Source organism: Roseobacter insulae, from assembly GCF_019375555.1.
GTDB classification, from domain to species: domain Bacteria; phylum Pseudomonadota; class Alphaproteobacteria; order Rhodobacterales; family Rhodobacteraceae; genus Roseobacter; species Roseobacter insulae.
Window position 1 is genome coordinate 1,088,569 of sequence record NZ_JAHXDN010000001.1, and the last position, 57,671, is coordinate 1,146,239.

Annotated in this window: 49 protein-coding genes (2 of these 49 only partly in view); 29 read left to right on the plus strand and 20 right to left on the minus strand. The window is 59.2% G+C overall.

Annotation, left to right across the window (positions count from 1 at the left end; translation table 11 throughout):
• Both KX928_RS05260 and KX928_RS05265 read left to right on the plus strand, forming a co-directional pair.
• A protein-coding gene (locus tag KX928_RS05260; protein WP_219499696.1) for a FecR domain-containing protein crosses the window boundary here: on the plus strand, positions 1-328 show its 3' portion. Its footprint begins 194 nt before the window's first position; only the last 328 of its 522 coding nucleotides appear in the window; its start codon lies off the left edge, out of view; its stop codon occupies positions 326-328.
• The gene (locus KX928_RS05265) at positions 325-2,157 is read left to right on the plus strand and encodes a CHASE2 domain-containing protein (RefSeq protein WP_219499697.1); all 1,833 of its coding nucleotides are present in this window, start codon (positions 325-327) and stop codon (positions 2,155-2,157) included. The genes KX928_RS05260 and KX928_RS05265 overlap by 4 nt, the downstream gene beginning before the upstream one ends.
• Here the strand turns inward: KX928_RS05265 and KX928_RS05270 are convergent.
• The 4 genes from KX928_RS05270 to KX928_RS05285 all read right to left on the minus strand — a co-directional run bounded on the left by KX928_RS05270 (position 2,154) and on the right by KX928_RS05285 (position 6,410).
• Positions 2,154-2,933 carry an IclR family transcriptional regulator gene (locus tag KX928_RS05270; protein ID WP_219499698.1) on the minus strand — a complete coding sequence of 260 codons (780 nt, stop codon included), beginning with the start codon at positions 2,931-2,933 and terminating at the stop codon, positions 2,154-2,156. The two genes, KX928_RS05265 and KX928_RS05270, sit on opposite strands and share 4 nt — an antisense overlap.
• A gap of 14 nt (positions 2,934-2,947) precedes the next feature.
• Positions 2,948-4,303 carry a TRAP transporter large permease gene (locus KX928_RS05275; protein ID WP_219499699.1) on the minus strand — a complete coding sequence of 452 codons (1,356 nt, stop codon included), beginning with the start codon at positions 4,301-4,303 and terminating at the stop codon, positions 2,948-2,950.
• Entirely contained in the window at positions 4,303-4,974 is a 672-nt protein-coding gene (locus KX928_RS05280; protein WP_219499700.1) for a TRAP transporter small permease, read from the minus strand. The genes KX928_RS05275 and KX928_RS05280 overlap by 1 nt, the downstream gene beginning before the upstream one ends.
• A 203-nt stretch (positions 4,975-5,177) precedes the next feature.
• On the minus strand, positions 5,178-6,410 hold the full coding sequence (locus KX928_RS05285; protein WP_219499701.1) for a TRAP transporter substrate-binding protein: 1,233 nt from the start codon (positions 6,408-6,410) through the stop codon (positions 5,178-5,180).
• Between the two features lie 107 nt (positions 6,411-6,517).
• Between KX928_RS05285 and KX928_RS05290 the strand changes: the two genes are divergently transcribed.
• The 3 genes from KX928_RS05290 to KX928_RS05300 all read left to right on the plus strand — a co-directional run bounded on the left by KX928_RS05290 (position 6,518) and on the right by KX928_RS05300 (position 13,764).
• Positions 6,518-8,113 (plus strand): GMC family oxidoreductase, encoded by a 1,596-nt coding sequence (locus KX928_RS05290; RefSeq protein WP_219499703.1) that lies wholly within the window; start codon positions 6,518-6,520, stop codon positions 8,111-8,113.
• A gap of 175 nt (positions 8,114-8,288) precedes the next feature.
• Positions 8,289-11,498, plus strand: coding sequence for a 4Fe-4S double cluster binding domain-containing protein (locus KX928_RS05295; RefSeq protein WP_219499705.1), 3,210 nt, complete (start codon positions 8,289-8,291; stop codon positions 11,496-11,498).
• 91 nt (positions 11,499-11,589) lie between these two features.
• On the plus strand, positions 11,590-13,764 hold the full coding sequence (locus KX928_RS05300; protein WP_219499707.1) for an esterase-like activity of phytase family protein: 2,175 nt from the start codon (positions 11,590-11,592) through the stop codon (positions 13,762-13,764).
• A gap of 89 nt (positions 13,765-13,853) precedes the next feature.
• On the opposite strand, the gene KX928_RS05305 is transcribed toward KX928_RS05300, so the two are convergent.
• Complete coding sequence (locus KX928_RS05305) at positions 13,854-14,522, minus strand: DUF1045 domain-containing protein (protein WP_219499709.1); 669 nt, start codon at positions 14,520-14,522, stop codon at positions 13,854-13,856.
• Positions 14,523-14,666: 144 nt separating this feature from the next.
• Here KX928_RS05305 and KX928_RS05310 point away from each other — a divergent pair, with 144 nt between their 5' ends.
• Complete coding sequence (locus KX928_RS05310) at positions 14,667-15,632, plus strand: NADPH:quinone oxidoreductase family protein (protein WP_219499711.1); 966 nt, start codon at positions 14,667-14,669, stop codon at positions 15,630-15,632.
• 39 nt (positions 15,633-15,671) lie between these two features.
• Here KX928_RS05310 and KX928_RS05315 read toward each other — a convergent pair whose 3' ends face one another.
• On the minus strand, positions 15,672-16,409 hold the full coding sequence (locus KX928_RS05315; RefSeq protein WP_257883522.1) for a VPLPA-CTERM sorting domain-containing protein: 738 nt from the start codon (positions 16,407-16,409) through the stop codon (positions 15,672-15,674).
• On the minus strand, positions 16,410-17,387 hold the full coding sequence (locus KX928_RS05320; RefSeq protein ID WP_219499713.1) for a DMT family transporter: 978 nt from the start codon (positions 17,385-17,387) through the stop codon (positions 16,410-16,412). It lies immediately after the preceding gene.
• A gap of 121 nt (positions 17,388-17,508) precedes the next feature.
• Between KX928_RS05320 and KX928_RS05325 the strand changes: the two genes are divergently transcribed.
• From KX928_RS05325 to KX928_RS05370, 10 genes are all read left to right on the plus strand, one after another.
• Complete coding sequence (locus tag KX928_RS05325) at positions 17,509-18,033, plus strand: SRPBCC family protein (RefSeq protein WP_219499714.1); 525 nt, start codon at positions 17,509-17,511, stop codon at positions 18,031-18,033.
• A 113-nt stretch (positions 18,034-18,146) separates the two neighbouring features.
• The gene (locus KX928_RS05330) at positions 18,147-19,085 is read left to right on the plus strand and encodes an ABC transporter ATP-binding protein (RefSeq protein ID WP_219499716.1); all 939 of its coding nucleotides are present in this window, start codon (positions 18,147-18,149) and stop codon (positions 19,083-19,085) included.
• Complete coding sequence (locus KX928_RS05335; RefSeq protein WP_219499718.1) at positions 19,082-19,843, plus strand: ABC transporter permease; 762 nt, start codon at positions 19,082-19,084, stop codon at positions 19,841-19,843. The genes KX928_RS05330 and KX928_RS05335 overlap by 4 nt, the downstream gene beginning before the upstream one ends.
• 69 nt (positions 19,844-19,912) lie before the next feature.
• On the plus strand, positions 19,913-20,710 hold the full coding sequence (locus KX928_RS05340; protein ID WP_219499720.1) for a S49 family peptidase: 798 nt from the start codon (positions 19,913-19,915) through the stop codon (positions 20,708-20,710).
• A 172-nt stretch (positions 20,711-20,882) separates the two neighbouring features.
• Positions 20,883-21,845: a calcium/sodium antiporter gene (locus tag KX928_RS05345; protein ID WP_257883523.1), complete on the plus strand. Its 963-nt coding sequence runs from the start codon at positions 20,883-20,885 to the stop codon at positions 21,843-21,845.
• A gap of 22 nt (positions 21,846-21,867) precedes the next feature.
• Positions 21,868-22,647, plus strand: coding sequence for an SDR family oxidoreductase (locus KX928_RS05350; RefSeq protein ID WP_219499722.1), 780 nt, complete (start codon positions 21,868-21,870; stop codon positions 22,645-22,647).
• A 293-nt stretch (positions 22,648-22,940) separates the two neighbouring features.
• Positions 22,941-24,818, plus strand: coding sequence for an excinuclease ABC subunit UvrC (gene uvrC, locus KX928_RS05355; protein WP_219499724.1), 1,878 nt, complete (start codon positions 22,941-22,943; stop codon positions 24,816-24,818).
• A gap of 133 nt (positions 24,819-24,951) precedes the next feature.
• Positions 24,952-25,620: a CDP-diacylglycerol--glycerol-3-phosphate 3-phosphatidyltransferase gene (gene pgsA, locus KX928_RS05360; RefSeq protein ID WP_219499726.1), complete on the plus strand. Its 669-nt coding sequence runs from the start codon at positions 24,952-24,954 to the stop codon at positions 25,618-25,620.
• Entirely contained in the window at positions 25,617-25,862 is a 246-nt protein-coding gene (gene moaD / locus KX928_RS05365) for a molybdopterin converting factor subunit 1 (RefSeq protein ID WP_219499728.1), read from the plus strand. Before pgsA ends, moaD begins: the two co-directional genes overlap by 4 nt.
• 3 nt (positions 25,863-25,865) lie before the next feature.
• Positions 25,866-26,309: a molybdenum cofactor biosynthesis protein MoaE gene (locus KX928_RS05370; protein ID WP_219499730.1), complete on the plus strand. Its 444-nt coding sequence runs from the start codon at positions 25,866-25,868 to the stop codon at positions 26,307-26,309.
• Here the strand turns inward: KX928_RS05370 and KX928_RS05375 are convergent, their stop codons facing one another.
• Positions 26,310-27,236 (minus strand): hydrogen peroxide-inducible genes activator, encoded by a 927-nt coding sequence (locus KX928_RS05375; protein ID WP_219500125.1) that lies wholly within the window; start codon positions 27,234-27,236, stop codon positions 26,310-26,312.
• Between the two features lie 103 nt (positions 27,237-27,339).
• Between KX928_RS05375 and katG the strand changes: the two genes are divergently transcribed.
• Positions 27,340-29,526, plus strand: a complete 2,187-nt coding sequence (katG, locus tag KX928_RS05380) for a catalase/peroxidase HPI (RefSeq protein ID WP_219499732.1) — start codon at positions 27,340-27,342, stop codon at positions 29,524-29,526.
• 152 nt (positions 29,527-29,678) lie between these two features.
• On the opposite strand, the gene KX928_RS05385 is transcribed toward katG, so the two are convergent.
• The 3 genes from KX928_RS05385 to ubiA are packed head-to-tail and all read right to left on the minus strand — an operon-like array spanning position 29,679 to position 32,940.
• A complete protein-coding gene (locus KX928_RS05385) occupies positions 29,679-30,005 on the minus strand; it encodes a hypothetical protein (RefSeq protein WP_219499734.1) in 327 nt (108 codons plus the stop codon).
• Entirely contained in the window at positions 29,992-31,917 is a 1,926-nt protein-coding gene (locus KX928_RS05390) for an OmpA family protein (RefSeq protein WP_219499736.1), read from the minus strand. The genes KX928_RS05385 and KX928_RS05390 overlap by 14 nt, the downstream gene beginning before the upstream one ends.
• A gap of 60 nt (positions 31,918-31,977) precedes the next feature.
• Positions 31,978-32,940: a 4-hydroxybenzoate octaprenyltransferase gene (gene ubiA / locus KX928_RS05395; protein ID WP_219499738.1), complete on the minus strand. Its 963-nt coding sequence runs from the start codon at positions 32,938-32,940 to the stop codon at positions 31,978-31,980.
• A 12-nt stretch (positions 32,941-32,952) separates the two neighbouring features.
• Here ubiA and KX928_RS05400 point away from each other — a divergent pair, with 12 nt between their 5' ends.
• The 3 genes from KX928_RS05400 (at position 32,953) to KX928_RS05410 (ending at position 35,640) form a co-directional block, all read left to right on the plus strand.
• A complete protein-coding gene (locus KX928_RS05400; RefSeq protein WP_219499741.1) occupies positions 32,953-33,684 on the plus strand; it encodes a 16S rRNA (uracil(1498)-N(3))-methyltransferase in 732 nt (243 codons plus the stop codon).
• Positions 33,681-34,202 (plus strand): hypothetical protein, encoded by a 522-nt coding sequence (locus tag KX928_RS05405; protein WP_219499743.1) that lies wholly within the window; start codon positions 33,681-33,683, stop codon positions 34,200-34,202. The genes KX928_RS05400 and KX928_RS05405 overlap by 4 nt, the downstream gene beginning before the upstream one ends.
• Before the next feature lie 67 nt (positions 34,203-34,269).
• Entirely contained in the window at positions 34,270-35,640 is a 1,371-nt protein-coding gene (locus KX928_RS05410; protein ID WP_219499745.1) for a glutamate--cysteine ligase, read from the plus strand.
• Between the two features lie 46 nt (positions 35,641-35,686).
• Here the strand turns inward: KX928_RS05410 and KX928_RS05415 are convergent, their stop codons facing one another.
• The 5 genes from KX928_RS05415 to KX928_RS05435 all read right to left on the minus strand — a co-directional run bounded on the left by KX928_RS05415 (position 35,687) and on the right by KX928_RS05435 (position 40,996).
• Positions 35,687-36,097, minus strand: a complete 411-nt coding sequence (locus KX928_RS05415; RefSeq protein ID WP_219499747.1) for a universal stress protein — start codon at positions 36,095-36,097, stop codon at positions 35,687-35,689.
• 189 nt (positions 36,098-36,286) lie between these two features.
• Entirely contained in the window at positions 36,287-37,366 is a 1,080-nt protein-coding gene (locus KX928_RS05420; protein WP_219499749.1) for a BMP family ABC transporter substrate-binding protein, read from the minus strand.
• Between the two features lie 52 nt (positions 37,367-37,418).
• A complete protein-coding gene (locus KX928_RS05425) occupies positions 37,419-38,339 on the minus strand; it encodes an ABC transporter permease (RefSeq protein WP_219499751.1) in 921 nt (306 codons plus the stop codon).
• The gene (locus KX928_RS05430) at positions 38,339-39,421 is read right to left on the minus strand and encodes an ABC transporter permease (protein WP_219499753.1); all 1,083 of its coding nucleotides are present in this window, start codon (positions 39,419-39,421) and stop codon (positions 38,339-38,341) included. Before KX928_RS05430 ends, KX928_RS05425 begins: the two co-directional genes overlap by 1 nt.
• Before the next feature lie 60 nt (positions 39,422-39,481).
• Entirely contained in the window at positions 39,482-40,996 is a 1,515-nt protein-coding gene (locus KX928_RS05435; RefSeq protein WP_219499754.1) for an ABC transporter ATP-binding protein, read from the minus strand.
• Between the two features lie 367 nt (positions 40,997-41,363).
• On the opposite strand from KX928_RS05435, the gene dnaE reads away from it, so the two are divergent.
• Positions 41,364-44,864, plus strand: a complete 3,501-nt coding sequence (gene dnaE, locus KX928_RS05440) for a DNA polymerase III subunit alpha (RefSeq protein WP_219499755.1) — start codon at positions 41,364-41,366, stop codon at positions 44,862-44,864.
• Here dnaE and KX928_RS05445 read toward each other — a convergent pair.
• Complete coding sequence (locus tag KX928_RS05445) at positions 44,861-45,055, minus strand: SlyX family protein (RefSeq protein ID WP_219499756.1); 195 nt, start codon at positions 45,053-45,055, stop codon at positions 44,861-44,863. The two genes, dnaE and KX928_RS05445, sit on opposite strands and share 4 nt — an antisense overlap.
• Before the next feature lie 130 nt (positions 45,056-45,185).
• On the opposite strand from KX928_RS05445, the gene hisS reads away from it, so the two are divergent.
• From hisS to hisG, 3 genes are read left to right on the plus strand one after another with little or no spacing between them, the layout of a single operon-like run.
• Positions 45,186-46,739 carry a histidine--tRNA ligase gene (gene hisS, locus KX928_RS05450; RefSeq protein ID WP_219499757.1) on the plus strand — a complete coding sequence of 518 codons (1,554 nt, stop codon included), beginning with the start codon at positions 45,186-45,188 and terminating at the stop codon, positions 46,737-46,739.
• Positions 46,736-47,818, plus strand: a complete 1,083-nt coding sequence (locus KX928_RS05455; protein WP_219499758.1) for an ATP phosphoribosyltransferase regulatory subunit — start codon at positions 46,736-46,738, stop codon at positions 47,816-47,818. Before hisS ends, KX928_RS05455 begins: the two co-directional genes overlap by 4 nt.
• Positions 47,815-48,507, plus strand: a complete 693-nt coding sequence (gene hisG, locus KX928_RS05460; RefSeq protein WP_219499759.1) for an ATP phosphoribosyltransferase — start codon at positions 47,815-47,817, stop codon at positions 48,505-48,507. The genes KX928_RS05455 and hisG overlap by 4 nt, the downstream gene beginning before the upstream one ends.
• A 3-nt stretch (positions 48,508-48,510) precedes the next feature.
• On the opposite strand, the gene KX928_RS05465 is transcribed toward hisG, so the two are convergent.
• Positions 48,511-48,942, minus strand: coding sequence for a DUF1489 family protein (locus tag KX928_RS05465; RefSeq protein WP_219499760.1), 432 nt, complete (start codon positions 48,940-48,942; stop codon positions 48,511-48,513).
• A gap of 123 nt (positions 48,943-49,065) precedes the next feature.
• Here KX928_RS05465 and KX928_RS05470 point away from each other — a divergent pair, with 123 nt between their 5' ends.
• Positions 49,066-51,360, plus strand: coding sequence for an adenosylcobalamin-dependent ribonucleoside-diphosphate reductase (locus tag KX928_RS05470; RefSeq protein ID WP_219499762.1), 2,295 nt, complete (start codon positions 49,066-49,068; stop codon positions 51,358-51,360).
• 1,071 nt (positions 51,361-52,431) lie between these two features.
• Here KX928_RS05470 and KX928_RS05475 read toward each other — a convergent pair.
• Positions 52,432-53,619 (minus strand): elongation factor Tu, encoded by a 1,188-nt coding sequence (locus KX928_RS05475; protein WP_444518278.1) that lies wholly within the window; start codon positions 53,617-53,619, stop codon positions 52,432-52,434.
• Between the two features lie 641 nt (positions 53,620-54,260).
• On the opposite strand from KX928_RS05475, the gene KX928_RS05480 reads away from it, so the two are divergent.
• The 4 genes from KX928_RS05480 to KX928_RS05495 all read left to right on the plus strand — a co-directional run bounded on the left by KX928_RS05480 (position 54,261) and on the right by KX928_RS05495 (position 57,499).
• Positions 54,261-55,073 carry an RNA ligase family protein gene (locus tag KX928_RS05480; RefSeq protein ID WP_219499766.1) on the plus strand — a complete coding sequence of 271 codons (813 nt, stop codon included), beginning with the start codon at positions 54,261-54,263 and terminating at the stop codon, positions 55,071-55,073.
• A gap of 266 nt (positions 55,074-55,339) precedes the next feature.
• Positions 55,340-55,606: an AAA family ATPase gene (locus KX928_RS23945; RefSeq protein ID WP_308342214.1), complete on the plus strand. Its 267-nt coding sequence runs from the start codon at positions 55,340-55,342 to the stop codon at positions 55,604-55,606.
• A 324-nt stretch (positions 55,607-55,930) separates the two neighbouring features.
• A complete protein-coding gene (locus KX928_RS05490) occupies positions 55,931-56,248 on the plus strand; it encodes an RtcB family protein (protein WP_257883525.1) in 318 nt (105 codons plus the stop codon).
• 6 nt (positions 56,249-56,254) lie between these two features.
• The gene (locus KX928_RS05495) at positions 56,255-57,499 is read left to right on the plus strand and encodes an AAA family ATPase (protein ID WP_219499770.1); all 1,245 of its coding nucleotides are present in this window, start codon (positions 56,255-56,257) and stop codon (positions 57,497-57,499) included.
• Between the two features lie 38 nt (positions 57,500-57,537).
• Here the strand turns inward: KX928_RS05495 and rtcR are convergent, their stop codons facing one another.
• Positions 57,538-57,671, minus strand: partial view of an RNA repair transcriptional activator RtcR gene (gene rtcR, locus KX928_RS05500; protein ID WP_219499772.1) — the final stretch only. The gene runs 1,429 nt beyond the window's last position; only the last 134 of its 1,563 coding nucleotides appear in the window; its start codon lies beyond the right edge, outside the window; it ends in the stop codon at positions 57,538-57,540.

Sequence of the window (57,671 nt, forward strand, 5' to 3'; positions counted from 1 at the left end):
GGTGTCGGACACCGACGCGACAGTGATCGAGCTGAACGACGGTGCCGCGCTATTCGACGTCGAACCGGGGCAGGCCCGACCGCAAATCAGAACACCGCATGCCATCGCTGCCGTGCGCGGCACCATTTACATCGTTGATGTAAGCGCGTCCCAGACGTCCGTGTTCGTCGTGCAGGGCGAGGTCGCGGTCTCCACCCTCGACGACAGCTCAGGACCGGTGACGCTTGTCGCAGGAGAGGGGGTTGATGTGGTCCCGGGTACGCCGCTTAAGGTGGTAAGCTGGGGCAAAGAGCGTGTGTCGGCATTGTTGGCGCGCTTTGGGAGATGAGACGCGGTAGGCCGACGTCCGTCTGGACGAGTGTCCTCGCCCTGGCACTGACCACGATCTGGCTTTACGTCGTGTGCCTGCCGCATGTTTCGGGAACGCATAGCAGCCTTGACCGGCTGGAATCCGCGTTGCTCGACATGCGGTTCACCACCTTTGGCCCGGTCGCGCCGGTTGATGACGTGGTTATCGTCGCCATTGATGATGTCACGCTGAACGCGACTCAGGCGACAGTTGCCGAGAGTCGGTTGCTCTTGGCAAAAGTCCTTGAAAGCATCAGCGCAGCGGATCCGAAAGTTGTCGGGCTGGACGTCATTCTTGCCGACGCCGGTGCGCCGGAAACGCATAACAAGCTTGCCGCGGCACTCGCCGGCCTGCCCGCCGTGATTGCCGTGGCAGGAAGCTTCTCTCAACCCTTGTTGCCTGCGGAAATCGCGGCGCCGGATTCGGTGTTGCGACCGCAGAGCGTATTTGCAAATGCGGCGGAAACGGGCCTCGTCAATGTGTCGACCGACGTCAGCGGTACACCGCGCCACATGCCCGTTGTCTTTCTGACCGCGGAAGGTGTCGAGGCATCGCTGCCCTTGCGGGTCGCAGCCATCTTTACCGGGGAGGAACCGACTATCGCGCCAGACCGGCTGGAACTGGGCGGCATCGTCGTTCCCTTGGATCTGGGCCTTCAGATGCCGCTGCGGCTGGATGGACCTGAAGGCACGTTACCGACGCTGTCGGCGCTGGATGTGCTCGCAGGCACTCAGAATGAGCGTTTGCAGGGCAAGGCGGTGATCGTGGGATATACGGCGACCGCCTTTGGTGACCGCTTCCCCAGTGCGTTCGGAGAAGACACACCCGGTGTCGAAATCATTGCGACAGCCGTGTCTCAACTGCTTGGCGGGCATAGCCTGCGGCGGGATATGACCATTCGCTGGGGCGATGTCGGCGCGTCACTGGCGCTTGCCTTCGCCAGCGTGATCCTGATCCTCGCCCTGCCATTATCATATGGCGTGCCCTTGGCCGTGGGGTTTCTGGGCGCCTACATGGGGTTTGTCTGGTTCGCATTTTCCCGTGGCATCTGGCTCAGCGCGGCTGTGCCCCTGGCCGGGGTTGCGCTGCCGATGGCGCTGGCGTCTGTCACCCGCTACTTCGGCGAGAAACGCCGCGCAAACCACGGCGCGCGCGCGCTTGCTGCACTCAAGCGCTTTCAATCACCCGTGCTGGCCGAAATCATCGCAGAGAACCCGGCCTTCCTGAGAGAGCCGACCCCCAAGACACTGTCAGTCCTTTTCGTCGATCTTAGTGGCTTTACCTTGCTGTCAGAAAAACTTGGACCCGCGAAAACGCAGGATTTCCTCAAGCGCTTTCATCAGGTGATCGATGATCAGGTCGAAGGTCGGGAGGGTATCATCCTGAACTACATGGGCGATGGTGCGCTGGCGGTTTTTGGCATGACCAGCGCCGCCGAAGACAGCGCGGACAATGCCCTGCGAGCAGCCTTTGAACTGGTATCCGATGTGCAGCGTCTGGGGCAGATTGCCTTTGGTTTTCCGTCGCTGGGATGTCGCGTCGGTGTTCATCGCGGCGAGGTGGTGCTGTCCAGGCTGGGCGGCGAACGCCACCAACAGGTATCGGTGGCCGGCGATACGGTCAATCTGGCCAGCCGTTTGATGGAGATCGCCAAGGCTGAAGGCGCGGCCATTGCCGCCACGGACGATTTGGTTCAGGCCCTCAGGGACAGTCCGCTATATCAGGCCGGGGAGGTCAAACCGGTTGAAGTGCGCGGGCGTCAGGAGCGGGCCCTAGTACATCTTTGGTATGCGCCCTTTGCGGGTTAGCTGTTGATCAGTTCGGTCAGCTCTTGTGCTGCCGCTTTCAAGGCTTCCGCGTTTTTGATCAGGCCTGCGAGATTGTGGCGCTGTAGCGGGGCATGCACGGACAGCGTTGAAACCACCCGCTTGCGATCATCCAGCACCGGCACGGCAATGGCGGCCATGCCTTCCATAAACTCCTGATCATCGGTGGAGTATCCGCGCTTACGCGTCGCTTCGATTTCCGCCTTGAGCTTGTCTTTGTTGGTGATTGTCCCGGGTGCCCGCTTTTCCAGAGTGGCCGTGGCGAGAAACCGATCCAGATAGGCCGGGCGCAGCGATGACAGGTACATCTTGCCACTCGCGGTGCAGTAGAACGGAACCTGCGTGCCGACGGGCAGTTGAATTCGCAAGGGCCAGTGCGTTTCAACGCGGTCCAGATACGTCATGCCGTCGCGATCCGGAATCGCGATGTTGCAGGTTTCGCCGACCTTTTCGGCAACGCTGCGCAGGATCGCAAGCCGCACGGTGCGAATGCGCTGTGACGAGATCGTATTGACAGACAACTGCCGCAGCCGGGGGCCTGGTCCGTAGGACTTCCCGTCGATATCGCGTTGCAGGAACCCGGATGCCTCGGCCGTGTTAAACAGCCGATGCAACGTTGGTTTTGGCAGGTTCAGAGTGTCCTTCAGTGCCGATGGCGTGACCGGCACACCCGCTTTTGCCACTTCTTCCAGCAGGACCAGCAACCGTAGATTGGTTGGGATCTGGCCCTGCGGGTTATTTGCAAAATCGTCGGGCATGATCAGACATTCTATCAGTTGGGTAGCAGCATCAGCGCCAGATTTGGCACCATCGCCACCAATATCCAAACCGCGAGAAGCGAGAACAGATACATTGTAGAATATCTGAGCAGGCGGAAATAGGGAACGCCTGTCACGCCCGACGCCACGTAAAGGTTCAGACCATATGGCGGAGTGATGAAGCCGATGGAGGCACCCACCAGGAAGACCACCGCGAAGTGAATGGGATCAACACCAACCGAGGCGGCAATCGGCGCCAGGATCGGCGCCATGATGATTGTCACGGGAAGGCTTTCGAGGATCATTCCGGCCACGAAGACCATCGCCATTGCGGTGAAGAGCACCGGATAATATCCGCCCATGCTGGTCACGAACCCGCCAATGGTTTCCTGTGCGCCCAACAGCGACAGGATCTGCTGCATCACCACGGAGACCGCGATCAGCGGCGCAAGAATGCCGGTGATCTGGGCAGAGCGCACAACGATGGAGGGGATTTCCGGGAAGGTAAACCCTTCGACCACAAACATCGACGACACGGATTTCTGGTCTACGGGAATGCTGGAGTCGCTGCCCATCAGCTTGTTCAGCGGGTAACAGATGAGGCCAACAATGATCCCGAAGCCCACCGTGACGCCCGCCGCTTCAGTGGGAGAGAACTTGCCGGTGTAAATGCCCCAGAGGACAAGGCCGATGGCGAAGAAGCCAAGCCACGCGCCAATCGCCGTCTTAATGATTCGCGAAATGCTGATGTTCGTGAGGATCCCCCATTTGTTGGCCGTACAGACGACAAAGCAAACCAGCATCATCGCGACAACCATCAGGACACCCGGTATGATGCCGGCCAGGAACAGCTGACCCACTTCGAGGTTCATCAGGAAGCCGTACACGATGAAGATGATCGAAGGTGGAATGATGATCCCCACGGTGCCGCCCGCAGCTGCCGTTGCCGCGGAAAAGCGTTCGTCATACCCGCCTTTCACCATTTCGGGGTGCAGCATCGACCCGATCGTGGCCGTCGTCGCGGAGTTTGACCCGGAGATCGCGGCAAAGAGGCCGCAAGCGCCGATGGATGCCATCGCAAGACCCCCGCGCAACCAGCCCAGACAGGCATAGGCGTAGTCCGACAGCCTTTTGGCGATCCCCGACTTGTTGATCAGGTCACCGGTAAGGATAAAGAGCGGCATCGCAAGTAGCGCAAAGCCATCCTTGAAGACGTTCAGCATCTCCGACCCGGTGTTATCCAGCGTCAGGTCAAGAACGAAACTGCAGCCCACGACCCAGTAGAAGATGATGAGCAAAACCGGCGTGCCAAGCATGAAGAGAAAGGTCACCCCGAGAGAAATAAGTGTAATCCATGTTCCGTCAGACATCAGACATCTCCCCCGATTACGGCCTGTTCAATCAACGGCTCTCCGTTGCGGTACTTCGTGAGATCCTCGAACGTGTTTTCGAGAACCCGCCCGGCCATCATCACAAAGCAGATTGGCATGGTCACGATGAACCACCAGCGCATGACATTGTCCGTTCCCAGCACGATGGCGAAGTTGTCATAGGTGTTGACCGTCACGCGGGCGGTTGTAGTGACCACGATGATGCAGAAGATAAACCACAGAACATTGTCGAGCATCAGGCAGGCGATCTGCCCGTTGGGGCTCATTTTGCTGCGGAACTCGTTGAAGCTGAGATGCGTGCGCAACTTGACGTTATACGAACACCCGTACCACGCCATGATCATGAACAGCAGAGGCGGGATTGTCGTCGACCAGGGCACTTGAGCCGAAAACACGAAGCGCTGGATCACCCCGACGAAGATGATCAAGGCAATAACGATATACGTGTAAACGATGATTGTGCGTTCGAGGTGCCGGTCGATCCAGGGCACTTTCTTGTAGATGAAGAGTACCAGAAAAGCACCGATCACGGTCAGTGGGCCAAAAACAAACCACGCGGCCGGTGACCGATACGCCTGTACGACTTTGAAATCAATATCGCCACTCAACGTCGCACCGACGATGGTGCCCATATCCGCCAAGATTGACATCTGGCGCCCTCCCTATGTTGTTCTCGTCCGATGCTGCCCGAAGAGCCTCATCGGATCAAAGCACTTTCAGCACGGCCAGAGCTTTTTCGCGCGGGTTGTTCCTTTTGGGCAAACCCCGGGACAGCACCCCCCGTAAATCTGAAAGTTATGAAAAAAGCCGGCCCGTGATGACGGACCGGCTCACTTTCAGCGTGGAGCCGGTATTAGGCTTTCCACCAGCGGCGCGGTTCCACATTCTCCGGCAGCGTATCTTCGTCAATCTCGCGCGCGATGTCGTAGATTTCCTGATACGTGTCCAGACCGCCGGACCAACCGTTGAGCCGCGAGCGCCAGTCTTCCCACAGTTGGGGCTGGAACTCTGGCGAGCACATTTCTTCGGCCTTGCGACGCTCTTCCTTCGACAGGAAGGCATTGCGCACGTTGTTCTGTGCAAAGATCGTGTTTGGCAGGATGGGGTCGGACAGACCAACGGTCTTGACCAGTGCTGCTTCGTTTGCGGCCTGAACGTGGACCTGGCTCCAGTAGGAGCTTTCCATGACCGCGTCCTGCAGTTCGCCACCCAGACTGTCGAAGACGCCTGCATTCATCGCCGTGTGCTCTGTGCCGCAGAAGAAGTCGAGGTGCACCGACTGGGACACAACCGGCGACATGTTGGCGTAGGCCACGGCGGACGCCCATGTTTCTGCACCGTCGATCAGGCCTTGTTTCAGACCGTCGAGTGTTTCCTCCCATGCCACCGGAACCGGGTTCAGGTTCAGAGCAGTCATCGCGATGCGACCCAGCTGCGTGCCCGTGACGCGGTTTTTCGTGCCGAAGAGTTCCTCGATGCTGGTGACTGTCGGCTTGTCTTCCCATGCCAGACCGAGCTGGATGCCGCGCAATTCAGCGTGGCTGAAGAGGAATTTCAGACCGTGACGCTTTTCATAGGGTTCACGCAACAGCGCCTGCGACTTGGGGTGATAGAGGAAGTGGTATTGATCTGCCCGGCTGCGGAACATGAAGGCGTAGTCCAGAACGTTCAGATAAGGCGCGCCGCCCGCGGAGTTCTGGGTCGAAGCCGCGTAGATGTCGACAATGCCCTGCTGAGCTTTTTCAACACAGGAGACCTGGCCGCAAATCTGGTTGTCACCGATAAACTCCACGCGAATCTCACCGTCTGTGCGGCTTTCCAGATCGCGGGCGAATTCCAACGCGCCGGCGCGTTCGATCAAAAGGTTGCGCGCATTGAAGCCTGCCGCGCCGAATTTCAGCGTGAATTTGGCCTCTTTCGCGAAACGTTTTTCGTAGGTCGATTCCGCCGCTTTTGCCAAGTTTGCAAGGCTCATTGCGCCCCCGAAGCTACCCGCCGCGAGCAAGGTCGAGCTCATCCCGTAACGCCCCGCGACGCGGAAGAGATCCCGACGCGAAATATGGTTTAGTTTATCGTAGATTCCCATGACTTCCTCCCTGAATGTCATTTATTGAGACTATTAGTCCCAAAAAACACTAGTATAGTATTCCCTTTTTGCATAGACTTTTTTTCAACTTGGTTTGGGAGGTCGCAATGGAAGCTGATTTTATCGTCGTGGGGGCCGGATCCGCGGGGTGTGTTCTGGCGAACCGTCTGAGCGAAGACCCAAAAACCAAGGTTATTTTGCTAGAGGCCGGCGGGCGCGATCTGAACCCCTGGATTCACATTCCGGTCGGGTATTTCAAAACGATCCACAACCCTTCGGTTGATTGGTGCTATAAAACCGAACCCGATCCCGGCTTGAACGGACGGTCGATCGAATGGCCCCGTGGCAAGGTGCTGGGCGGGTCTTCGTCGCTGAACGGGTTGCTTTATGTGCGGGGGCAACCGCAGGATTATGATCGCTGGCGGCAAATGGGAAACACCGGCTGGGGCTGGGACGATGTGCTGCCGCTATTCAAACGAGCCGAAAACAACGAACGCGGGGCAGACGAATTCCACGGTGACCAGGGACCGCTGTCAGTGTCCAACATGCGCATACAGCGCCCGATCACCGATGCGTGGGTCGCGGCCGCGCAGGCGGCAGGATACAAATTCAACCCTGACTACAACGGTGCGGATCAGGAAGGTGTCGGGTTCTTTCAACTGACGGCCCGGAATGGGCGCCGGTGCAGTTCGGCTGTTGCGTACCTCAACCCTGTGAAGAACCGCCCGAATCTGCAGATTGTCACGCATGCGCAGGTCGACAAGGTCGAAATCGAGGGCGGGCGCGCGACGGGGGTAAGCTACACCGATCGCAGCGGCAAGGTGCAGACGGTAAAGGCGAACCGCGAAATCGTTCTGTGTGGCGGTGCGATCAATTCGCCGCAACTGTTGATGCTCTCCGGCATCGGCGAGGCAGACCAACTGGCCGAGCATGGCATCGCGGTCCAGCAAGAACTTAAGGGCGTTGGCAAGAACATGCAGGATCACCTGCAGGCCCGACTGGTGTACAAATGCAACGAACCGACGCTGAATGACGAGGTATCAAGCCTGTTCGGGCAGGCGAAGATCGGGCTGAAGTATCTGATGTTCCGGGCCGGGCCGATGACGATGGCGGCCAGCCTTGCCACCGGGTTCCTGAAAACCCGCGAGGATATGGACACACCGGACATTCAGTTTCATGTTCAGCCGCTCTCTGCCGAAAATCCCGGGAAGGGGGCGGACAAGTTCTCCGCCTTTACCATGTCGGTCTGCCAGCTGCGTCCGGAAAGCAAGGGAGAGATTCGCCTGAATTCGGGGCAGCCGCGCGAGTATCCCAAGATCATCCCCAACTACCTGTCCACCGAGACGGACTGCCGGACGATTGTGGCTGGTGTGAACATCGCGCGCAACATCGCGCGCCATGCGCCTCTGACGTCTAAGATATCCGAGGAGTTTCGGCCGCACGCGGATCTCGACATGAACGACTATGACGCGACCCTCGATTGGGCGCGCAACAACACAGCCTCGATCTATCACCCGACCGGCACCTGCAAAATGGGCACCGGAGAGGATGCTGTGGTGGACCCGGAGCTCAAGGTTCACGGGATCGGGGGGCTGCGTGTCGCAGATTGCTCGATCATGCCGGAAATCGTGTCGGGCAACACAAACGCGCCTGCCATCATGATCGGAGAAAAAGCATCGGACCTGATGCGCGGAGCAACCTGAGGCTGCAAGATACGGCGCCGGTCCGGCCCAGGGTAGTGTGCTGTGTTGAAAATCGCTCTTTGCTGAAACGCACTGGGCGGTAGCGCATTGTCTTCCCGGCCCGTTTGCACGTAGCTTGCGTAAAAAAGTGGCAGGTGCAAACCCGCCCGGAAAAGACGCTTGAGGAGGCGCGAGAATGAGCTTCCGGTTTTTCTCCACCCGGAATAGGGCACCGCATCTGGGGCCCTACCCACTGGAGCGTCTGGTGCGCGGCGAGATGCCCGACCTGACGGGGCTGCCACCTTTCAGGGCTTTGGATTTCCGCAGGCCGGACGTGCCCGTCTCTATCGTGAATGCGATGGGTGAGTATCAGGCCACAATGGATGCGATCCGCGATGGCATGGTCAACACATCCCGCGCGACCTGTCCCGATAACCTGCAGGAGCGCGCGAACCATCTGAAATCATTTGGATATTTTAATGACGCCTCGATGGTTGGCGTGGGTCCATTACCACCGTCAGCGCTGTTGTCGCAGCCCCTGCGCAATCCTGATATCGACCGGCTGGCAGAAGAACTGCGGACAAAACAAATCAAGACCCTCGCATCCGGCATCGACGTGATCATGGCCGATCTGCGCGATTCCATGACCGCACCACCCTCCACGATTGTCGATCATGCGCATGCCATCGTCTTTCTTTACGAAATGCCGCGCGATCCGAAAACGGGCGAGGCGGGGACCGATTGGATCAAGGATGCGCAGGCGCACCGTGCCTGTTTGCGGGCTACCGAAACGGCGGTGGTCCTGGCCAATTACATTCGTCTTCTGGGCTGGGACGCCAAGGCCCATACAGCAACCAGTTCGGACGTCAACCTCGACCATTTGACAGTGGCCACGGGGTTGGCCTGTATCGAAGACGGCACATTGGTGAACCCTTACATCGGTACCCGGTTCGGTGTGGCGGCTCTGACAACGACAATGCCGCTGGCACATGACAAGCCGCTCGCGCCAATGCGCGCACAAACATGGCTGCGCACCAATCGCCCGGCCTGGTGGGTCGGGAAGGGCAGCGAAAAATCGGCCTTCAACAAGGACCCTTTCGGCGGCCGAGATTTCGCGCTTGGGCCACATCCTTTCGAACGTCTGAAGCGGGTGGACAAACCGACGACCTACATTGACGAGGGTAACGTGGCGCGCGTTCCCAAGCGGACGGATATGTTCGCACGGGCGCAATTCGGCGACATGGGCAAGGCCACGCAGGAGGGCGCAGCGGGTGCATACTACGCGCGCAAGGCCGCGCCCTCGATGGCGCAGCGCCGTATGCTTGGCGCCTTCGTCCTGTTTCAGGACGGTCCCAGCAGCGACGGACCTCGGCCTGACGATGCGCGCCGGAACGCTGCAAACATCAAGGCCGCCTGTTACTTTCTGGGTGTGGATGCGGTGGGGCTGAGCCGTTGCCCGGATTGGACGTGGTACAGCCATGACGCCACCGGCGCGCCCCTTGAACCGCCGCATGATCAGGCGATCAGCATGATCATCGATCAGGGCTTTGACACGATGGAGGGCGCCTCGGGCGATGATTGGATATCCGTCGCGCAATCCATGCGTGCCTATTTGCGGTTTTCTTTGCTGGGGGGCATCATTGCCCGCCAGATCCGCAATCTGGGATACAAGGCCAAAGCGCATACGGTGATGGACGGGGAGGTATTGCAGCCCCCCCTGTTACTTCTGTCGGGCCTCGGCGAAGTCAGCCGGATCGGTGAGGTCATCCTCAACCCTTTTCTTGGGCCGAGGCTGAAGTCAGGCGTTGTGACCACCGACATGCCGATGGAACACGATCGGCCAATTGACTTCGGCTTGCAGAAATTCTGCGAAAGCTGCAACAAATGCGCGCGCGAATGTCCGTCCGGTGCGATTACCGCCGGGCCCAAACTGATGTTCAATGGCTACGAGATCTGGAAATCCGACAGTCAGAAGTGCGCGACCTACCGCATCACCACGCCCGGCGGCGCGATGTGTGGCCGCTGTATGAAAACCTGCCCATGGAACCTAGAGGGCCTGTTTGCGGAGAAACCTTTCAGATGGGCGGCGATGAATATCCCAAAGGCTGCGCCCGCATTGGCGAAACTGGACGACACGCTAGGCCATGGCGGTCTGAACCCGGTCAAGAAATGGTGGTGGGATATCGCGCTGACCGAGGACGGCGGGTACCACCCGGTGCGCCGACCGGTAAATGAGCGCGACCTGCAACGAGACCTCGATCTGAAGTATGAAGATCAGACGCTTGCGGTCTATCCAGCGAGCCTCGCGCCGCACCCCTGGCCGTATCCGTTCCCGATGGATCGTGAAGCGGGGATCGAAGCCTATCAGGCGATGATCACGGCCGATGAGTACAGATCGCGCAAAGCGGCAGGCGAAACGGGTGCATGGGACCACAAATACATCACCAGCGCCGACAGCCCTGTCCTGCAGGTCGAAATCATTCAGGCAGACCCGTTGACAGACAGTATCACACGCTACCGCTTCCGCGCGGTCGACGGCGGTGACCTGCCGGGATGGTCGGCTGGCGCGCATCTGGATATTGTCGTCACCCCGGACAAGCTGCGGCAGTATTCCATGTGTGGCGATCCCTCTGATCGACCCTGTTACGAGATCGCCGTACTCAGAGAGCCTCAGGGCAAAGGGGGATCGGAACTTCTGCACCGTATTTTCAGCGCGGGCAGGAAAATCTTTGTGTCGCGGCCGATCAACCATTTCCCGGTCGAAGAATGCGCATCCCATAGCATTCTGATGGGCGGCGGCATCGGGATCACGCCGATGATCGCAATGGCGCATGAGTTGCATCATGCGAGCAAGCCGTTCGATCTGCACTATTCCGTCCCGTCTCGGTCGGCGGGTGCCTTCATTCGCGACCTCGCCGACATGCCCTGGGCGGACCGCGTGCACCTTCATATCTCCGATGAAGGCACGCGCGCCGATCTGGACAACATTCTGTCCGGCTATCAGCCCGGATGGCATGTGTTTACCTGCGGGCCGGATGCGTACATGAAGGCGGTCGTCACAGCCGCCGAGCGGGCAGGATTTCCCGAAGATGCATGCCGGCTAGAATACTTCACCGTTCCTGACGTGCCGGAATATGAAAACCATCCCTTTACGATCAAGCTGAAGGACGGCCGCAATATCATCGTTCCCGCAGACCGGTCCGCGGCTGATGTGCTGGTGGAGCAGGGTTTCAAGGTGGACATCAAATGCGCTGACGGTATCTGCGGCGTGTGCAAATGCGGTTTGGTGTCGGGAGACGTGGAACACCGCGATTTCGTTCTGTCCAAAGCGCAAAGAGACACGAATATCATCCTTTGCCAGTCCCGCGCAGCCTCGAAGGATGGCGAGATCGAGATCGACCTCTGACCGCGACCTTCACAAAAGTGATATGGAACTGTCATGCCCGTGTGTCTTGAAGCTGCCTCTTTGCGGCATCTCAAGATCGATGGAGTTTCCAATGAACAAAAACCTGCTGCTGACCAGCACGCTGCTTGCCGGTGTGGCGATGTCTCCTGCTTCTGCAGAGATGAATTTCAACCGAATTGCGTCATTTCCGGTGGCGTCGAACTTTGACGGCGATGTGCCCGAAGAAACCTCTGCCGAGATCATCGATGTCACCAGCGACGGCATGACGCTCGTCTACACCGACAGCCCTGCGGGTGTGATCGGCGTTATTGACATTTCAGACCCCATGGCCCCGGCACCAAAAGGGACATTGTCATTGACCGGCGAACCCACGGCGGTTTCGGTCATCGGCTCGACTGCTTTTGTCGCGGTCAACACCTCGCAAAGCTACGCGGCACCCTCGGGCATGATCAAAGCGATTGACCTGGACGACATGACCGAGACCGCGTCTTGCGATCTGGGAGGGCAGCCCGACAGTACCGCACGTGCGCGGGATGGATCCTTCATTGCCATTGCGATCGAGAATGAACGCGATGAAGATCTTGGCGATGGCCGTGTGCCGCAGATGCCCGCGGGCGACCTGGTGATGATCGACATCTCTGACCGCACGCTTGATTGCGGCTCGTTGCGGCGTGCGTCGCTGGCGGGTCTGGCGGATGTCGCAGGTTCCGACCCCGAGCCGGAGTTTGTCGATATCAACGCGCTTGGGGAAGTCGTTGTGACACTTCAGGAAAACAATCACATCGCGGTTGTGGCCAAGGACGGCACGGTGCTGTCGCATTTCTCGGCTGGCGCTGTTGACCTGGAGGGGATCGACACAACTGACGAGCGGGGCGCGCTGATCTTTGACCAAAGCCAGCCCGGTCGTCTGCGTGAACCTGACGGTGTCCAGTGGATCGACGACGACCATTTTGCCACTGCGAACGAGGGTGACATGGATGGTGGCGCACGCGGGATGACCGTTTTTCGCAAGGATGGGACCGTGGTGTGGGAAAGTGGCGCCTCGCTGGAACATGCAATCGTTCAGATCGGTCACTACCCGGACAAACGCTCCGACAGCAAGGGCGCCGAACCCGAGGGGATGGAATTCGCCACCTTCGATGGCACACCCTATATATTCGTCATGGCCGAGCGCGCATCGATCGTCGCGGTGTATGATGTGACCGACCCGACAGCACCGGTGCTGAAACAGCTTCTTCCCTCGGGCATTTCCCCGGAAGGCGCTGTTGCGATCCCGCAGCGCGGCTTGCTGGCCACAGCCAACGAGTTCGACGGGCTGCAGGACGGTGCGGCGCGGGCACATGTCATGCTGTACCAATACACGGACGCCCCTGCCGCCTACCCGCACCTGACTTCGGAAGGCATGGATGAGTTAACCGGCTGGGGTGCAATTTCGGGCATGGTGGCCAGTGCCGATGGCATGATCTATGCCGTTTCAGACAGCTTCTACGGTTACCAGCCGCGTATCTTCAAAATCGACCCCACCGCAACGCCGGCCCGCATCGTCGATGTGCTTGATGTCACGCGCAATGGCGTGCCAGCGCAAAAGCTAGACATGGAGGGTATCGTTCTTGATGGGCAGGGGGGGTTCTGGATTGCATCGGAAGGCCGCACAGACCGGGTTGTTCCTCATGCTCTCTACAATGTGGATGCCAAGGGGGCGATCACGAAGGAAGTTGGCCTGCCGCCGGAATTGATGGCCGTTGAGAAACGCTTCGGCTTCGAAGGTATTACCCTGGTGGTCAACACGTTGTGGATGCCGGTGCAGCGCGAATGGAAGGATGACCCGAAAGATCACGTGAAGCTTGTTGCCTACAATCTGCAAACAGAAGAGTGGGGCGCGGTGCTTTATCCCAAGGCCTCTGCCGCAACAGGGTGGGTCGGCCTGAGCGAAATGAGCCTTTACGGTGATCGTGTTTACATCATCGAACGAGACAACCAGCATGGCAACGCAGCGGTGACCAAAAGAGTCTACGCCGTTCCACTTGCCGATTTACAGCCCGCACCGCTGGACACTGACCTGCCGGTCGTGTCGAAAACACTGGTCCGCGACCTGCTCCCCGATCTGACATCGACAGGGGGTTACGTTCTGGACAAGGTCGAAGGGTTGGCCATCACGCCGGATGGCAGGGGCTGGATTTCGACAGACAACGACGGGGTCGACGATCATTCGGGTGAGACGATGTTTGTCACCATCGGCGCGGTCACGGAAACAACCGTGAACTAACCACGCATGCCCGGGTGTTGCGCCGATGACCGGCGGATCATCCGGGCAGGCAGGCGCCCGGTGCCGGAGATCTGCACCGGCGCGAGGCGTCACACACCCGCTTGCAGTGTATATCGGCTTATTTCGCGGAACTTGCCGTCCTCGTCTTCTCCCACCAGCGTCAGGCTGTCGATCACAAACGGCCTTGGCGGTATGTCGAGGAAGTGTTTGGTCGCCTGGGCAAGAACCGCATCCCGCCGTGCGGCGGGCAACGGGCCGGACAGGGTCATGTGGAACCTGAACGCGTCCATGACATAGGGGTAACCCCAGTCTTTCAAGTATTTTTCCTGCAGCGGTGACAGGTTGGATTGCCGACGCTTTTCAAGTTCAGCCGGATCGGGGGGCGCACGGAAGGCATCCAGCCCGCGCACGACTTCTGCCGCCATCGTGGCGAGGGCGCGGACATCGCCCACAGGGGTCAACGCCAGGAAAGAGCCGATTTTGGACAGGGTCAGACCGTCGAGAACTACGGGCTCCAGCCGGTGGCACAATTGCGCGAGTTCTGACGCCAACGCGCCCTCACCAGTCCCCGGTACGAGACGGAAGGGAGGTTTGATCGTCCCGTGAAAGCCGTATTTGCGCGGGCGTCTGGTGATTGCGTCATCGGGCGCGCCCACGGCTTGTCCACGGGCCACGTCCCAGCCCAGCCAAGCTGCGCCCGCATCGGCGAAGGCGCCCGGCGCCGGAGTGTAGTAAATGCCATATCTTGCAAATTTCATGCGTCGCCATCCTCGAATTACCTGCCCTGACAGATGATCAATACCCACATCGCCATGGCAGCAAGGTCATCTGAATTGCGCCCTTGTCTTTCCCGCCCGGCTCTGGCCTGATCCGCCTGACAACGACCCATGAAGGACACACCGATGCGCGCGATGCAAGTCACTGAACTCGGCCAACCCATGAAGCTTCGGGACATTCCGACACCTGACCCGCAGCCCGGGCAGGTGCTGGTCAAGGTTCACACCTGCGGGCTGAATTTCGGCGACTTGCTGATCATCAAAGGCACCTATCAGGAAAAGCCGCAACTGCCTTTCACGCTGGGCATGGAGCTTTGCGGCACGGTGGTGGCTGTCGGGGAGGGCGTGACCGCTGTGGCAACGGGACAACGGGTCGCCGCCTACTGCGGGTTCGATGCGCTGGCCGACTATGCCGCAATTCCCGCCGACGTTTGTGTGCCCGTCCCCGATCAGATGAGCGATGAGGATGCAGCGGCCTTCTTGATCGCCTACGGGACAAGCCACGTGGCACTTGACTACAAGGCTCACCTCAAGGCGGGCGAGCGTCTGTTGGTTCTGGGCGCGTCGGGTGGTGTTGGCCTGACGGCGGTGGAACTGGGTAAACTCATGGGTGCCGAGGTGATCGCCGTTGCGCGGGGAGACGACAAACTACAGGTCGCCAAGGCCGCGGGGGCGGACCACCTGATCAACTCCGACAGCGCTGATATTCGCGAGGTGGTGAAATCACTGGGCGGTGCAGATGTGGTCTACGACCCGATCGGCGGCGACCAGTTCAAAGCTGCCCTTAGGGCATGCAACCCCGAGGCGCGGCTCATCCCTCTGGGATTTGCCTCCGGCGAGGTGCCTCAGATCCCGGCCAACCATCTACTGGTCAAAAACCTTACCGTCATCGGCTTCTACTGGGGCGGCTACACCCGCGTGAACCCGAAGGTGCTGACCGACAGCTTCGAAACCCTGATCACCTGGTATGTCGCGGGCAAGATCAAACCGCACGTGAGCAATGTCCTGCCTTTGGAGCAAGCCAATGAAGCGCTTGACTTGCTCAAAACGCGCAAAGCCACCGGAAAAGTGGTCGTGCGGATCGCCGGATAAAGGCGTGCGGGCTGGCGATCCGTTGCCGGAAGACTGCCGCTAGCCTTTCAGCTTGTTGCGGCGGGATGCAAAGCCCAAGCCTGCAAGCCCGGCAACCAACAGCACGCCTGAGGCTGGAAGGGGAACAGGCGCAACCGATGTTTCCAGATCGAAGATCCAGGTATTGACGGCCCCCTCATTCACCGCGAAGAAATCTGCAACGCTGAGAGAGATGGAGTCGGCGGTAAAGCTCACCGCATCGATCAGGTTCGCTTTTCCAGATGCCAGCGAAAACCCTGTGATCTGATCGTCAAATCCGGATACATCCCAGGTCGTAACCGCGCCAACGCTGGGGAAGGTAGCAAGATTGTAAATCACCGTCACGGCTGTTTCTGCAATGTCAAAGGACAAGAACCCGCTTCCAACGCTGAATGAAAACTCGACGCCCGGGTCGGTCACAACGGTCGTTTCGTCGAGCAGGGAGACGCTCAGGGCGGTCAAAACGCCGGTTACCTCGTCCCCGACAACGGCCGCACTTGCGGAACTTGCGATCAGTGACGCAGCAACGGCGCCCGCGAATTTATCAAACATCTGAATAAAACCCCATTTTCTAAAAATTACTACGTGGATTGAATTGACTGGACCCGCTTGCTCAGACTCTTCCGAGCCGACAGAATCCTGCCATACTCGTATTAGTAGCATTTTTAACGTGAAAAGTAATGCCATCTTGTCCGGTGCGGCGGCGCATGCGCCGAGACGCAACGCCGTGCGGCGACAGGCCGACCCGGGTGGGAGCATCTATCGTCTCCGCACGGGGGCGCGGGCGATCACGCGGGATTTCTGGCGTTCCCGAAGGAATACGAACAAGCCTGACCCGAGGATCATGGCAATGCCTGCCCAGACTTCCCAGACTGGCAGATCGGCAAAAATGGCCCAGCCCCAGAATACGGCCAGTGGGAGCCCGACGTATTCGAACGGGGCAACGGTTGCGGCATCCGCCATGCGGTAGGCCTGGCTGAGGCAATAGCCAACGATGGCGGAATTCGCACCCAGGCCGATGATCACCCACCAGTCGCCCGAAGCAGGCCAGACCCACGCGCGCAACAGGAACTGCCAAGACGGATTATCGAGACCTTCCGCATAGCGCCCATCGCCCGCGACAAGATAGAACAGCACGGACACCACGACAAAGGTGGCCTGAATATAGACCGCGAGGGCGGAGGCCTTGCTTTCCACGCCCAGCTTGCGGGTCATTAACTGGTTCAGCGCATAAGTCAGCGCAGACAGCACCGGCAACAGCAGCACCAGCCGCGAGGCCTCAAGGCTCTCAGCTTCCGCCCAGGGGCGCTGCATGATGACGACGCCCGCAAACCCGACCAGAACAGCGGTCATCCGCATCGGGCCAACTTTTTCCCCCAGCATCGGAATCGACAACACGGTGATGAAAAGCGGCGCGGCGAAAAACAAGGCGGTGGCATCGGCCAGCGGGATTGCGGCAAGGGCCACGAAATAGCTCATGTTCGCGATAACGATCAGGAGTCCGCGGGTGGCGTGTAAAAAGGGCCTGCGGGTCTTGAGAATGCCAAGTCCGCCCTCCATCTGCACCATCATCAGTGAAAACAGCATACCGATGCCAGAGCGCAGGAACACGATCTCGTGCAGCGGATAGCTACCCGACAATTGCTTGATCAGCATATCATTGATTGAAATCGCAAAAACACCGGCCAGAACGAACAGAATGCCAAGGCCGGCGCGGTTTTGAGGGTGCGAAGTCATGCCTCACTCCTATCAGGCACCCGGGGTCTGTCCAGCACAGAAGCGACATGGCCAAATGCAATTGGTGCTTTCGTGATCGGTGCTGTAAAACGACCGGAAATCAGTGAGGAGGAAACCACCCATGCAAATGTCCGACACGCGCCAGATTGCTGCCAGCCCGGCACAGGTTTATGCGGCGTTGCTGACGCCTGAGGTTCTGGAGGCCTGCGTTCCCGGGGCACAGGATGTTACCGGGTCCGCGGAAGAAGGTTTTGAAGCGACCGTTGTGCAAAAAGTTGGTCCGGTAAAGGCGACCTTCAAAGGCGCGGTGACCCTGACGGATCTCGTGCCGGACACCTCCCTGAAGATTTCCGGCGAAGGCAAGGGCGGGGCGGCCGGATTTGCCAAGGGCGCAGCGGAAGTTCGCATGGTCGCCAAGGACGGTGGTACGGAGCTGTCCTACGATGTCGAGGCGAAGGTGGGGGGCAAGCTGGCGCAGCTTGGCAGCCGGATCATCGATGGCTTTGCAAAGAAGATGGCAGACCAGTTTTTCTCCAACCTTCAGGCAACCCTTGAAGGTCCCGCTGCCTCGGACGAGGCGCCTGCCGATGATGCGCCGGAGGCGGAAAAGAAAAGCTGGTTGAAACGCCTCACCGGAAAAGCCTGAAATCGCGTCGCTGCGGTGTGCCGCACAGAACGTAAAGTCACTGTGCATTTCCGCGCTGTTGTTTGTCTCCAGCGCCGATTAGGTTCGCCGCAAAACACAAGGGACAGACCACGATGCCGCCTATTCTCGACATATCGGAATTGCGCAAATCCTATTCAGACGGTTTCGAAGCGCTGAAAGGTGTCAGCCTTCAGATAGAAGCGGGTGAGATCATTGCGTTGCTGGGGCCAAACGGTGCGGGCAAGACGACGCTGATTTCCACGGTATGTGGTATCACGACAGCCACGTCCGGCACTGTGGCGGTTGGCGGATACGACATCATTCGCGATTTTCGGGCAGCCAGATCGATGATCGGACTGGTGCCCCAGGAGATCAATCTTGAGCCCTTCGAAAAAGTGATCAACACGGTGCGCTTTTCCCGTGGCTTGTTCGGTCGGGCACCTGATGACGCGGCGCTGGAACGCATCCTGCGGCAGTTGTCGTTGTGGGACAAGCGCAACAACCAGATCCGCGAATTGTCCGGCGGCATGAAACGTCGCGTATTGATCGCCAAGGCGCTCAGCCACGAGCCGCGCCTGCTTTTTCTCGATGAACCGACCGCCGGTGTGGATGTCGAATTGCGCAAGGACATGTGGGAAATCGTCGAAGGCCTGAAAGCCGATGGTGTCACGATCGTGCTGACAACCCATTACATCGAAGAGGCTGAAGCCATCGCCGACCGTGTCGGGGTGATTGCCAAGGGTGAATTGCTGTTGGTCGAAGACAAGGAAAGCCTGATGGCGCGCATGGGTCAGAAGCAGCTCGATGTGCAATTGTCCGAACCGCTGGCCGATGTGCCCAAGGCGCTGCACAAATACAACCTCACTCTGTGCGACAACAACCGGACGCTGACCTACAGCTATGACACGCGGGCCGAGCGCACCGGGATCACCAAACTGTTGTCGGATGTTTCTGCAGCGGGGCTGGTGCTGCGCGATGTGGTGACGCGGCAAAGCAGCCTTGAGGATATCTTTGTCGGCCTGGTGCATGACGACAAGGAGGGCGCGCAATGAATTGGACGGCGATCAGGGCGATTTACCTGTTTGAAATGGCACGATTCTTCCGGACGCTGGCGCAAAGCCTGATCTCGCCCGTGCTGTCGACGTCGCTGTATTTCGTGGTCTTCGGCGCAGCCATCGGCAGCCGCATTCAGGAAATCGAGGGCGTCAGCTACGGGTCTTTCATCGTGCCCGGTCTGATCATGCTGTCGGTGATCACGCAGGCGATCTCCAACGCGTCCTTCGGTATCTACTTTCCGAAATTCATCGGCACGATCTACGAGCTCCTGTCGGCCCCTGTGAACTTTCTGGAGATTGTTGCAGGATACGTAGGGGCGGCGGCCACCAAGGCGCTGTTCATCGGTGTCATCATTCTGATCACCGCCTTTTTCTTCGTCGATGTCCAGATCGCGCACCCGCTGGCCATGGTGGCGTTTTTGCTGCTGACCTGTCTCAGCTTTGCCTTGCTCGGTTTCATCATCGGCATATGGGCCGGAAACTTCGAGCAGTTGCAGCTGGTTCCCTTGCTGGTGGTGACGCCGCTGGTGTTCCTCGGAGGGTCTTTCTATTCCATTTCCATGTTGCCGCCGGCGTGGCAGACGATTTCCTACTTCAACCCCGTCGTGTACCTGATTTCAGGGTTCCGCTGGGCCTTCTTTGGCACCGCTGATGTGCCGATCGGGCTGTCCTTGCTGGCGATCGCCGGTTTCACCACCGTGTGTCTTCTGGTCATCGGGTGGATTTTCAAAACCGGCTGGCGCATCCGGCAATAAAGACGCACTGTAAAACTCTACGGGGTTCCCTCCTTGTTTGGTGAGGGTCCCCATTCTACATGGGGTGACATGAAACGCTGGATACCGTTTATAAAGTCAGACCCGACCGTGGCCGTGATCCGCCTTGCGGGGATGATCACTGCATCGGGACGCGGGGCGTTGAATGACGCGAGCCTCGCGCCAGTGATTGAAAAAGCGTTTTCGCGCGGGAAACCTGCCGCGGTGGTGCTGGAGGTCAATTCTCCCGGTGGGAGCCCTGTGCAATCCTCCATGATCGGATCGCGCATCCGGCGTCTTGCGGAGGAAAAAGAAGTTCCGGTGATTGCCTTTGTCGAAGATGTTGCGGCATCTGGCGGTTACTGGCTCGCGGCCGCCGCTGACGAAATTTTTGCCGACGAAAGCTCGGTCGTGGGCTCCATCGGGGTTATCTCCGCCTCTTTTGGCGTGCATGAACTCCTGACCCGTCAGGGTATCGAGCGGCGCGTGTATACGGCGGGAAAGTCCAAGTCGATGCTGGACCCGTTTCGCCCTGAGAACCCTGAAGATGTAGCGCGCCTGAAAGGGTTGCTGGAAGATATTCACACGAATTTCAAGGAACACGTCAGCGCGCGTCGCAAGGGAAAGCTGCCCGAAGATCAGGATCTTTTCACCGGTGAAATCTGGCTGGCGCGGCGCGCCGTGGAACTTGGGCTGATTGATGGGATCGGACACCTGAAACCGATGATGCAGGAGCGGTTCGGCCAAAAAGTGAAATTCCGCCGTTATGGTCTGCGCAAGCCGCTTCTGACCCGTTTCGGCGCGCAGGTTGTAGATGATGCCCTGAACAGTATCGAAGAACGCAGCGCCTTCGCGCAGTTCGGACTTTAGCATCCATGATTTTCAAGATCGTCACCCTCTTTCTGGTCGTCATGGGCGTTCTCGCCATGTTCGGCAAACTGCACTGGTTGGGGGGCAAGCGATTGGCCTCGGGGAAATGCAGACATTGCGGCCGCTACCGTATCGGGCGCGGTGCATGTCCCTGTGGTAAGGATGAGCATTCATGATAATGCCGTGGTTGCTGCCCTGGTTTCTCTGTGCTTTTGGTCTGGTCTTGTTGCTCCTCGCAGGTGATGCGCTGGTCAAAGGCGCTGTGAACCTCAGTTTGCGTTTGGGCGTCCCGGCGCTGATCGTCAGCCTGACCATTGTTGCCTTTGGTACATCGGCACCGGAACTGCTGATCTCCATTCAGGCGATCAAGGACAATGCGCCCGGGCTTGCCCTTGGCAACGTTGTGGGGTCGAACACGGCCAACATCCTGCTTGTGCTTGGGGTGCCCGCCCTGCTGGCCACGATGCACACGGCGGAATGCAACACCCGGAAAACCTACAATTTCATGATCCTTGCAAGCGTGCTTTTCATCGGGCTTGCGTTTCGGGGTGTCTTTGACTGGATTTCCGGTCTGGTGCTGCTGACAGGGTTGGCGTTCATGCTGGGGGATGCGTTTCGCGATGCCCATCAGCACCGGCAAGCCTGCAAGGGCGCGCCCGAGGAGGAACCGGAAGGTGCAGACCCCGACATGCCATGGTGGCGCATCATCGTCTTTCTTGTTCTGGGCCTGATCGGTCTGCCGCTCGGCGCAGACCTGCTGGTGGACAATGCGACGATCATCGCCAAGACCTACGGTGTTTCGGATACGGTCATCGGCCTGACCCTCGTTGCGGTTGGGACGTCGCTTCCGGAACTTGCGACGACCGTGATGGCGGCGTTGCGCCGGCAGGCTGATGTTGCCTTGGGCAATGTCATCGGGTCCAACATGTTCAACCTGCTTGCGATCATCGGCATCGCGAGCTTCGTGGGGCCCATCGCCGTTGATCCCGAGTTTCTGTCCTTCGATCTCTGGGTCATGCTCGGCGCCTCCATCCTGCTGGCGCCCTTCGTCTACCTGTGCTGGAACATCACGCGGTTTTGGGGCGTCATCCTGACAGGTTTATACCTGACCTATCTTGCGATCGTCCTGACGTGATCAACAAGGAGGAGCAAACAGAATGGGCAAAGCTCTTGTAACGGGCGCTGGTCATCGCATTGGCCGCGCGATGGCTCTTTACCTCGCGGATCGCGGCTTTGATGTGGCCGTGCATTACGCGTCTTCAGACAAGGGGGCGCTGGAAACCGTCGCGCTGATCGAGGAAAAAGGTCGACGCGCGATCGCGCTTCAGGCCAACCTGCTGGAGGACAACCAGACAGACAGCCTGTTTGCCGAGGCCGTGTCTTTCCTGGGCGGTCCGGTCACCTGTCTGGTCAACAACGCCTCCATCTTCGAGTATGACACGGTGGAGACCGCGACGCGCGAGACATGGGACAGGCACATGCAAAGCAATTTGCGCGCGCCCTTTCTTTTGACCCAGGCGATGGCTGCCCAGGGGCTTGCGCCCGTCATGGACGCGGCGGGTGAGCCGATGGCGTCGGCGTTGATTGTGAACATGATCGACCAGCGGGTCAGAAAACTGACACCCGAATTCATGACTTATTCACTCGCGAAGATGGGTCTCTGGGCCATGACGCGCACCACTGCGCAAGCACTGGCACCCGTGATCCGGGTCAACGGTATCGGGCCCGGACCCACCCTTCAGGGCGGGCGCCAGTCGGCGGAACATTTTGCCAAACAACGCGCCAGCACCACGTTGGAGCGCGGGTCTAATCCGCAGGACATGACTGCCGCGCTGGGGTATTTCCTAGACGCCCCCGCGGTGACCGGACAACTGCTCTGTGTGGACGGCGGACAGCACCTGGGATGGCAAACACCGGATGTTCTGGGCGTTGAATAAAGCGGTAAGGGTGCGGGAGTTTTGCACCGGATTAATGTGTGTTACAAATCCGTTACTAAAATGTCTTTGTTTTCAAAAACTTGCACAGCGGGCAATAAAATACCATTTGAAATCAGAGACTTATAATCATGCCTATTTTTTAGGCAAATCGGTGAAATGCCCAAACTACAACGAAAATTTCCAAATGACTGGAAGTTATCGGCAGAGTTATCCACATGATCCGTGGAAAGGTTATGGCTTGCGATTGGCTGCGCTACAGTGCAGCCAATCGCCAGAATCAACAGCAAGTTTCGATGACAGATTCGCGTGACACTCATCTTGAGGATGTGCCGACCGGCCATCCGGTTATTCAGGGTTATCTAAAGACGCTGGATACCTCGCCAGGCGTGTACCGGATGCTGGATGCGGAAAGCCGGGTGTTATATGTCGGCAAAGCGCGCAATCTGCGCGCGCGGGTCGGCAATTACGCGCGCCCGTCCGGTCATTCGCCTCGCATTGCCCGGATGATTTCAAATACCGCCTCCATGATGTTCCTCACCACGCGTACCGAAACCGAGGCGTTGCTGCTTGAACAGAACCTGATCAAGCAGCTGAAGCCGAAGTTCAACGTGCTGCTGCGGGACGACAAGAGCTTTCCCAATATTCTGGTGACGGCGGATCATGATTTTCCGCAGATCAAAAAGCACCGCGGTGCTAAGAAGGAAAAGGGCAGCTACTACGGCCCCTTTGCCTCCGCGGGCGCAGTCAACCGTACCTTGAACCAGTTGCAACGCGTCTTCTTGTTGCGCGATTGTTCAAACGCCATGTTCGACAGCCGCACGCGCCCTTGTCTGCAGTATCAGATCAAGCGATGCTCCGCGCCCTGCGTCGGCAAAATCGCGGCGGACGAATACCGGCAAACCGTGCGCGATGCGGAGAAATTTCTCACCGGGAAAACGACAGATATTCAGGCGCGGCTGGCGGCCCAGATGGCGGCTGCGTCGGAGGCGATGGAATTTGAACGCGCCGCGGCCCTGCGCGACCGGATCAAGGCGCTGACGCAGGTTCAGACCGCTCAGGGTATCAACCCCAAGGGCGTGTCCGAAGCGGATATCATTGCACTGCACATGGAAGGTGGTCAGGCCTGCGTTCAGGTTTTTTTCATTCGCGCCAACCAGAACTGGGGGAACCGGGACTATTATCCGCGGGTCGGGGCGGATGTGGATGCCGCCGAGGTGCTGGAAGCTTTCGTCGGCCAGTTTTACGACACGCGCGAACCGCCGCGACAACTGATTCTGAGCAATGACATTGAAAACTCCGATCTGATGGCCGATGCGCTGACGGGTAAACTGGGGCGCAAAGTGGAGCTGGTGGTGCCACGGCGCGGGGAGAAAGCCGAACTGATCGACAGCGCACTGCGCAACGCACGCGAATCCCTGGCGCGCAAGATGGCTGAGACCGCGACACAGGCGCGGTTGATGAAAGGTGTGGCCGAGGCCTTTGATCTGCCCAAACCGCCGGAGCGGATCGAGGTCTATGACAACTCCCACATTCAGGGAGCCTTTGCCGTGGGCGCCATGATCGTGGCCGGGAGTGAGGGCTTCATGAAAAACCAGTATCGCAAGTTCAACATTCGTGGCGAAGACCTGACGCCGGGTGACGATTTCGGCATGATGAAGGAGGTGCTGACACGGCGCTTCAAGCGGCTAAAGAAGGAAGACCCGGACCGAAAAGAAGGGCACTGGCCCGATCTGCTGCTGATTGACGGTGGGTCAGGCCAGGTCAGCGCGGTGCGCCAGATCATGCGCGACTTTGGCGTGGACGACATCCCGATGGTGGGCGTCGCCAAGGGATTGGACCGCGATGCGGGCAAGGAAGAGTTTCACCGCACCGGACAGCGGCCCTTTGCACTGCGGCACAATGATCCCGTGCTGTACTTCGTGCAGCGGATGCGCGACGAGGCGCATCGCTTCGCCATCGGCACACACCGGGCAAAGCGCGCCAAGTCGGTGGGCGTGACGCCGCTGGACAACGTGCCGGGTGTGGGTGCCGCGCGCAAGCGGGCGTTGCTCGCCCATTTCGGATCGGCCAAGGCCGTCTCCAGGGCGAATTTGTCTGATCTGAAGGCCGTCGAGGGGGTCTCCGGTGCCTTGGCCGAAAAGATTTACGACTATTTCCATGAGCGCGGTTGATCCGGCGGACGCGCGTTCCGCGCGACAAGATGTTTTGCTTTTCTGGCGAAAAGCGTTGGGCGCACGGCGGAGAAGGTCGTCACCGCGTCGGTTGTCGCTTTCGCAGGCATATGGGTCACTGTAAGGTAGGGCCATGACACTCACGATGCCCAATATTCTGACGATCGTCCGGTTGATTGCGGCCCCCATGGTGGCAGTCATGTTCCTGTTTTTCACGCGGCCGTACGCGGATTGGTTTGCCCTTGTCCTGTTCATACTGGCCGCCGTGACAGATTGGTTCGACGGTTATCTGGCGCGGGCGTGGAAGCAGGAAACGAAACTGGGCGCGATGCTGGATCCGATTGCCGACAAGGCCATGGTGGTCATTGCCCTGATGGTTATCATCGGATTTTCCAGCTGGTCCCCCTGGCTGGTTTTGCCCGCCACGGTTATTCTGTTTCGGGAGGTTTTCGTCTCCGGACTGCGGGAGTTTCTGGGAGATACCGCGGGCACACTTAAAGTGACCAAGCTGGCCAAGTGGAAGACGACCTGCCAGATGGTGGCCATTGCGGTTCTTTTTTCACACGGTGTGTTCGAACACTACCTCGGGATGTCGGCCTATGGCATGGATCAGACCCTGGTAAACGCGATCTTCGCGGGCACGGAGCCGGATCTTCAGGGATTGCGGTGGAAGCACACGGCGATGGAATGGGCGGGCAGCACGGGCTTGCTCTTGTTGTGGGTCGCAGCGGCGCTTACCTTGATCACAGGCGTGGATTATTTCGTGAAGTCATTGCCACACCTGAAGGATGACGAAAAATGAACGTGCTTTATTTTGCCTGGGTGCGCGAACGTATCGGGTTGCCCCGGGAAGAGATCGACACCTCTGCCGCAACTGTGGCTGACCTGGTGGAAGAGCTTAAGGGCCGCGAGGAGCGTTATGCGGTGGCTTTCTCCGACCTCTCCGCCTTGCGGGTGGCAATCGATCAGGAGTTGAGTGATTTCGACGCCAAGCTGGAAGGGGTCCGTGAAGTCGCGTTTTTCCCTCCGATGACGGGAGGGTGATACATGCGTGTCGCCATTCAGGCAGGTCCGTTCGACCCGGGCCGTGAAAGCGCCGTATTCGCGTCGGGCCGCAAGGACGTCGGCGCCATCGTGACCTTTACCGGAGTGGTTCGGGATACCGGCGATGCATCCTTAGAAGCGATGGAAATAGAACACTACCCGGGCATGACGGAAGCCGCCGTCACGGCGATTGCGCAGGAAGCACAGGATCGCTGGTCATTGGCCGATGTGTTGGTGATCCATCGCCATGGTCGACTGGTGACGGGGGACATGATCATGATGGTCGCAACCGCCGCACGGCACCGCAAGGACGCCTTTGAGGCGGCGGAATACCTGATGGACTACCTGAAATCGCGCGCGCCTTTCTGGAAGCGCGAGGTCACCGCCGAGGGGGCGTCATGGGTCGATGCGCGCGATGAAGATGAAGACGCCCTGAGCCGCTGGTAATTACCGCCTGTCAGCGGACATCTCGCGCTGCTCTTCGCGCAGGGCTTCGGCAGACTGTTGCACGACACGGGAAATCTGCATCAGCTCATCCGAAAGCGGGCTGGTCTTACGCCACACCATGCCGATAACCCGGGATGGCTGAGGGGCATTCAAGTGATCCACCGAGACAGCCGCCGATGTCGTTTCAACCGGCACCGCCATTTCGGGAATAAGCGTGACGCCGATTCCGGTGCCGACCATCTGTACCAGCGTTGACAGGGAACTGCCATCCATCCCCTCGCGGGCCAGCGGCGAGCGCAACCCGCAAAACGACAGTGCCTGATCGCGAAAGCAATGCCCTTCTTCCAGCAGCAACAGCCGCATTTCGCGCAGCGATTCCCGGTTGGGCACGGGCTTGGCGGCGTCTTCCTGCCGACGCACCAAAACAAACTTCTCTTCGAATAAGCGTATCTCGGTCAGGGACGGCTCGGAAATCGGCAGGGCCACGATGGCGGTGTCCAGTCTTCCATCCATCAGTTCGGTAATCAGCTTGTCCGTCAGAGTTTCGCGGATGTGAACGTCAAGATCAGCGTGAGACAGGGACAGATTGCCAATGATTCTGGGCAGCAGGTAGGGCGCGATCGTCGGGATGATCCCGATACGTAACTTGCCCACCAGCCCGTCCCGCGAGGCACGTGCAAGGTCGCCCAGATCGTCGACCGCCTGCAGGATATCGCGCACACGCTCCGCAAAAACCTCCCCGAAGGCGGTGAGCCGGATCTGGCGCGCGCCGCGCTCAAAAAGGGCGGTGCCCAGAGATTCTTCAAGCTCTTTGATTTGCACGGAAATAGCTGGCTGAGAAATCGAGCACATGTCCGCGGCGCGCCCGAAGTGGCCGAGTGTTGCAACCGCTTCGAAGTAACGCAACTGCTTGAAGGTTAAGTTTATGGCGATAACCTGAGATTATTGCTGTGATAGGAAAATCCAAATTAAACATATCGTATTGATCTGGTAAACCGTCGTCAGCAACAACTTCCTCAGGAGCGAGACAATGGACGGAAACGATATCGGTAAATGCCCGGTCATGCATGGTGCCAGCATTCATGCGACCAATGAAGTCAGGGGTAACCGCGACTGGTGGCCAAACCAGCTCAACCTGAAGATCCTCAATCAGAACACGCCGCAAACTGACCCCTTTGGTCACACGGTGAACTATGCCGAAGAGTTCAAGAAGCTCGATATGCCCGCGCTGAAGAAAGACCTTACGGCGCTGATGACCGACAGCAAGGAATGGTGGCCGGCGGATTATGGTCACTACGGTCCGCTTTTCGTACGTATGGCGTGGCACTCCGCCGGGACATATCGCACCGGCGATGGCCGCGGTGGTGCATCGTCGGGATCACAACGTTTCGCGCCGCTGAACAGCTGGCCGGACAATGGCGGCCTTGACAAGGCGCGCCGTTTGCTGTGGCCGATCAAACAGAAGTACGGCAACCAGATTTCCTGGGCCGATCTGATTGTTCTGGCGGGCAATGTCGCGATGGAATCAATGGGGTTCAAGACCTTTGGTTTTGGCGGCGGACGCGAAGACGTCTGGGAGCCGGAAGAGGATATCTACTGGGGAACAGAGGATACGTGGCTGGGAAACAAGCGTTACACCGGCGACCGAGAACTCGAAAACCCGCTGGCCGCAGTGCAGATGGGCCTGATCTACGTGAACCCCGAAGGCCCGGATGGCAATCCGGACCCGGTCGCATCCGGTCGGGATATTCGCGAGACCTTCGCCCGCATGGGCATGGACGACTACGAGACAGTCGCGCTGACCGCCGGTGGCCACACCTTCGGCAAGGCGCACGGCGCGGGTGACGCGGCGCTTGTTGGTCCGGAACCGGAAGGCTCCCCGATCGAGCAAATGGGTTTGGGTTGGAAAAATGCGTTCGAAACCGGTGTGGGCGGGCATGCGACCGTCAGTGGCATCGAGGGGGCATGGACGCCAACGCCGACGACATGGGACATGTCCTACTTTGACACGCTCTTCGGCTATGAATGGGAATTGACAAAAAGCCCGGCGGGCGCCCAGCAATGGACCGCCGTGGGCGGAGAAGGCACCGTGCCTGACGCCCATGACGGCGTCAAACGCCACGCACCGATGATGACCACGGCCGATATGGCGATGCGCATGGACCCCGAGTACGAGAAGATCTCGCGCCACTTCCATGCGAACCCCGAAGAGTTCGCGGATGCCTATGCACGTGCGTGGTTCAAGCTGATTCACCGCGATATGGGGCCGAAATCACGGTATCTGGGTCACGAGGTGCCTGCCGAAGACCTGTTGTGGCAGGATCCGTTGCCCGCCGTTGATCACACGCTGGTGGACGCCAATGATGTCGCGGATCTCAAGGCAAAAGTGCTTGCATCGGGTCTGTCGGTCTCGGAACTGGTTGATACAGCATGGGCTTCCGCGTCGACATTCCGCGGCTCCGACCGGCGGGGTGGCGCCAATGGCGCGCGCATTCGACTGGCGCCGCAGAAGGACTGGGAGGTTAATCAGCCCGAGCAATTGTCTAAAGTCCTGAATGTGCTGGAAGACATTCAGGCAGAGTTCAATGGCGCACAGCCGGGAAAGGCAATCTCGCTTGCCGATCTTATCGTTCTGGCCGGTGGTGCGGGTGTTGAGCAGGCAGCCCGTGCAGCGGGTTACGATGTGGAGGTACCCTTCACACCGGGCCGGACAGATGCCACCCAGGACCAGACCGATGTGGAAAGCTTTGCGGTGCTGGAGCCGGAGGCGGATGGTTTCCGCAACTATCTGAAGGCGGACTACACCGTTTCGGCCGAGGAACTTCTGGTCGACAAGGCCCAGCTGCTGACGCTGACTGCCCCGGAGATGGCTGTTCTGGTCGGCGGTCTGCGGGTCATGGGAGCGACCGTGGGCGGGTCCACGCACGGCGTGTTTACCGATCGGGTTGGCGCATTGACCAACGACTTTTTCACCAACCTCGTGGATATGACCACATCATGGGGCCCGGTCGAGGGCGAAGATGGCGTGTTCGAGGGGCGCGCCGAGGGCGCGGTGAAATGGACGGCAACGCGGGTTGATCTGGTGTTTGGCTCGAACTCGCAATTGCGGGCTCTGGCCGAAGCCTATGCGCAGGATGATGCGCGGGATGTCTTCGTGCATCAGTTCGTCGAGGCGTGGACAAAAGTCATGAACCTTGATCGATTTGATCTGGCGTAAGCGACGCTGGGCGGGGCGGTCGTCCCGTCCATTCGGATGATATGAGAAGACGGCGGGGTGCAGCCACATCCCGCCGTCTTTTCTTTTGTGACGCTCACACGAGCGAGCGATTTTTGTTCCGATGACGTTTTGGGGTAAAGGTTTGAGCGTGCTCAGCCCACGTGTTGGCGGTCGATCCGCGCCCGCAGCTCTTCCGCTTCCTGACGCGCATCGCGCAGTCCGTCCATCGCGGCGCGCAATTCAGCCTCGGTCTGGGCCAGTTGGTTGGTCAGTTCGGCCTCGCGTTGTTGCAGGTAGGTGATGGCCTGATCGCGCGTCTCTTCCGCCTCGTGCAACTCCTGGCTCATACGGTCCAGCTGCGCGACATCATCGGCTGCGACGCGGGTAAAGCGGTTCACGATCCAATTGGCGAACCAGCCAAGACAGAATGCCACAAAGAGGATGATCGCCGTCGCGATGACAAACTCAATCCTGCTCATTGCGGTTTCCTTCTTCCTCTGCGGTCTCAGCAGAGCTGCTGTCCTGCGCACCTGTATCACCGGATTCGGCGACGCTTTCCAGTGTTGTTTCGCGTTCAGGCTCAGAGGGTTCGGGGCGGATCAGCCTGAACTCGATGCGCCGGTTCGCTTCCCGCCCGGCTTCGCTGTCGTTATCCGCGATCGGCGCGGTTTCCCCATAACCCTTGGCGTCGAATGACCCGGTGAGAACCCGGCGTGCGCGCAATTCGTTCAGAACAGATTCCGCACGGGCCTGGCTCAGGGACAGGTTCATTTCCTCGCGGCCTTGGCTGTCGGTATGGCCCTGGACTTCCAGGCGGATGTCCCCGCACGCCCTGAGAACTTCGGCAATATTGTCCATGGTGCTTAAGGCGCTGGCGTCGATTGTCGCGCTGCCCGGCTCAAAGACGATCTTGGCGGCGGATATGATGGCGGCGATATCCGCTTCGCATTCTTCCGGCGACGGTAAGGCGGCCACGGGATCGAGCTCTTCGATGTAGACGACATCAATCTCGAAATTCGCTTCTTCGCCCAGCTTGGCTGCCATCAGCTGCGCGATGGCTGCGCTGGCATTGGGATTGCCGGAGTTACCCGTCAGTGTCATCGTCTCGGGGGTCACGGTCACGGCCCCGTTGTTGAGAAACCCGAGCGCCTCGATGCCGGTCAGCACGCGGGCCGGCCAATCCTGCGGCAGGTCGGTGACGACCCGCGCCGCCATATAGACGTTATCCGAGCCGAATTTCGCCCGCGCGAAGCTATCGGCCACGTCGCGCATGTTCTCGCCCGCTATACGTCCGCGCAATTGAATTTGACCTTCAGGGCTTAGCGTCGCGACAAATTCCGGAGGACCGGCAGAGGGCTCCGGGGTTTCGGGCAATACAGGATACAGCGCAAAGACCTCCGGCAACCCGCTCTCCAACTCACCGGTCACACGGTCGAACAGGCGTTGCTCGGTGCCTTCCGCAGCAACCAGCGTGATATCTGCGTTGGAGAAAGTGACGCTGCCCGCGCCGAGTTCGGCCAGTGCCGCGATCGCCGCCTCCACCGCCTCGGTCCAGTTCTTGGAAGGGACGCCCATGCCGATGGTGCACCGGCCCGGTCCTGTCAGCCCGGCCTCGAAGGCCGCTGTCAGGATGCGCCTTTGGCTGTCCTCGGTGTCTGCGGAACAGGCATCGAACCGCGAGCCGTTTTCATCTTTGACGAAACGCAGAGTAAAGGGTGTGATGACCGGCCGGGGGGCGGTGATGTTCATGGAGAGGCGCAGGGCAGGGGGGGCTGATCGTATCAGATCTGCCTCCATTTCCGCCTTGGCTTCCGCGCTGTCGGCAATCGCGGTGATCTCAACGCGCCCCGCGTCAACGGATACTTTTGCGCGGGGCAGTTCTTTCATGGCCCTGGTGGCGAAGGCCAGCGCATCTTCCCAACCGGAAGGGGCCGGATAGTCCGCTGTTTCCAGCAGGTCCGTCACCGGCAAGGCGCTCATTTGAGCGAAACCGTCGATCAGTTCGGCCCGGTCGGTGGATACCGGGATCAGGCCGATGATCGACAATCCGGCAGTGTTGCGCAGCACCTCAACCGAAAAGCGCGGTGGCGCGATCGCGGCAACAGCTTCCACTTCCATTTCATCAATCACCCGGGCTGCATCCACGACCGAGCCCGCAACGCTCAAAGCACGAAACCGGAGCGCTTCGTTCGGTGCGGTGCCGGCCAGCGTGACGCGCAAACCGTCCGCTTCAACCTCGGCCCAGACCAGCTCGTTTGTGTCCAGCGCGTCGCGGACGCCGATCTCGGAGGAATCCTCGATCAATTGCACGGATGAATTTGCCGCGAACAAGGACACCGCCGCGGCGGCCACGAATGCGGAAATTACGAGTGAGTAATAAGTCAGGCGCATATCACCAGAGTATCAGTGCCGAGTCCCTCACCTGATACGCCCCCGGGCTGCCGGTTTCAATCATGCCAACAGCGCCGCGACAAAAAAGAGCAGCGGGATCATGCCAGTATCCCGGTTCACGCGAAACAGTTGCAAGAGTTTCGCGCTATCCTCGATGTCCAGTCCCCGCAGTTGCCAGGCCATGTGCCATCCCATCGCCCAAGGACCGGCAAGCGCAAGGACCATGGCAAGAACGCTGGCATTGGGCAGGGCGGCGTAGATGACCGCCAGCCCCATCAAGCCGACGGTCGCCATCAGGAAGCGGCGCAGCCATTTCGAGGTATTGGTTCCAAAAAGACGGGCTGTGGACTTGATGCCGATCAGCGCGTCGTCCTCGGTGTCCTGATGGGCGTAGATCGTGTCGTAAAAGAGGGTCCAGGCAATGCCAGCCGCATAGAGCAGGATCGCTGGCGCGTGCAACGTGCCACTATGTGCGGCCCATGCCAACATGGCACCCCAGTTAAAGGCCAGCCCCAGAAAGATCTGTGGCCACCACGTAAAGCGCTTGGCATAGGGGTATATTGTGACGGGCAACAGCGCGAGCACGCCCATCGCGATGGCCGCCCGGTTGAATGTCAGCAGGATGCCGAAGGCAAGAAGCGACTGTATGCACATCCAGATGATTGCGCCGCGCACGGTGACCTGACCGGAGGGAATGGGTCGTGAGCGCGTCCGGTCGACCTTGCCGTCGTAATCCCGGTCGCTGATGTCATTCCACGTGCATCCGGCACCACGCATCAACCAAGCGCCCAGACCGCACCCCACGGCGATCCAGAGGTCGTGCCAGCTTGCCTGCCCGTCGTGGATCATGGCAAGCACCAGCCCCCACCAGCAGGGCAGCAACAAAAGCCAGGTGCCGATCGGCCGATCGGCTCGGCTCAGCCGTAAGAAGGGCCGGGACCATGCGGGTGCTGTCGTATCCACCCAGTTGCCTTTTACCGCATCTGCAACCTGCCCATCTGGCGCTGCGCTCGGGTCTTGCATATGTATCTCTCCATGGACCGTATCGTAACAGCCAAGATCCGACTTTATGTAGAGCACGCATTGGGGGCGGGGCAATCGGTTCCTGTGTCGCGGGATCAGGCGCATTACCTTTTCGGCGTGATGCGCCTGGGGGTCGGCGCCCACGTTCTTCTTTTTGACGGGCAGCGCGGTGAATGGCTGGGTGAGGTCATCGAGGCTGGAAAACGCGGCGGCGTCCTGGCGGTTCTTGACCAAACCCGCCCGCTGCAGATGCCGCCGGACCTGTGGTTGCTGTTTGCGCCGATCAAAAAAGCGCGCACCGACTTTATCGTCGAAAAGGCCGTGGAAATGGGGGCGGCGCGCATCCTGCCGGTACAGACGGAATTTACCAATTCGGGGCGCATTCAGCGTGACAGGCTGCAGGCGCATGCGATCGAGGCCGCCGAGCAATGCGGCGGCACCTACGTGCCCCAGGTCGATGAGTTGATCCGGTTTGACCGGCTGATGGGCCAATGGGACCCGGCGCGCCAGATCATGTTCTGTGACGAGGCCCGGGCAGGGGACGCGACGTCCTTGCCAATAATCGATGGACCCTGGGCGATCCTGATCGGCCCCGAGGGCGGGTTTTCAGCAACGGAGCGTGACCGGCTGCATAATTACGACCATTGCCACGCAGTACCGCTCGGCCCGCGTATTCTGCGGGCGGATACGGCGGCTGTGGCGGCCATGACGCTGTGGCAACAACAGCTGGGGGACTGGCGATGATCCGACCGGAGGCCAAGGCACAATTGATCAAATGGCGCGAAGTGCTCATCGGAGGTGTCATCGCGGTCACCGGGATATGGTGGCTGGTTGGCCCTGGCCGATTACTCGTGCTGCCCGCAGTTGGGTTCATCTTGGGCGGTGCGGCCCTGATCTGGCTGGGCATCCAACGGGCCCGTTTCCGCTCCGGCGGGCAGGGGCCGGGTTCGGTGCAGGTGGACGAGGGCCAGATCACCTATTTCGGCCCCCTCACCGGTGGCGCCGTCGCCCTGAGGGAGCTGGCAAAGGTGACGTTGGACAAGTCTCTTTTTCCGGCCCATTGGCGTCTCGATCAGCCCGGTCACCCGGCTCTGCTGATCCCGGTGAATGCTGAAGGTGCCGATGCGCTCTTTGACGCCTTTGCCACGCTGTCTGATCTGCGCACGGAGAAGATGCTGAGCGCGTTGCAGGAGCCGGGCAAACAGCCGATCGTGATCTGGCAGCGCGAGGCCCGCGAAAACGCACAGCTCTCCCTGCATTGACACCCTGATCAATTCGTCCCATCCCTGATGTGCTAGACGTACCAGCAGAACCAACGGAGCCTCGTTCATGTCCATTCCTCAATCTGGCGGCGGCCCGATCACTTCTCACGACCAGCTGGCGCAATATCTCGCGGATGGATGTAAACCCAAGGCAGACTGGCGCATCGGCACCGAGCACGAGAAATTCGGCTATTGCAAAGACACTCTCAAGCCGCTCCCCTATGAGGGCGAACGGTCCATCCGGGTGATGTTGGAAGGCTTGCGCGACGATCACGGGTGGAGCCCGGTTTTTGAGGGCGACTACCTCATAGGTCTCGAAAAAGACGGTGCGAATATCAGCCTCGAACCCGGCGGTCAGCTGGAGTTATCCGGCGCACCACTGGAGACAATCCACGAGACCTGTGACGAGGTGAACACCCATCTGCGCGAAGTTCAGGATGTGGCAGACAAGATCGGCGCGGGCTTTATCGGGTTGGGCGCGGCTCCGATCTGGACCCATGACGACATGGACCTGATGCCCAAGGGCCGCTACAAGCTGATGAACGAATACATGACCAAGGTGGGGACCATGGGGCGCGTGATGATGCGCCGGACCTGCACCGTTCAGGTCAATCTCGATTTCGGCTCCGAGGCCGATATGATCCAAAAAATGCGGACGGCTTTGGCTTTGCAGCCGGTGGCCACTGCGCTCTTTGCCAATTCCCCGTTCTTTGAAGGCAAGGTGAATGGCCATAAATCATGGCGTTCGCGGGTCTGGCGTGACCTCGATGCCGCGCGCACCGGCACGCTGCCTTTCGTGTTCGAAGAGGGTTTTGGTTTTGAGCGCTGGGTTGAATATGCGCTCGATGTTCCGATGTATTTCGTCTACCGCGACGGCAAATACATTGACGCGCTTGGTATGTCGTTCCGCGATTTCCTGAAGGGAGAACTGCCTGCGCTGCCGGGAGAGTTGCCGCTTATCTCTGACTGGGCGGACCACCTGACCACGGCGTTCCCCGAGGCGCGCATGAAGCGCTTCATCGAAATGCGCGGTGCCGATGGCGGCCCGTGGCGCAGGTTGTGTGCGTTGCCGGCATTCTGGGTGGGTATGATGTATGATCAGACCGCACTGGACGCGGCGTGGGATCTGGCAAAAGGCTGGGATGCCGAAACACGTGACGCGATGCGTGTAGCGGCGTCGGTCGATGGGCTGCAGGCCGAGGTGAACGGAATCAGGATGCACGACATTGCCCGCGAGGCAGTCGCCATCAGCCACGCCGGTCTCAAGGCGCGGGCGCGCAGTGGCGCCGGGGGTATGGTTCCTGACGAGACCCATTTCCTCAACGCACTGCACGAAAGCATCCAGAGCGGCAAATCGCCCGCGGACGAATTGCTCGATCATTACCACGGCGACTGGAACGGCGATCTGAAGCGAATTTACGCCGAATACTCCTATTGATCCGAAGCCTCGGGGCTGCGGGGTGATCCCGAAACGATGCGGGGAGCTATCGCAGGATGTGCACGCAACACTTGGCATGGCGCACGACCCGTGCGGCGGTGGAGCCCAGAAAGTAGTCTTCGAAGCCGGGTTTATGCGACGCGATCACGATGCAATCCACGTCGTTCTTCTGTGCATGTTCGAGGATCGATGAATAGGCATGCCCGCCAATCACCACGGCTGAGATTCTGGTCTCGTCCGCCTTGGTCATCGCGCCGAGTTTTTCGACCGCAGTTGAGCGGTTTTTCTCCATGACATCATTCGGCAGATAGGCGGCGGCATAGGCTGGGATGTCCTCCATCACGTGCAGCAGGGTAATGTTCCCGTCGGTGTCGAGCAGCTGTTGTGCGACGGCAAGGGCTTTTGTTCCGCGGTCTTCATGATCGAAGACGATTGGAACGAGGATATTCTTGTACATCTTGTCTCTCCTTGGCTGCACGCAGACTAGCCACCATGGTTGGGCCGTACCTTGATCAAGATCATGCCGAAGCGATTTTGTCAGAAATGGCCGCGCGCCATCCGAAAACCGGTATCACCGGCAAAAGAAAAGGCCCCGGATTTCCCGGGGCCTGTCAAGATCGCTTCAATGGTGTGTTGAGGCGAAAGCTTACTGTGGAATGTCGCCCTCGAGGCCCTCAACGTAGAAGTTCATACCCGCGAGCGTGCCATCGTCAGCCACTTCGCCCTCGGCCAGCCAGTCACTGCCGTCCTGCTTTTTCAGCGGGCCGGTGAAGGGGTGGTAGGAGCCATCGGCAATTGCGGTCTTCATCGCCAGCGCCTGTTCCTTGATATCTGCGGGCACGGCGTCGGAAATCTCGCCAATGCCCACCATGCCGGCGCCGATGCCGTCCCATGTGTCTTTGCTTTCCCATGTGCCATCCATCACCGCCCGGGTGCGTGCGATGTAGTAGGGGGCCCAGTCATCGATGATCGACGACACGCGCGGCAGGGGCGCGTATTGACCCATGTCAGAGGCTTGGCCGAAGGTGATCACGTTGCCGGCCTCCTGTGCCGCCGCCTGCGGGGCGGTGGAGTCCGTGTGCTGCAACACGACGTCAGCGCCCTGCTCGATCAGAACCTTCGCAGCATCCGCTTCTTTTGCCGGATCGAACCATGTGTATGCCCAAACGATTTTGAACTGCACATCGGGGTTGACCTTCTTGGCATGGATATAGGCGGAGTTGATGCCGCGGATCACCTCGGGGATCGGGAACGAGCCGATGTATCCGATGATATTCGACTTGGTCATGCTGCCCGCGATATGTCCCTGGATCGCGCGGCCTTCATAAAAACGCGCGGAGTAGGTCGAAACGTTGTCGGCGCGTTTGTAGCCGGTTGCGTGTTCGAATTTCACATCCGGAAACTTCTTGGCGATGTTGATGGTCGGGTCCATGTAACCGAAGGAGGTGGTGAATATCAGGTCCGCGCCATCCAGCGCCATCTGGGTCATCACACGCTCGCTATCGGGGCCTTCGGCCACATTCTCCACAAAAACGGTTTCAACCGCATCGCCGAACTCTTCCTCGACCGCGAGACGGCCTTTGTTGTGTTCATATGTCCAGCCGCCGTCACCGACCGGCCCGACGTATACAAAGCCGACTTTGGTTTTCTCGTGACCGTCGGCATAAACACTGGTTGCCAGACCCAGCGCCATCGCGGCACTGGCCAGAAGGGTTTTGATTTTCATTTCAGGTCTTCCCCATGTTGAACCGCCCCTTGCCCGGGGCGTTGATTGGCCCCTAGCTCGAGGCGTGGAATGTTCGGCCCAGAGAGCCGGGCGCAGCACTTTTATCCGCAGACAGGATGACCAGTACCACGATGGTGATCAGATAAGGCGACATTGCCAGATATTCGACGGGAATGGCAACGCCTGCCCCTTGCAGATTGAGTTGCAATTGCGTGATCCCGCCAAAAAGATAGGCACCCAGCAGGACGCGCCACGGTTTCCAACTGGCGAAGACGACAAGAGCGAGAGCGATCCAGCCGACACCGGCAGTCATTCCTTCGGTCCACTGTGGCACGCGGATCAGGCTGATATAGGCGCCGCCCATGCCCGCGCAGGCACCACCGAACATGATCGCCAGTGTCCGGATGCGAACTACCTTGTACCCCAGTGCGTGTGCGGCGTCGTGGTTCTCTCCCACCGCCCGCAGGATCAGGCCGGCGCGTGTGAATTTCAGCGTGGCCCAGACAGCTGCCACCAGGATCAGGCCGACGTAGAGAATGGGATCATGGGAAAACACGATGGGTCCGATCAGCGGGATATCGGCGAGGAACCCGAAGTTTACGTCCGGCAGTCTGGGGGGTTTGATCCCGACATATCCCTGACCCAACAGGGCGGACAACCCGAGACCAAAGAGTGTCAGCGCCAGACCGGATGCCACCTGATTGGCCAGCGTAATCTGCGTCAGAAATGCGAAAAGCAGGCTCAGAAGGGCGCCGCCCGCGGCAGCCGCAAGAAACCCTACGATGGGTGAACCGGTTTCCACGGCAATGGCGAAGCCGCAGATCGCGCCGACGATCATCATGCCCTCGACGCCAAGGTTTAACACGCCCGCACGTTCGACGATCAATTCGCCGGTGGCGGCAAAAAGAATGGGGGTCGCGGCGCTCATCAGGGCGGCAAAAAGCAAGATCGGGTTGATGACTGACAGATCCATTATGCCGCCTCCGTTCTGCCAAAGTGCAGCCGGTAATTGGTGAACATATCCAGTGCGAGCAGGAAGAAGAGCAACATGCCCTGAAAAACCTGGATCGCCGCTGCGGGCAGGCCCAACTGGCTCTGTGCGATATCGCCGCCGATGTAGGTCAGGGCCATCAGCAACCCTGCAAGGACAATGCCGATGGGGTGCAGCCGGCCCAGAAAGGCCACGATGATCGCGGTAAAGCCGTACCCGACATTGAAATCGATGCTGATCTGCCCGGCCGGTCCGGAAACTTCGAACAATCCCGCCAAACCTGCGAGCAGCCCAGACGTTCCAAGGCAGAACAGGATCAGCCTGCTTGGGTTGACACCGGCGAACCTTGCGGCCCGTGGCGCTTCGCCCGTTACCCGCACGGCGAAACCCAGCCGGTGCCGCGCCAGGAGCACATAGGCGAATATCACCGCGATCAACGCGGCCACAACGCCCCAGTGCATGCCCGAACCCACGATGATCTCGGCGTTATGGGCGGAGTCGTATTGCTGCAGGTTTCGGCTGCCCGGAAAGCCGAAGCCTTCCGGGTTTTTCAATAAGCCCAATGACATGGAGGCGAGAAACTGCTCTGCCACATATACCAGCATCAGCGAGACCAGAATTTCGTTGGTGCCGAATTTCACTTTCAGGACGGCGGGGATCATTGCCCAGAGCCAACCGCCGAAACCGCCTGCCAGCACCATCAGCGGAAAGATCAGAAAGCTTTCGGCGGGATAGAATGCCAACCCAACACCGGCCCCGAAGAGCGCCCCCATGATGTACTGACCTTCGGCCCCGATGTTCCAGATGCCGGCCTTGAACCCAAGGCTCAGCCCGATAGCGATCAGGACAAGGGGAGCGCCTTTGATCAGCAATTGCGGGCGGTAGTAAAAGGAGAATTCGCCAAACAGCGGTTCCCAAAAGATTGTCAGGATCGACGCGACGGGATCCTTGCCAAGGGCCGCGAAGAGTAACCCGCCAAAAAAGAAGGTGGCAAGGACAGCGAGCAATGGCGTGAGATACGCAAAGGTCCGGCTGGGTTGGGGCCGTTTTTCAAGGCGTATCATGAAACGCCCCCGTCTGTCGTCGGGGGCGAGCGGCGGAGAAGAGAGGCAACCGGATGCAGGTCACACATGCGCCACCTCCATCCCGTGTGCGCCGCCCATCATCAGACCGATCTGTTCGACAGTCAGCCCATCGGTGCTGCGCGGGTCTGACAGGCGCCCCTCGTTCAATGCGGCGAAACGGTCGGAAATTTCCATCAGTTCATCCAGATCCTGACTGATCACGATGACCGCAGCACCCGCTTCGGCCAGATCCAGCAGGGCCTGCCGGATCGCTGCCGCAGCCGAGGCGTCCACCCCCCAGGTGGGCTGGTTCACCACAAGTATTTCCGGTCGTTGCAGGACTTCGCGACCAATAACAAACTTTTGCAGGTTCCCGCCGGACAACGACCTTGCCGCGTTGCCCGGACCCGGTGTGCGGACGTCAAAGGTTTCGATAATCTTTTCCGCAAAACCCCGTGCGGCCGGCCAATTAAGAAACCCGCGGTTTTCCAACCCCTCCCGGGCAGCGCCGGTCAGCATCGCATTTTCCGTCAGGGACATGTCCGGTGCGGCAGCATGGCCCAGACGCTCCTCGGGTGCCGCGAGCAGGCCGATGGCGCGCCGGGCATTTGGCCCAAGCTTGCCGATATCGACATTTTTCATCTTCAGCGTACCAGGGGGCGCAAGCATCTCGCCAGACAGCGCGGCCAGCAATTCGTCCTGACCGTTGCCTGCGACGCCGCCGATGCCCAGTACCTCTCCTGCGCGCAGCTTCACCGAGATATCACGAAGCGGCATGCCAAAAGCGGATGGAGAGGGCAGCGAAAGACTGTTCAGTTCAAGCACGGTGTCACCCGGTGTTACTCCGGCGCGCGTTGGGGTGCCGAGGACTTTGCCCACCATCATCTCTGCCATTTCGCGCGCCGTGGTTTCCTTGGGCACACACGTCCCGACCACTTTGCCCAGCCGCAGGATCGTTGCTGAATCGCACAGGGTTCTGATTTCCTCAAGCTTATGAGAAATATAAAGAATTGCGGTGCCATCGGTGCTGAGCTTGTGCAGCGTTTCGAACAGGATATCGACTTCCTGCGGCGTCAGAACGGATGTGGGTTCATCCATGATCAGCAGTTTCGGCTCTTGCAACAGGCAGCGGATGATTTCGACGCGCTGCCGCTCCCCTGCGGACAGGTCACCGACGATGCGATCCGGCGCCAACGGGAGCCCGTATGTGTCGGACACTTTTCGGATCTGGTCGGACAACGCGCTGAGCCTCGGCGCATTTTCCATGCCAAGCGCAATATTCTCCGCCACGGTCAGGGCGTCGAAAAGCGAGAAGTGCTGGAACACCATGCCAACCCCCGCCGCCCTCGCCGCGCGTGGCTCGGACGGGGCATAATCGGCCCCGTGCATCCGCATCTCGCCGTGATCGGGTTTGACCAAACCGTAGATCATCTTGACCAGCGTGGATTTGCCCGCACCGTTTTCGCCCAGCAGCGAATGCACTTCTCCCGGTGCGATTTCGAGGGAGACGTTGTCATTCGCCACAACGCCGGGATACGCTTTTGTCAGGTCTTTCAGGGACAGCAGGGGTGTCATGGTGCCCGATCCACTGCGTCGCCATAAGGCCCCGGTTGTTCTCTTGCGGCGGGGGCAGTTACCATGCCGGTCTCAGGCCCAGTTGCAGGATTGTCCACGGCCTGAGCCCCTGTTTCTCCGGTGAGGCGAAACGCAATTTTCATTCGGCCAGATCCGCCGCGGTACCAGTGGTCCCTTTTGTGCCATGCGTTCGATGCGGCGTAGAACGGCAGGCGGGAAATAACCAAGCAGAGGCTAAGCGGGCGTTGTGTCCTTTTGCAAGCAAAAAGGCGGTTTTCTACTATCGCTTGTGCCTCGACCTGTCGAAAATGACTTTTGGATTGTCTTCTGGCTGGTGGTGGCGAGACGCCTCCACTAGGGTCGGAGCATGAGCATAAATCCCCGATTCATTCACCTGCGCAGCCATTCGGAATACTCGCTTCTGGAAGGTGCGTTGCGTCTTAAAAAGCTGCCGGAGCTGTGCCGCAATGCTGATATGCCAGCGCTGGCGCTGACGGACACGAACAATATGTTCGCCGCGCTGGAATTCTCTGTCGCGATGTCCGGGGCAGGGGTACAGCCGATCCTGGGGTGTCAGGTCGATCTGACCTATGTTGAAACCCGTCCGGGAGAGAAGCCGCGCGCACCTGCGGCGGTGGTTCTTCTGGCGCAATCGGAAACCGGATACGAAAACCTGATGAAGCTCAACTCCTGTCTCTACGTCGACAAGGGGGGAGCCTTGCCGCAGGTCACTCTGGATCAGTTGGAAGCACACGCGGGGGACGTGATCTGCCTGACCGGCGGTCCGGATGGCCCCGTCGGCAAGTTGCTGCAAGCAAGCCAGGTGCCTGCCGCGCAGGCCTTGATGGACCGGTTGAAAGCGGCCTTCGGGGACAGGCTTTATGTTGAATTGCAGCGCCATCCGGGAGAAAGCGGCCAACCCGAAGCGGAACGTCTGACTGAACGCGGCTTCGTCGAGATGGCTTACGACATGGATCTGCCGCTGGTTGCCACCAACGATGTCTATTTCCCGAACGCGGACATGTACGAGGCCCACGATGCACTGATCTGCATCGCGGAGGGCGCATATGTCGACCAGCAGCAAGAGCGTCGCCGCCTGACCGCGCAGCATTACTTCAAATCGCAATCCGAGATGGTCACGCTTTTCGCGGACTTGCCGGAGGCGGTCGAAAACACGGTGGAGATCGCGAAACGCTGCGCCTTTCAGGCCTACAGACGCGACCCGATCCTGCCGAAGTTCGCCGATAATGAGATTGCGGAGCTGCGACGACAGGCGCACGACGGGTTGAAGAACCGCCTCTCGGTCATCCCCCACGCCACCAGTGTCGAGGAATATGAAAAGCGGCTTGATTTCGAACTGGGCATCATCGAAGGTATGGGGTTTCCGGGGTACTTCCTGATTGTCGCCGACTTTATCAAATGGGCCAAGGACGAAGGTATTCCGGTGGGGCCGGGGCGCGGATCGGGTGCGGGATCACTGGTGGCCTACGCGCTGACCATTACCGACCTTGATCCGTTGCGATACAACCTGCTGTTCGAACGTTTTCTGAATCCGGAGCGGGTGTCGATGCCGGACTTCGACATCGACTTCTGCATGGACCGGCGTGAGGAAGTCATCCGCTACGTGCAGGAGAAATACGGCCGCGACAGGGTCGGTCAGATCATCACCTTCGGGGCGTTGCTTTCCAAGGCCGCCGTGCGGGACATCGGGCGCGTGCTGCAAATGCCCTACGGCCAGGTGGACCGGCTGTCCAAGATGATCCCGGTCGAAGGCGTGAAACCCGTCTCCATTGAAAAAGCCCTGGCCGATGAGCCGCGGTTGCGCGAGGAGGCCCGCAACGAAGAAGTGGTCGCGCGTCTGCTGGAATACGGGCAGCAGGTCGAAGGATTGCTGCGGAACGCGTCAACCCACGCGGCGGGCGTCGTGATCGGGGACAGGCCGCTGGACGCGCTTGTGCCGCTCTATCAGGACCCGCGCTCCGATATGCCCGCAACCCAGTTCAACATGAAATGGGTAGAACAGGCCGGGTTGGTGAAATTCGACTTTCTGGGCCTGAAAACCCTGACGGTAATCCAGAACGCCGTGGACCAGATCAAGGCGTCGGGGCGGCATCTGCACATTGCCGCAGACGGCACCGAACTGTTTGACCCACCCGAAGGGCTTAGTGACGATATCGGCACGATCCCGCTGGATGATGAGGCCTCGTACAAGCTCTATGCCTCCGCCAAGACGGTTGCAGTGTTTCAGGTGGAAAGCTCGGGTATGATGGATGCCCTCAAGCGTATGAAACCCACTTGTATCGAGGATATCGTAGCGCTTGTCGCGCTCTACCGGCCCGGCCCGATGGAGAATATTCCGACCTATTGCGAGGTCAAGAACGGGCTGCGGAAACTTGAGTCTATCCACCCATTGATCGACGATATTCTCAAGGAAACCCAGGGCATTATCGTGTACCAGGAACAGGTGATGCAAATCGCGCAGGTTATGGCGGGTTACAGCCTGGGCGGCGCGGACCTGCTGCGCCGCGCGATGGGTAAAAAGATTGCCGAGGAAATGGCCAAGGAACGCCCCAAGTTCGAAAAGGGCGCGATGGAAAACGGCGTGGACAAGAAAAAGGCCACCGAGGTTTTCGATCTGTTGGAGAAATTCGCGAACTACGGGTTCAACAAGTCGCACGCCGCCGCATATGCCGTGGTCAGCTACCAGACCGCGTGGCTCAAGGCGAACCATCCCGTCGAATTCATGGCCGGCGTCATGAACTGCGACATCCACCTGACAGATAAACTGGCGGTATACTTCGAAGAAGTCCGCAAGCGGCTGGAACTGCCATGGGTGCCGCCCTGCGTAAACCGGTCCGATTCGACATTTAAGGTTGTGGACGGCGCGCTTGTCTATGCATTGGGCGCGCTCAAGAATGTTGGCGTCGAGGCGATGAACCTGATCACCGAAGGCAGGGGCGATAAACCCTTCGCCACTCTCTTCGATCTGGCGCGCCGGGTCGATCTCAAGCGGGTTGGCAAGCGACCGCTGGAAATGCTGGCACGCTCGGGCGCTTTTGACCAGCTGGATTCCAATCGCCGCCGGGTCTTTGGGGCGCTCGATGCGCTGGTGGGCTACTCCGCCGCAATCCACGAGCAGAAGGCCTCCAGCCAGGTGTCGCTGTTCGGCGAGGCAGGTGAGGACCTGCCTGAACCCCGCCTGCATCCCGTGGACGACTGGTTGCCGGCGGAACGTCTGGCCGAAGAATTCAAAGCCGTGGGCTTTTACCTCTCTGGCCACCCTCTGGACGACTATATGGGACCGCTCAAGCGCAAGGGCATTCTGACACTCGACGAGGTCATGGCAAAAGCTGAAAGCGGTCCGTTGAATGCGAAGCTGGCCGGTATCGTTGCCGGGCGACAGGAACGCAAATCAGCGCGCGGCAATCGGTTTGCGTTCTGCCAGATGTCCGATACCACGGGCGCTTACGAGGTTACGCTGTTTTCCGAGACCCTTGAGAAGTCGCGCGAACATCTGGAAACCGGTGCGAAGGTTGTTGTCGCGGTGGAGGCCACGCTGGAGGCCGATCAGCTGAAGCTCCTGGCCCGGTCCGTATCCCCCATTGATGCGGTGACTGCGGACGCGGGGGGCATGGGCCTCCGGGTCTTTGTGGACGCGCCCGAGGCCATTTCAGCAGTGGCCAGCGTTCTTGAAGGTGCCGCCGAGGCGGTCAAAAGCGCTGGGCGGGGTCCTGTCGAGTTTTGCCTGATGGATCCCAGTCTGCCGGGAGAAGTCGAGGTTGAACTCGGCCAGCAGTTCGTGGTGAACCCGCAGATCAAGGGCGCGATTAAATCGCTGAGCGGCGTGCTGGAGGTCGAAGACCTCTAATAATGCGGCGGCCGTTCGTCACCAACCACGATTCCGCCTGATTGCTGCGCCTCGCGCTCCCCCTCGCGCTGCATCAGCATGTGGACACGGCGCGTCAGCGTCGCGATCTCCGTCTCCTGTCTGGCAACCACATCGGACAGGTCGTCGACCGTACGCGTGAGGTGCGCAATCTGTTCTTCGAGCTTTTCCACGGTGATGTCCTCTTGTAGGCCCTGCGCCTAGCACGCGGCGCGCGCGCGATAAAGAGGGCGCTGCACCGCCTTGTCTGTAGCCGCCCCTTCCGCTAGACCGCGCGCGAACCCAAAAGCCAAAGGTAATTCCATGGCCAAGCCCAAGAAGACACCCCGCCCCAAGGCCGAGACGCCCAAGGGTTTCCGCGATTATTTCGGTGCAGAGGTCACTCAGCGCGCCGAGATGCTGCGCCGGATTGCCGGGGTCTATCATCGGTATGGGTTCGATGCGCTGGAAAGCTCGGCGGTCGAAACGGTGGAGGCATTGGGCAAGTTCCTGCCCGACGTCGACCGCCCGAACGAGGGCGTCTTTGCCTGGCAGGAGGACGCGGAGGCCGACAAGCCGGGCGACTGGCTGGCCCTGCGCTATGACCTGACAGCGCCCCTGGCGCGGGTCTATGCGCAGCATCAGAACGATCTGCCCAAGCCTTACCGCCGCTATGCGATGGGCCCGGTCTGGCGTAACGAAAAACCCGGCCCGGGGCGGTTTCGGCAGTTTTATCAATGCGATGCGGATACAGTTGGCGCGCCCTCCGTGGCGGCGGACGCGGAGATCTGCGCGATGCTGGCCGACTGCCTCGAAGAGGTCGGCATCCCGCGCGGCGACTACGTCATCCGCGTGAACAACCGCAAGGTGCTGAACGGCGTGCTTGACTTAGTGTTTGGATTTGACGCTGTTTCCGAAGACAAAATGCTGTCGGCGGTGTACGACTCGGAAACGCGAAAAGATGAAATCCTCCGGGCGATCGATAAGTTCGACAAGTTTGGAAGCGAAGGGGTTGCACTTCTCCTAACTGGTGGTCGCAAGGACGAATCTGGAGACTTCACCAAGGGGGTCGGATTAGACACTCACCAGGCTGATCTTGTGCTGTCTTTTCTTGAAAGCAGAGGTGCCTCGAACGCAGCCACAATAAGCAATCTCAAAAATCTTTTAGGAGGCGCAATTCGAGGCCTTGATGGCGTCTCTGAACTTGAGCACATCGTCCACTTGCTCGAAGCAGGCGAATACTTTGAAGATCGGATCGTCATCGACCCGTCCGTGGTACGCGGCCTTGGCTATTACACCGGCCCCGTCTACGAGGCGGAACTGACCTTCGACATTCAGGACGAGAAGGGTCGCACGCGCAACTTTGGCTCTGTTGCTGGCGGCGGGCGCTATGACGATCTGGTCAAGCGGTTCACCGGGCAGGAAGTGCCCGCAACCGGTATCTCCATCGGCGTAGACCGGCTGCTCGCCGCGCTGCATGCCAAGGGGCGGATGCAGACCCGGGAGGATGGCCCCGTGGTGGTGACCGTCATGGACCGTGACCGCATGGCCGACTATCAGGCCATGGTCGCGGAATTGCGGCAGGCGGGCATCCGGGCGGAGGTCTATCTTGGCAATCCCAGGAATTTTGGCAACCAGCTGAAATATGCGGACCGTCGGGGCAGCCCGGTGGCTGTGATCGAAGGCGGGGACGAGAAGGCGCGGGGGGTCATCCAGATCAAGGACCTGATCCTGGGCGCAAAAATCGCCGAAAGTGCCACGCTGGAAGAGTGGAAGGACCGCCCCAGCCAGTTTGAGGTCCCGTGCGATCAACTGGTTGCCAGGGTCCGCGACATTCTCAAGCAGCACGGCTTGGCGGGGGGCGAGGCTGGGCAATGATCACCCGCGCCAAAACGCTCGCGCGCGCGGCAGAGTTGCGTGGCGACTTTGAAGCCGCGGGCGCTGTCTCGGTCGAGACGCCGATCCTGCAGCCTGCGCGGACATTGCTTGACCTTTACGGCGAAGAAATTCGCGCCCGTGCCTACATCACCTCCGATGCGCTGCGCGGTGAACAGATGCTGCGCCCGGATTTCACTGTCCCCGTGGTGCAGATGCACATGGCCCACGGCGCGGAACCCGCGCGCTACACCTATTCGGGCGAGGTGTTCCGGCGTCAGGAACATGACCCGGACCGGGCCAACGAATTCATTCAGGTTGGCTTTGAGGTGTTCGACCGCACGGACCCGGCCGCCGCCGATGCCGAAGTCTTCGCGCTGCTGGCGGAGGCGGTCGTGCATCTGAACCTGCGCGCCGCAACGGGTGATATCGGGATTTTGATGGCCGCCGTCAAAGGGTTGCGTACAACAGCGCCTCGCAAGGCAGCTCTCTTGCGGCACATATGGCGCCCCCGGCGGTTTCGCGCGCTTTTGGAGCGTTATGCCGGGCGTGTCCCGCTGACGGCGGAGCGCCGCAAACTGCTGGCAGGTGAGCTGCCGCTGCCGGATGTGCCGCTTGTCGGAAAGCGCAGCCAAAGCGAGATTGACAGGCGAATTGAAACCCTGCGGCAGGACGCGGCCGCGCCGCCGCTGTCGACGGGGGAGGTTGAGCTGCTCGATGCGTTGCTGAGCGTCCGCGAGACCACGCCTTTCGCGCTGGAACGATTGCGTGACATCGCCGTCGATCTGCCGTCGATTGCACGGGCTGTATCGGGGGCCGAAGCACGTGCCGAGGCGCTGGCTGATCGTGGTGTGGACGTGGAAGACCTGTCCTTCGAGACAAGCTTTGGCCGGACGTCGATGGAGTATTATGATGGCTTCGTTTTCGGCTTTTTCAGCGCCACGAGACCGGATCTGCCGGCCGTTGCCTCGGGAGGACGATATGATGCGCTGACCAGCCGATTGGGCGACGGCGGCGAAATACCTGCCGTGGGTGGCGTCCTGCGACCGGGCTTGATGCTGGAACTGGAGGCTTTGGGATGACGGTCAAACTGGGTGTCCCGTCCAAGGGCCGGTTGATGGAAAAGACGTTTGACTGGTTCAGACAACGCGGTGTCGTCTTAACCCGCACCGGGTCCGAACGCGAATATGCGGGCACGGTGGACGGTATCGACGGCGTGGCGCTGGTTTTATTGTCCGCAGGTGAAATCCCGCGCGAGCTGGCAGCCGGCCGCATTCATTTCGGCGTGACGGGAACCGACCTTGTGCAGGAGAAACTGCCTCTCTGGGAGCAGCAGCTGGAGTCTCTGCAAGAGCTGGGTTTTGGCCAAGCCGATCTGGTGATGGCGGTGCCGAAGGCCTGGGTCGATGTCGACACGCTCGACGATCTCGATGCGGTCGCAACGGCTTTCAGGTCAACACATGACATGCGGCTGCGGATCGCGACGAAGTATCACCGGCTTGTGCGTGAATACCTGCGCCACGGCGGCGTGGCGGATTACGCCTTGGTGGACAGCCAGGGCGCAACGGAGGGGACGGTCGCAAACGAAACGGCGGAGGCCATTGCGGATATCACCTCAAGCGGCGAGACGCTGCGGGCCAATCATCTCAAGGTGTTGTCGGACGACCCTATTTTACGTTCGCAGGCGACGCTGTGGCGCAGCCGCGTTGCGGATGTCGGGGACGCTGATCGCGTGGTGATCAAGAGCCTGATGACACAGCTGTCGCTGTGAGCGTCAGAGCACGCCGATTTCGGCCAGCGCGCGGTTAAGGTCCACCGGCAGCGGTTCTTCGGAGGCGCGGCCTTTCGGCAGGTCCGGCGGCGCATCGCCCACCGGCAGATACCGCCAGCCCTGAAACGGGCGTTTGAGGCTGCTTTGTGTACGGATCACATCCGGATCGAGCACGATGGCGCAGCGGCGGATGCCATCGCCGCCTGTCACTTCGTCCAGTCTCAGGACCCGTTGGCGGCATTGCAGCATGCCTTTGACGACCCAGTAGATCGAGCCGCCGTTCAGAATTTCCGCCGCGCGTTTGGGCCACATTCGCGTGATGTGGCGTGGCAGCCCGTCCGGTCCCTGTGCCCGTTTGGTGGCTTGCCATGCGATCAGGCTGTCCACGCTTTCCGAGCCGACAGAGAGTTTGATCAGGTTCACGGACTTATCCACAGGGTTTCCCACGCCTACATACACAGAATCTCGAAATCATAGCATATATCGTAGTACAATTGCCCAAAGCTTCAATGGGTGGTAGATTGGCGATCTGATGATCGCCAGCAAGGAATCGACGCCATGACGCGTTTTGCCGCCCCCATCGCCGAACAGATATGGGATATGAAGTACCGTTTCAAAGAGGCCGACGGCACGCCGAAGGATGTGACGGTTGAGGATACGTGGCGACGCATCGCGCGCGATCTGGCCAAGGTCGAGCAGGAGCCGGAGGTCTGGGAAGACCACTTTTACGCGGCGCTGGAGGATTTTAAATACCTGCCTGCAGGTCGGATCACCGCCGGGGCCGGGACCGCGCGGTCGGTCACCTTGTTCAATTGCTTCGTGATGGGCACGATACCAGACAGCATGGGCGGCATCTTCGAAATGCTTAAGGAGGCGGCCCTGACGATGCAGCAGGGCGGCGGCATCGGCTATGATTTTTCGACCATCCGGCCCAAGGGGGCGGATGTCCATGGTGTTGCGGCGGATGCCTCGGGGCCCCTGAGCTTCATGGACGTATGGGACGCCATGTGCCGGACCATCATGTCGGCAGGATCGCGCCGCGGCGCGATGATGGCGACCATGCGCTGTGATCACCCCGACGTAGAGGATTTCATCGCGGCCAAATCTGATCCGGCGCGCCTGCGGATGTTCAACATGTCCGTTCTGATCACCGATCCCTTCATGGAAGCGGTCAAGGCGGATGCGCCTTGGGACCTGGAGTTCGATGGCAAGGTTTATCGTACGGTGCAGGCCGTGGATCTGTGGAACCGGATCATGCAGGCCACTTACGATTACGCCGAGCCCGGGGTGATTTTCATTGACCGGATCAATGCCGCGAACAACCTGAACTACTGCGAGACGATTGCGGCGACCAACCCCTGTGGTGAGCAGCCATTGCCGCCCTATGGCGCGTGCCTTCTGGGGTCCATCAACCTTGCGCGTCTTGTAACTGAACCGTTCGAGGATGCTGCCGTACTGGATGAAGACGCATTGCAGGAGCTGGTCGCGACGGCCGTGCGGATGATGGACAATGTCGTCGATGTGTCGAGGTTTCCCCTGGACCCGCAGGCAGGTGAAGCGCAGGCAAAGCGCCGGATAGGGCTTGGAGTGACCGGACTGGCGGATGCGCTTTTGATGGTCGGCTTGCGATATGGTTCCGACGAGGCGGCGCGTCAGACGCAAGACTGGTTGCGCCGGATCGCCCGCGCCGCGTATCTGGCGTCGGTGCAATTGGCGAAGGAAAAAGGCGCGTTTCCGCTTTTTGATGCGGAGGCCTATCTTGCCTCTGGTACCATGCAGGCCATGGACGATGACTTAAGGGACGCCGTGCGCAAACACGGCATTCGCAATGCATTGCTGACATCCATCGCGCCTACAGGCACGATCAGCCTTTATGCCGGGAACGTGTCTTCCGGGATCGAGCCGGTTTTTGCCTATGCCTACACCCGCAAGGTTCTTCAGAAAGACGGATCGCGCACCGAAGAAGAAGTGGTGGATTACGCGGTCAACCTCTGGCGCGAGAAGTTTGGCGAGGCCGCTTTGCCAGATCATTTCGTCAATGCGCAAACACTTGCGCCCGCGGATCACGTCAAGATGCAGGCAGCGGCCCAGAAGTGGGTCGACAGTTCGATTTCGAAAACAATCAACTGTCCGGAAGACATCAGTTTTGACGCCTTCAAGGATGTCTACATGCAGGCCTGGGACACGGGGTGCAAAGGGTGCACGACGTATCGTCCCAATGCGGTGACGGGCTCCGTGCTGAGTGTCGCCGAGGAGAAACCCGCAGGCGACGCACCCGAGGTCATCACCTCGTCAGATGTCGAGCCTGCCACACCGCATGGCGATGTCATTTACATGTCGGAACCGCTGGACCGACCAAGCGAACTGGAGGGCAACACGTACAAGGTCAAATGGCCAGACAGTGAGCATGCACTCTATATCACGATCAATGATATCGTGCTGGGCGGGCACAGGCGGCCGTTCGAGGTGTTCATCAATTCCAAGAATATGGAACACTTTGCCTGGACCGTGGCGCTGACCCGGATGATATCGGCGGTTTTCCGGCGCGGGGGGGATGTGTCTTTTGTCGTTGAAGAGTTGAAAGCAGTGTTTGATCCGCGCGGTGGCGCCTGGATGCAGGGGAAATATATTCCATCCATCCTTGCCGCGATTGGCGGCGTGATAGAACAGCATATGATTGCGACCGGTTTCATCGCAGGGGAAGGTATGGGCCTGAAGTCGGACCCGCAGGCGCAGGTTGTGGGTCTCGATACATCTCGCGGGCAAGCCTGCAGCAGTTGTGGCCAATATGATCTGCGTATGGTCGAGGGATGCATGACCTGCGGCAGTTGCGGCTATTCCAAGTGTGGTTAGGCAGTGTAAAAGCTAACTTCTTGCTGTGAAATGACCCGTAAATCTTCCATTTCGTTGTAACTCGTGTGCATTCCCTTCACATCGCACGTGTATTTACCAGATTTTGGGAGCACAAGTAGGGCAAAGTCTTGGAGCAGCTGCGGGTCGTTACAGCGCATCACCGTTCTTAGATTTTGATGTGCCCTCAAACGAGAACGCATCGAGCACTAGACTAAGGTACTCGGCCCACTGGGGTCGCAACTTCAGGTGTGCCGGTGTTCACTTCATTCAGCATTACGTGACCAAATTTTTGCTCGATTTTTGTTGTCACTATTGTCTGCAGCCTGCGAGGCGCCAGATAATCTCGGCGTTTTTCTACTCCGCAACATCGTTACTTATCAGTATCTAAAAATTTCTCGTCCGGCGACACGGCATCAGCGACGACCCTCAAGAAGTGTTCTGGTGACGTGGTCAATGCCCGGGCCAATGTCACCAACTCTGGAACGTCAATGCGTCGCTGTTTGGTCTAAATTCTAGTAACGAAAGACTGGTTGCTCTTTAATCCTTCAGCCAATGTTGCCTGGGAGAAGCCCTGTTCCTTGTGGGAAGATATAAGTGCGGCGATCAGCGCAAGATGCCCCGACGAGCGGAGAGATGTCTGACGTCAGCGCCTGTTGGTCCAACTAGGCCGCGTTGATAAGAGTGGGTTTGTTGCTCATCGTAAACACCCGGGAGTGGACGATGAGAAAGACAACGAAGAGCCCTGGCGAGAAGGTCGTCTTCGCTGGCAGGGTGCGATCCATAGTACCGGCTGCCCCGGCTGATCCCGAGCAGATCGGCCCGACGCGTGAAGCTCAGATTGCGGGGTCGATCCTTCAATTCTTTGCGCTCGGCAGCAGACCGGCCTTGTCGAGTGCCCCGCCTAAAGAGCCAATTTTCCAGCATCAATTGGCCAATCTTCGCGTGCAATGATTTCACGTCGATCTCGGATACCGTCGAGGCCTTGGGACGATAGCACAAGACAATTTCGGTCACACTGGAAAGGTAGCCATGGCCCGGAGCAAACAGGGCCATGGCCTTCATTTCAGACTTTCAGGTCGCAACCTCGGTTACGATCCCGGCGCCAACGGTCTTGCCGCCCTCACGCAGGGCAAACCGGACACCTTTTTCGATGCCAACGGGCTTGTGCAGGACAAACCCGACCTTGGCCTGAGATCCCGGGAGAACTGGCATGCCCTCGGAGACATCAATCACACCGGTGATATCCGTTACTCCGAAAAAGAATTGCGGGCTATAGCCGGTCGAAAAGGCTGTATGACGCCCGCCTTCCTCGGCAGTCAGCACGAAGATCTCAGCCCGGCCCTTTTGGTAGGGCTGGATGACACCCGGTGCACTGAGGATTTGGCCACGCTGGACCTCATCCCGCTTCAAGCCGCGTAAAAGCAGACCGACATTCATGCCAGCCTTTGCTTCGGGCACGTCCTTGCGGAAGGCCTGCGTGCCCGTCACGATCAACTCGGCGCCGTCATTCGACAAGCCAATCACCTCGACTGGCTGACCAACCTTGATGACACCTCGCTCAACCCGGCCAGACACGACCGTGCCACGGCCCGGAATAGTGTGCACACCTTCGATCGGCATCATGAACGGGCTGTCATAGTCCCGCACAGGGTCCGGAAAATGACGGTCCATTGCATCTACCAGCTCTTTGATGCAGGCCATCTCGGGAGCGTCCAGATCGCCGCGCAAAGCCGCCTCAAGCGCCTGCAACGCAGAACCAAAGATGAAGGGTGTATTTTCATACCCCTGCGCCTCCAGCAGCGCGCCGGTCTCCAGCTCGATCAACTCGGCCATTTCAACGCGCTCGACATCCGACAGCATGTCCATCTTGTTTACAAAGACAACCATGTTTGCGACATTCACCTGACGGGCGAGCAGGATGTGCTCGATTGTCTGTTTGGCCGCGCCCTCGGTGCCGTCGATCAACAGGATCGCGCCATCCATCTGAGACGCTCCGGTGATCATGTTCTTCACATAATCGGCGTGTCCGGGACAGTCGATATGGGCATAGGTCCGGGTCTCGGACTCATACTCCACGTGACTGGTGTTGATCGTGATCCCACGTGCCTTTTCCTCGGGAGCCTTGTCGATCTGATCGAAGGACAAAGCTTGCCCGCCCAGGCGCGCGGCCTGGATCTGCGTCAGGGCCGAGGTCAGGGTGGTTTTCCCATGGTCGACGTGACCAATGGTGCCGACGTTCACATTCAGTTTCACAGCCATTTCTTTTCTCCTTTGGCTCATGAGCGCCGCCCCACACACGCTGGCCAAGCGCATATGAGACGGCCATTGGCATTGGCGCGCCAATCTCAAATCGGACCGGATGCAGATGGCATATGGCCCGAAATTCGAAACCCCGGAGGCGGCGGCCATCCGGGGTCATAAATCTGAACCAAGCGGAGGCCTCAGCCTCCGGAAATCTCTTTCAGAGGCGGTTTAAAACTCCCATGAATCGACTGCAGACGCGTCAGCATGAACTGAAGCGGCACTCAGATTCTGAATTTCAAAAACCGATTTCATGACGGTATCCTCTGATTTGAGCCGACTGGTTAGGTGCTTGTCCTGCGCAATGCAAGGAAATTCCTATTGGAGCTTTTCTGTGGACTATCCAACCCTTGGGGTTAGATCAGTGACACAGGTTATTGTCGTAACCATAACACAGCCTAGGGGCAGTACCCTCAATCATGGTTTCTGATGCCATGCCCGGTATTGATTTTTAACCGCGCTACGATTATCCGACGCATTCTGTCTCACCCCCGAACCCCACGGAAGACCCATGTAACGCCTGCGCACATATCTAGCTTTTAACCCGATCATATTGGCCGGGTGCTTTTTGTGTGAACTCGATACATTGTGAGACAGTTATGAAAATCTACAAATATCCGCGCACGCGGCATATTGAAGGTTCGCGCCTTCAAGTTGGTGACATTGCGGACGACAAACCCATCAAAGAGTTGGCTGGCCAACATCTGACCGTCGAGGAAAAGCTCGACGGTGCCAATTCCGCCGTTTCGTTTGACGAAGAAGGAAACCTGCTGCTGCAAAGCAGGGGGCATTTTCTGCTGGGCGGAGGCAGGGAGCGCCACTTTGCGCTCTTCAAAACCTGGGCTGCGGCGCATGCACATGTAGTCTATCCCGTGCTTGGCCATCGCTATGTCATGTATGGCGAATGGATGTATGCCAAGCACACGGTCTTTTACGACCGTTTGCCGCATTACTTCATGGAGTTTGATGTACTTGACCGTGAAACAGAGACGTTTCTGAGCACAGCCGCGCGCCGATCCTTGTTGACGGGTTTGCCGGTGATGCCGGTGCCGGTCGTGCATGAAGGCGCGCTTAAGTCGGTCGATCAACTCAATGCCATGGTCAGGCACACGCCCTACAAATCGGAGAATTGGCGGGAGGTATTGGCAGAGGCGGCGGTTCAGTCGAATAGCCGCCCCGATATGGTTGAGCAACAGACTGAAGACAGTGACTTGGCCGAGGGGCTGTACATCAAACAAGAAAGTGCAAACCGCGTGCAGGATCGGTTCAAGTTTGTACGGGCTGACTTCCATCAGGCGATTCAGGCCTCGGATGGCCACTGGCAGGATCGACCTATCCTGCCCAATGCTCTGGCCAATGGGGTCGATATATTCGCACCCCGACTTGGTTTGGAAGGAGCCTATGATGCGTAATCTGGCAAAACCCACTGTGGCGCATCAGCCGTTGTTGTCGTTAGTTCCGATCCGCCCGGCCCGGCACCCGGATTGGGATACGATCTGACCTCTTTGGCCCGAATTGGCCGCGCTGGACGATTGCCCGCAGAACCCTATCCACCAGGCTGAGGGAGATGTGGGTACTCACACGTGAATAGTGGTCGAGACACTCGTGGCAGATGAAGAATGGCAGACACTGTCGCCGAATAAGCAGAGCTATCAATTCGATCCGCGAGGAATTGGACGTGTCAGCGACAGACAATCAGGGGCAGGTCATTAAGGCGGCCCATGCACGTGCGCGGGAGCATCTCCGGGCGGGCATGGATTTTGTCCAGAACGCAGCAAACGTTACGTGGCGGAACAGGTCAAAGATATTGCGGCTCCTCCGGGACTATGGCGCGCATATTGAGATCGCCTGTATCGAGGCGGGTTCCGAACAGCTTTACCGGAACAACCGAGACAGGCCAGATGCGGTTTTCGACCATCTTGCAAAAACCGGGAGCCACTTGTAACTTGGAAAGCGCATCGAATTACCGACAATGTATGATGCTGTCACCCCAATGACCACCGGAACACAGTCGTGTTGCGATTTGGTCACTCAGCGATATCGGTGTGTTAAAAAACCTTTGAAGGAATCATCGATCCACAATAGGTGACGGTCTCCAATTGGTCCATAGGACCCAAATCGTAACCCCACACAGAAAAGGGACACATATGAATATTCGTCATTTTGCCCTTCCAGGGCCGATCAACACCTAAGCTGAAATCAGATCAGGTTTGATCCAGTTCGCCGGCTCGCCGTTGGCGTCTCTACATACGTTTTTGGGAACTATCACATGGGCAACCCTGTCTTGGGTGGTCGCGCGTCCGCTGTGTCCAGCGACGGCATCATCACAAAATTCTATACACCTGCGGCCTGGATCGAAGGACGGGCCGAAGCGCAACTTGAAGAAATTGCCGGCTGGACCGGCGTGCAAAAAATCGCGGCCTTTCCTGATTTGCATCCCGGCAAATACGGGCCGGTTGGTCGTGCGGTTTTTTTGGATCGTGTTTTTCCGCAGCTCATCGGCAACGATATCGGCTGCGGCACATATTGGGGCGCGGCAACCCGGTGCGGGTTTTCAACGGTCACAATTTTTGCGAAGACAAGATAGGTTAGGATGGAAGTGCTCGACCAATTCCTGTCCAACGCCCTCGCAAGTGATTTCTTCGCTGGCGGTCTAGCGCTCGGGGCTTTCGGGGTCGCGGCGGCTTTTTTGCGGGCCGTGCTGCTTGCTCTCTATCAAGCCGTCAATCGGCGCGTGTGGGTCAGTCTGACGCTCGACAACCGCAGTGCTGCCTATCGCCACCTTTGCATCTGGATGGAGCAAAACAGCATTCTGTCCCGCTCCCGTCATGTTCGTATGACGGACGGCAAATGGGCGCGCGGCACGAAAGGCTATGCGCCTGCTCCGGGTCGGCATTGGTTCTTCTGGCGTGGAAAGCTCTGCCGTCTGGAGCGTGATATTGACGAAAAATCGAAAGTCGGAGCCGCTCAGAATCAACGCCCTATGGAAGTGCTGCATGTCACTGTTTTGCTCGGGAAGGTGCAGACCATTCTTGTTTGGATCACCGAGGGGCGGGAGATTGCCCAAACCAGGGACCGGATCGGCCCCGGCCTCCATGTTCTGAAAGGAGATTGGTGGGATCATGTCGGCGATGTCCCGCGCCGTTCCGTCGACACGGTGCTGGTGGATGATGACCGTATCGAGATTGTGCTGGACGACATGCGATGGTTTTATGGCGCCAGAAACTGGTACGCTGAACGCGGTGTTCCATGGCGGCGGGGGTATCTGTTTCACGGTCCGCCGGGCACGGGCAAGTCGAGCGTCATTCGCGCGCTGGCGTCTGAATTGTCACTGGATATCGCCACGCTGGATATCGGGCGTGCTACACAGACGGACGATGATCTGCGTGAAGCGATGATCTGTGCCCCCAAGGGGTCGCTGATCGCAATCGAAGATGTAGACGCCCTTTTCACACAACGCGAAGGCGGGGAAAAACGCTCGGGCGTCAGCTTCTCGGGCTTGCTCAATGCCATCGATGGCGTCGCAGCTCAGGAGGGTCGTGCCTTGGTCATGACCACGAACCACAAGGAAAGACTGGACCCGGCCCTCATCCGCCCCGGCCGCGCCGATGTGCACACCGAGCTTGGATTGGTGAGCGCAGCAACGGCGCGTCGATTTTTTGAACGTTTCTTCCCCGGTGAACGCGACTTGGCCGGGGCATTCGAACGGAGGTTGGGGGAACAAAGACACAGCCCCGCCCAGATACAGGGTTGGCTTTTGGCCAACAGCGCCGATCCATATGCAGCTGCGCAAGCCTCAGGGCTTGAATGCCGTCCGCAAGATATTGCAGCAGAATGAGCTGGCAAGTAGCCTTGAAAATGCTTGCGCCCGTTTAACTATATCGCGCCCCATTCCAAGTCGAACTTACCCAAATATTTCCTCAACCTGTCCGCATCATTCTGGGTTTTGCGTTTGCTTCGTGACACGGCAAACAGGGTGCGCCCAGCGGCACTCAGGCTTGAAGAATTTC

Bases quoted from the DNA above. Each gene is read 5' to 3' on its own strand.
- katG (WP_219499732.1), top strand. From the start codon at position 27,340: ATGGACGGAAACGATATCGGTAAATGCCCGGTCATGCATGGTGCCAGC.
- KX928_RS05350 (WP_219499722.1), top strand. From the start codon at position 21,868: ATGGGCAAAGCTCTTGTAACGGGCGCTGGTCATCGCATTGGCCGCGCG.
- KX928_RS05285 (WP_219499701.1), bottom strand. From the start codon at position 6,410: ATGGGAATCTACGATAAACTAAACCATATTTCGCGTCGGGATCTCTTC.
- uvrC (WP_219499724.1), top strand. From the start codon at position 22,941: ATGACAGATTCGCGTGACACTCATCTTGAGGATGTGCCGACCGGCCAT.
- dnaE (WP_219499755.1), top strand. From the start codon at position 41,364: ATGAGCATAAATCCCCGATTCATTCACCTGCGCAGCCATTCGGAATAC.
- KX928_RS05280 (WP_219499700.1), bottom strand. From the start codon at position 4,974: ATGTCAATCTTGGCGGATATGGGCACCATCGTCGGTGCGACGTTGAGT.
- KX928_RS05470 (WP_219499762.1), top strand. From the start codon at position 49,066: ATGACGCGTTTTGCCGCCCCCATCGCCGAACAGATATGGGATATGAAG.
- KX928_RS05480 (WP_219499766.1), top strand. From the start codon at position 54,261: ATGAAAATCTACAAATATCCGCGCACGCGGCATATTGAAGGTTCGCGC.
- KX928_RS05270 (WP_219499698.1), bottom strand. From the start codon at position 2,933: ATGCCCGACGATTTTGCAAATAACCCGCAGGGCCAGATCCCAACCAAT.
- ubiA (WP_219499738.1), bottom strand. From the start codon at position 32,940: ATGCAAGACCCGAGCGCAGCGCCAGATGGGCAGGTTGCAGATGCGGTA.
- KX928_RS05290 (WP_219499703.1), top strand. From the start codon at position 6,518: ATGGAAGCTGATTTTATCGTCGTGGGGGCCGGATCCGCGGGGTGTGTT.
- KX928_RS05425 (WP_219499751.1), bottom strand. From the start codon at position 38,339: ATGGATCTGTCAGTCATCAACCCGATCTTGCTTTTTGCCGCCCTGATG.
- KX928_RS05330 (WP_219499716.1), top strand. From the start codon at position 18,147: ATGCCGCCTATTCTCGACATATCGGAATTGCGCAAATCCTATTCAGAC.
- KX928_RS05335 (WP_219499718.1), top strand. From the start codon at position 19,082: ATGAATTGGACGGCGATCAGGGCGATTTACCTGTTTGAAATGGCACGA.
- KX928_RS05475 (WP_444518278.1), bottom strand. From the start codon at position 53,619: ATGGCTGTGAAACTGAATGTGAACGTCGGCACCATTGGTCACGTCGAC.
- KX928_RS05305 (WP_219499709.1), bottom strand. From the start codon at position 14,522: ATGAAATTTGCAAGATATGGCATTTACTACACTCCGGCGCCGGGCGCC.
- KX928_RS05420 (WP_219499749.1), bottom strand. From the start codon at position 37,366: ATGAAAATCAAAACCCTTCTGGCCAGTGCCGCGATGGCGCTGGGTCTG.
- KX928_RS05390 (WP_219499736.1), bottom strand. From the start codon at position 31,917: ATGCGCCTGACTTATTACTCACTCGTAATTTCCGCATTCGTGGCCGCC.
- KX928_RS05455 (WP_219499758.1), top strand. From the start codon at position 46,736: ATGATCACCCGCGCCAAAACGCTCGCGCGCGCGGCAGAGTTGCGTGGC.
- KX928_RS05490 (WP_257883525.1), top strand. From the start codon at position 55,931: ATGGGCAACCCTGTCTTGGGTGGTCGCGCGTCCGCTGTGTCCAGCGAC.
- KX928_RS05295 (WP_219499705.1), top strand. From the start codon at position 8,289: ATGAGCTTCCGGTTTTTCTCCACCCGGAATAGGGCACCGCATCTGGGG.
- KX928_RS05265 (WP_219499697.1), top strand. From the start codon at position 325: ATGAGACGCGGTAGGCCGACGTCCGTCTGGACGAGTGTCCTCGCCCTG.
- KX928_RS05370 (WP_219499730.1), top strand. From the start codon at position 25,866: ATGCGTGTCGCCATTCAGGCAGGTCCGTTCGACCCGGGCCGTGAAAGC.
- KX928_RS05315 (WP_257883522.1), bottom strand. From the start codon at position 16,409: ATGCTCCCACCCGGGTCGGCCTGTCGCCGCACGGCGTTGCGTCTCGGC.
- hisG (WP_219499759.1), top strand. From the start codon at position 47,815: ATGACGGTCAAACTGGGTGTCCCGTCCAAGGGCCGGTTGATGGAAAAG.
- KX928_RS05495 (WP_219499770.1), top strand. From the start codon at position 56,255: ATGGAAGTGCTCGACCAATTCCTGTCCAACGCCCTCGCAAGTGATTTC.
- KX928_RS05415 (WP_219499747.1), bottom strand. From the start codon at position 36,097: ATGTACAAGAATATCCTCGTTCCAATCGTCTTCGATCATGAAGACCGC.
- KX928_RS05340 (WP_219499720.1), top strand. From the start codon at position 19,913: ATGAAACGCTGGATACCGTTTATAAAGTCAGACCCGACCGTGGCCGTG.
- hisS (WP_219499757.1), top strand. From the start codon at position 45,186: ATGGCCAAGCCCAAGAAGACACCCCGCCCCAAGGCCGAGACGCCCAAG.
- KX928_RS05345 (WP_257883523.1), top strand. From the start codon at position 20,883: ATGATAATGCCGTGGTTGCTGCCCTGGTTTCTCTGTGCTTTTGGTCTG.
- moaD (WP_219499728.1), top strand. From the start codon at position 25,617: ATGAACGTGCTTTATTTTGCCTGGGTGCGCGAACGTATCGGGTTGCCC.
- KX928_RS05310 (WP_219499711.1), top strand. From the start codon at position 14,667: ATGCGCGCGATGCAAGTCACTGAACTCGGCCAACCCATGAAGCTTCGG.
- KX928_RS05400 (WP_219499741.1), top strand. From the start codon at position 32,953: ATGGACCGTATCGTAACAGCCAAGATCCGACTTTATGTAGAGCACGCA.
- KX928_RS05325 (WP_219499714.1), top strand. From the start codon at position 17,509: ATGCAAATGTCCGACACGCGCCAGATTGCTGCCAGCCCGGCACAGGTT.
- KX928_RS05275 (WP_219499699.1), bottom strand. From the start codon at position 4,303: ATGTCTGACGGAACATGGATTACACTTATTTCTCTCGGGGTGACCTTT.
- KX928_RS05300 (WP_219499707.1), top strand. From the start codon at position 11,590: ATGAACAAAAACCTGCTGCTGACCAGCACGCTGCTTGCCGGTGTGGCG.
- KX928_RS05435 (WP_219499754.1), bottom strand. From the start codon at position 40,996: ATGACACCCCTGCTGTCCCTGAAAGACCTGACAAAAGCGTATCCCGGC.
- KX928_RS05320 (WP_219499713.1), bottom strand. From the start codon at position 17,387: ATGACTTCGCACCCTCAAAACCGCGCCGGCCTTGGCATTCTGTTCGTT.
- pgsA (WP_219499726.1), top strand. From the start codon at position 24,952: ATGACACTCACGATGCCCAATATTCTGACGATCGTCCGGTTGATTGCG.
- KX928_RS05405 (WP_219499743.1), top strand. From the start codon at position 33,681: ATGATCCGACCGGAGGCCAAGGCACAATTGATCAAATGGCGCGAAGTG.
- KX928_RS05385 (WP_219499734.1), bottom strand. From the start codon at position 30,005: ATGAGCAGGATTGAGTTTGTCATCGCGACGGCGATCATCCTCTTTGTG.
- KX928_RS05410 (WP_219499745.1), top strand. From the start codon at position 34,270: ATGTCCATTCCTCAATCTGGCGGCGGCCCGATCACTTCTCACGACCAG.
- KX928_RS05430 (WP_219499753.1), bottom strand. From the start codon at position 39,421: ATGATACGCCTTGAAAAACGGCCCCAACCCAGCCGGACCTTTGCGTAT.